The following is a 57,671-nucleotide window of genomic DNA, read 5'->3' as shown; positions in this document are numbered from 1 at the left end:
TATAGCTCTTTAATTTTCATGTTACGATAGTAGGCTTTATTACCGTGGTCTTGTAAAGCAATATAACCGGTGGTGGCTTTGGCGTAATCCGGATAATCTTTCCATTTGCCTTCGGCCCGTTGTTTTTTCCAGGCTTCGCTATTGCGGTCAAATTCTACAATTTTTTCGCCGTTAAGCCAATGTTCTACGTGGCCGTTGTTGTAAATAATCTTGCTGGTATTCCACTCGCCCACAGGCTTTAATTTTTTCTTTTCGTTGGCCGGGAACATCGCGTAATCGGCACCAGCCAGTTGCCAGTTTTCTAATTTCTCCGGAAATCCAATGTCATCCATTACCTGGTATTCGGGGCCGGTTTCGTAAGGCGCCTGGTATTTTTTATCTTCTACTACGTGGTACATTACCCCGCTATTGCTGCCTTTATCTACTTTCCATTCCCAGGTAAGCTCAAAATTGCTGTATTGTTTATCGCTCACTAAGTCGCCACCGTGGGCGTCTTTGGCGGCACCCAGGCAAACCAAAGCACCATCTTCTACGGTCCAATTTTTAACTTCTCCGGTTTTGTTGTAGCCATGCCAGCCGGCCAAAGATTTTCCATCGAACAAATCTACGGCCTCGCCCGAGGTGTTAGTGGTAGCCGTGGAATCACCCGCAGGGGCAGTTTCGGTAGTAGGCGTTTCAGTAGACTCGGTTTTTGTGCCCTGGTTACAGCTCACAACGGCGCTGCCCAAAGCAAATAAACTTGCCAGAATAAATTGTTTTTTCATTTTTAAGATTTAGGTAGAAGGTTACAGCGGCCAATATACAAGTTACCCGCGATTTTTATTTAGTTTACCCGCTAACAATTATTCGGGATAAAACCACGAATTTTTAAATTTTAAAAATACTGGCGGGTAGCTTAAATAAACCGGGGCGTATTTAAATCTATAGTGCCCGTTTCGGGCCACGGACCATCCGGCATGCTAAGCGTTACATGAGGCCAGGATACCCACAGATTCTGGTGTAAAGTAGTAGCCGTAATTAAATTTTTTAAAATTATTTCCAGATCCGCGATGCGCCACACATCTTCGTTGGGGTCATCGGTTTGGCCCAGCGAAGCCGTGATGGCTTCTTGCCCCACCCGCGATACCGCTAAAGTAGCGCAAGGCGGACTCCAACAACCCAGACCGGCAAAGGCCGCGTGCATCCGGGAAGCCACCTCGGCGCCACCCACCGAATCCATACTAACGGCGCAAGCCACCGGTTTACCAAAAAAAGCCGGCGAGTTCTCGAAAGTAGTGGCTACTTCGAGAAACCGCTGCAACGGCGAACCCCAGCTACTCCAGTAAGTGCCCGATACCACCAGAAAACCAGCGCTGCGCAACAGCAAATCATACACTTCTTTCGTGCTGGGTTTTGGTTCCGCGAGGTTCAGGATAGAAGCATTGACGGAAAGTTTCGTGGTTAAAAAGTTTTCGGCCAATTTCGCCAGCGCGTAAGAATTTCCTTGTACTCCCCGGATGGACCCGTTTAGAATCAAAATATGTGGCTGATTTTTCCCGTCGAGCGGCATCGCATTGTTAATTAGAACCTGTTGTTTAAAGGCGTAACGGCTGATAAAAAACTGAAACTTACTAAGCGCGTACCTGGCCGTTGCCTTTTACCACCCATTTATAACTAGTCAGTTCTTCCAGGCCCATGGGCCCACGGGCATGCAGTTTTTGCGTGCTAATGCCAATTTCGGCACCTAAACCAAACTGAGCGCCATCGGTAAAAGCGGTAGAAGTGTTGGCAAAAACGGCAGCCGCATCCACGGTATTTAAAAATTGCGCCACATGCGCTGCATCCTCCGAAATAATGGCTTCGCTGTGTTTGGAAGAATGAGCCGCAATATGCTCGATGGCATGATCTAAATCTTTTACGGTTTTAATAGCCAATTTTAAAGCTAAAAACTCCGTGCCAAAGTGTTCTTCCTGGGCTGGGTTCAACAATTCGGCGGGGTAAGTTTCCTGCAAAGCGGCATAGGCATCCGCATCGGCGTAAATTTCTACCTGCTTCTCGGCTAAAGGGGCGGCTATGGCGGGCAAATCGGATAAACGATTCTGGTGGATGAGCAAACAATCCAGGGCATTGCAAACACTTACCCGGCGGGTTTTAGCATTGGCAATAATGGCTTTGCCTTTGTCGAGGTTCCCGGTTTCGTCGAAGAACGTGTGCACAATACCGGCACCGGTTTCGATAACCGGAATTTTGGCGTTTTGCCGTACCATATCAATTAATCCTTGGCTACCCCGCGGAATCAGCACATCCACGTAACCGCGGGCTTGCAGTAACGCTTCGGTAGCGGAGCGGTCGGGGGGGAGCAGGGCCACTATGTTGGTATCCAGTTGATGCTGGGCTAAAACCTGATGAATAATTTTTAAAATTGCCTCATTGGAATCAGCGGCATCGCTGCCGCCTTTTAAGATGCAGGCATTGCCGGTTTTAAAACACAACGAAAATACATCGAACGTTACGTTGGGCCGGGCTTCGTAGATAATACCCACCACGCCCAGCGGCACACTTATTTTAGTTATTTCTAAACCATTCGGTAAGTCTTTTTGCAACAAAGTGCGGCCTAGTGGGGTCGGTAAACTGGCTACATTGCGTAAATCCTGGGCAATATCTTCCAGGCGCTTGGCGGTCAGTTTTAAGCGGTCGTACTTAGGGTCGGCGGCATCCATGCGGGCTAGGTCTTTCTCATTTTCGGTGAGTAGAAAAGGCGTTTGTTCCACAGTGGCATGGGCCAAGTCCAGTAGTACCGCGTTTACTTTTTCGGCGGCTACCAGGCCTAAGGTTTGACTGGCTTTTTGGGTATTTTTAAAAATATGGTCTAAGTTCATTCTATTTAAATTAAAACAAATTACGCAAAATCTATTTGTTTTAAGCTGTTTAATATTGGTAACTACCTGGAGCTGGTTCCTGATGTCGGCTTTAGGTAGTTTTTAAATTTTTCGTTTTCTGTATTTTTAATTTATCATCTTCCCAATACTCTGGCGCAAATTTTCAAACTTGGGACTTCGTACAATGTAAAGTCTCTGACTTTACTCCGGCTTAAGCCCGGACCTGCATCGGCTTTAATAAGCTGCTAAAATGTAAATTTTTAAAAATTTAGAATGTTTTCTGTACTTACTTGGAGTCTTTTCAAGCCTCCAGGTTGGGGTGCTTTCTAGCTTGCGAACTTCAAGTTTTGCCTCATGGCCGGCGGGCCTCGTTTAGCTCTCTCGCACGGGCTAGCCTTCCTTTCCTCGACTCCGTCTGCGGAATTTTGCTGCGCAAAACCAGAACCCTAGCAGGTGCTCGATAGCCAAACTGGTGTCAGTTTCTTTTAGCTACTGCTTGTTGTTTTCAATTTTTTAAAATTAGAATTTTAAAGTAATATAATTAACCTAATTTCCTGTTTAACCAATTTCCGCGTTTAAGTATAAATAATCGTAATGTACCAAAGGTTTTTGATTTTTTTGGCCGAGGCGTTCCTGGGCTTTGTCGGAGCTGTATTCGGCAATGCCCTGGCCGATTAGTTTTTGATTTTCGTCTAAAATTTTAATGATATCGCCTTTTTGGAAAGCGCCGATAATTTGCACAATGCCCACCGGTAGTAAACTCGTAGCTTTGGGGGAGGTTAAGGCAGTTTTAGCACCGGCATTAATCTGCACGGCACCTTTGGCGTAATTCTCGGAGTGGGCAATCCATTTTTTGCGGCCCGATTTAATTTTGCTCGGAATAAAGCGAGTGTTTATTACTTCCTGTTGTAATACTTTCGGGATAATATTTTCGGTTTTGCCGTTGGCAATATGTACGGCAATGCCCAACTGCGCTACTTTGTGGGCCATGTGGCTCTTGGTAAGCATGCCGCCCCGACCAAACTGCGACCGCTGGGTAGTGACAAAAGCCCCAAAACCAGTAGCCTCGGGTTGTACATCCGTAATAACTTCAGAATCCGGGTTTTTGGGGTCGCCGTTGTAGATGCCGTTTACGTTGCTCAGAATGATTAAGGCGTCGGCGTTTAGCATCGAAGCAATTAAGCCGGCCAGCTCGTCGTTGTCGGTAAACATCAGCTCGGTTACCGAAATCACGTCGTTCTCGTTTACAATCGGGATAACGTTGTTCTGGAGTAAAACCTGGAAGCAATTTTTTAAATTTAAGTAATGCTGACGGTCCCGGAAATCTTCTTTGGTAACCAAAACCTGGGCGCAAATTAATTCGTGCTGACTGAACAGCTCGGAATACGTATTGATAAGTTTTACCTGACCTACGGCGGCCAGCAACTGCCGGCTGGTTACCGCATCAGCTTTTTCGGAAATGCTAATTAAGCTACGACCCGAAGCTACTGCCCCGGAGGAAACCACAATTACTTCTTTGCCTTGTTTTTTGAGTTGGGTAATTTGTTCCACCAGATGCTGCATGCGGGCTACATCGGGCATGCCATTTTCCTGGGTTAGTACGTTAGAACCAATTTTAACAATTATACGACGGTAAGCGAGCGACATAAAAAAGATGCACAAATTTATGGCAGCAATGTTAAGTGTTTCTGCGGAATAATGTTGCATGGTTTTCGGCATTTGCCCGAATTGCGTAATTTTCGGCTACTTTACTGTTTTAAATTTGTTTGTTTACCATGGATTTATCATCGTCTTTTATTGTCCAGCACAGTTTGTTGTTAGCGGAATCGTTCCGGAAAGTAACCGGTCAGTTCTTGCTCCCCGGTGATTTATCGCCGGAAGCTTTAGCGCAAAATCTGTATCAAGCGCCGTTTGTGTTGCTCTCGCACGGTACCCAGGCTGATCCCGTTTTTAATTACGCCAACCAAACGGCCCAAAACCTATGGGAAATGCCCTGGTCCGATTTTACGCAATTACCTTCCCGACTTTCCGCTGAACCTATAGCTGTAGCCGAAAGACAAGCCATGTTGGAAGAAGCCAAACAAAAAGGATTTATCTCGAACTACAATGGCGTGCGTATTTCGAGTACCGGTAAACGATTTATTATTAAAAATGCGATTCTCTGGAACATCCACGATGCAGCCGGAACGTACCAGGGGCAAGCCGCTACTTTTAAAGAATGGGAGTTTTTGGAGAAGAATTGAGGACAAAGGTATAAGGATATTGGACTTTTGGTAGGGAAGAAAATTTAAAATTTACTTAGATAATCAATTTTAGAGCAATGTTGAGCCTATCGAAACATCTATGAAACACCAAATTATATTACAAATTGGTATGTTTTAGATTTTTCGACTGGCTCAACATAACTTCTGGTGAAAATGGCAAATTTACCAAAACCCCGATTCTACTAAGGTTGATTCGCCAGTTGAAAACTGACAATTATTGCTGGTTCCAAGCTGAAAGCTTGGAACAGGGACTATTTAATTAAATCGTTTACTGCGTCTGACGGAAGTGTTTATCCGCAAAGTCGAGGTATTGCTGCCAATCGTAGAGCGTTACATCGTGTTTGCCGCTGCGGTTATGGTAACGAACCGTTTCACCTACCGGCTGGTTCAGGCCGGGCATTTCAGCGGCAGTAATCCCGGATTTGCCAAATAAAGCATAAACAGGATTAGTGGCCTGGGCGCTTAAAAATTCTCCTTTCGGGTCAGACCATTGGTCTTCCTGGGCGCTGGCCACGTACAAGGGCCGGGGCGCCACCAGGGCTAGTAACTGATGCTGATCTACGGGCATTTGGTTGGGCTTATTATCAAATTTCTTGTAATTGGGGCTAAACCAATGCGGAAAAGCTTCATTTAAGCGGGCTACAGTTTCACCGTACCATCGCCGGGCTAAAGCGGCTCCCCCTTCGCCGGATTCATTAGAAATAACCATCGCAAAACGGGTATCGTTTGCTCCCGCCCATAAAGCGGCTTTGCCAATTCGCGAATGGCCTTGTAAGGCTACTTTTTTAACGTTAACCGCGGGTTCGGTTTCCAGATAATCCAGCATGCGGCTCATGCCCCATGCCCAGGCTCCAATAGCTCCCCACTCGTTTGGCTGAATTTTTAAATTTTTACTAAGCTGCGTCCGGATGCCGGTTTTGTACCCTTCCGGATGATCGGGTTCCAGGTCGCCGTAATAAGCCGTGGCTAAACCGTAACCACGCGCGATAATTTCTTCCACTACCCAGCGGCTGGCTTGCAAACCCCGCGTTTGTTTGTTGGCCCGGTTCCCTGTTATGCCGGCATTTTTATCATTGGCTACCCAGCGCGAAGTAATTTTAATTTGCGGATCAGGATGCACGGTGTGGTTGCCTTTAAAATTTAGACCTGCAAAAACCGGCACCGGACCTTTGGCTTGTTTGGGAAGGTATAGCAAAACATCCATGCTGGCCCCGGTGTCGGCCGGTGTAAAGTAGATGGTAACTTGTTTCAGAATGGCTTTACCGCCCAGGGCTGATTTATCTTCGGAAATTACTTTATAATGCATGCCGGTGGGTTTGCCCGGCAACCGGCCGTATACATTATCGGCAAACAATTTTAATAACGCTGGCCGTTGTTGCGTGTTCCATTGGGTAGATGATGTTATTTTTTTACCATCTGGGGTTTGCAATAAGGGCGGCAGGATATAGGTGCCTACCTGCGATTCGTCGTAGTTAAATTTTTCGGGTTCCTGCGCCTGGGTGGTAAAAGATAAACCTGCAAAGCTAAATACGCCTATTACAAAAATGACTGCTGATTTTCTCATAGTTGGCCAAAGTAAAAAAGGAAGATAGGTATTTACCGGCAAACTGCATGAATATCTGGAATATTTTAACTTTACAAATGATTACAAATTTTTTATAGGGGGGCTCTGTAGTGGATCGGTACTATCGCGAGCGTCCACGCTCGTGATGCTTATCGTCCGGCCTCCGGCCAGTTGAGATTTGTTGCTGATTTGCTTTAAAGAAATGGTAAATCGCTTCTCCCGACTAGAGGCCTACCAGGTGTTTAGACGCGAGTGTGGAATGCCGTTGGATGAAACCTAAAATTAAAAATTTAAAAATTCAGCTTCATTATAAATCAAAAGTGAAATGCTTACTCAGCGACGGAAGAATGGCCTATTAGTAAGTAAAACTATCAGAGAATAAGTTTTAAAATGGATATAAATTAGCCGCAAACAAAACCGTAATAATTTAAAATAGCCTACGTTTTAATCTTTAGTTTACCAAACCTATGTGGCGAACCTTAGCCCATTTTAAGTCCTTGCATTATTCCCGCTTTACCAATTTGCTTAAAAATGCGGGTTGGTGGAAGTGGGGTGTGGGAGTTGGTTTAGGTTTACTTAGTACTCTCATTTTTTTAAATTTTTTATTTCCGCTCCAAGTAAAAATTTCTTATTCGCCGGTAATTACGGCCAGCGACAGCAGTGTGGTGCACGCTTTTTTGAGTCCGGATGATAAGTGGCGCATGCAGTTGCAAACTTCCGAGATTAATCCTTTACTCAAAAAGGCCATTCTGCTGAAAGAAGACCGGTATTTTTATTATCACTTGGGCGTGAACCCCGTGGCGCTTGGCCGGGCTTTCGTGAATAACCTGATCTCGGGCAAAACTACTTCGGGGGCTTCTACAATTACCATGCAGGTGGCGCGGCTGCTTTACCCCAAAGAAAGAACTGTAGCGAACAAAATAAAAGAACTATTCCGGGCCGGGCAACTGGAGTGGTACTTCAGCAAAGACGAAATTTTAACTTTATACTTAAACCTGGTGCCCTTTGGCGGCAACATTGAGGGCGTAAAAGCAGCTTCGGTTTTGTATTTTCAGCAAGCACCCAGCCAGTTAAGTTTGGCTCAGGCTGTAACGTTAACGGTAATTCCCAATAAACCTTCTTCGTTACGCATTGGCGCGAAAAACGACCGTATTGTGGGTTTCCGGAACAAGTGGCTCAGGTATTTTGCCGAAGAAGCTGCTTTCCCGGCGAAAGAAATTACGGATGCGCTCAACGAACCGCTGGTAGCCGTTCGGAGCGAGGCTCCGCAAATTGCACCGCATTTAGCGTACCGGCTTTGGCGACAATTTCCGCAGCAGGCTATTATTCAAACTAACTTAAACCGGGTTATTCAGGATAAAGTGGCGCAACTGGCTTATAACTACCTGGGTACTTTGCGGGCCAAAAATATCCGGAATGCTTCGGTGCTGGTCATCAATAACCAAACTAAAGCTGTGGAAGCGTATTTAGGCTCCGCCGATTTCTCCGACCAGCAACACGGCGGACAAGTTGATGGTATCCGGGCTAACCGCTCCCCGGGCAGTACTTTAAAGCCGCTTTTATATGCCTTGGCTTTCGATAAAGGTTTACTAACACCCCGTACCGTAATCAGCGATGTGCCCGTAGATTACGCGGGTTACCGGCCCGAAAACTACTTTGGCAATTACAACGGTAACATTACGGTGGAATACGCTTTGGCTACGTCTTTAAACATTCCGGCCGTAAAAATTTTGGATCAACTAGGCGTGCCGGTTTTTGTAAATAAACTAAAGCAAGCACAATTTACGCAGATTAAAAAAACGGGCGATCAATTAGGTTTATCGGTGATACTGGGTGGTTGCGACGTAAAACTCGAAGAATTAACGGCCTTGTACGCGGCCTTTGCCAGTGGCGGAAAATACGCACCTTTGCGGTGGCAAAAACAAGATTCGTTAAAATACCAGCAGCAACTCGTTTCGCCGGCGGCCACTTATATGGTAAACCAGATTTTAACGCAACTGCAGCGCCCCGACTTACCGCATAATTTCCAGAATAGCGGCCATTTACCCAAAATAGCCTGGAAAACCGGCACCTCGTACGGCCGCAAAGATGCCTGGAGTATCGGTTATAATAAAAAGTATACGGTAGGCGTATGGGTTGGTAATTTTTCGGGTGAGGGCGTGCCCGAACTCAACGGCACCGATACGGCTACGCCCTTACTGTTCGATATTTTTAACACCATTGATTATAACTCCGCCAACGAATGGTTTGCGCCGCCGTCAGGTTTGGCCCAACGCAGTGTGTGTACGGTTACCGGACAGCCCGCCAATACTTTTTGCCAGAACCGGGTGTTGGATGCTTATTTACCCGGTGTTTCACCGGTAGTTAAATGCACGCACTTGAAACCGGTAAACGTGTCATTAAATCAGCAGTTTTCTTATTGTACTACCTGTTTGCCCGAGAGCGGTTACCAGGAAAAATGGTACCCTAACTATTCGCCGGAAATTTTAACTTTTTACGAAGCCGAACACATCCCTTACGAGAAAATTCCGGCCCACAATCCGCAGTGCCCGCGCATTTTTCAGGAATTTGCACCCATTATTACCGCGCCGGCATCCAATATGGAGTATTTGATGGAACGCGCCGAAAAACAAAAATTAATGCTGCACTGCAATGCTCATAACGAAGTAAAACAAGTATACTGGTACATTAATGATCAGTTGTTGCAGGCCACACCGGTAAACCAAAATTTATTTTTTACCCCTAAAAAAGAAGGAAAGTACAAGATTTCGTGCCTCGACGACCAGGGGCGCAACACCGATAGTTTTATAACGGTGCGGTTTCTCGATTAAAAATTAAAAAAATGGCGTTACTCCGGGGCCAAGGTTGCGTACTTTCTATTTACTTCATTAAAAAAAGTAAACCATCAATTTTATGATAACAGCGTTTTACTCCGGGCAATTTAAAAAAAGCAGTATTGGTTGGATAATCATCTTGTTTTTGCTGCAAGCTTGTTCCGGGCCAAAGTCTATCAGCCGGGGACCGGTGGCGGAAAACGGCATGGTGGTTAGTGCGCACCCCGAAGCCAGCCGGGTAGGAGCCGATATTTTAAAAGCAGGCGGCAATGCCGTGGATGCCGCAATTGGGGTGCAGTTTGCTTTGGCGGTGGTACTGCCCGCAGCCGGTAATATTGGCGGGGGTGGCTTTATGGTGATCCGGCAGCAAGATGGCGCCACCAATACCCTGGATTATCGCGAAAAAGCGCCCGGCCAGGCGCACCGCGACATGTACCTGGACGCGCAAGGCAACGTAGTTCCCAACTTAAGTATTCAGGGACATTTGGCGGCTGGTGTTCCGGGCACGGTAGATGGCATGGTGCAGGCGCATCAGAAATACGGTTCGTTGCCTTGGGCCAAATTGGTACAACCAGCCGTAGATTTAGCCACCAAAGGCTTTGCCATTACCGAAAAAGAAGCGAATGGTTTAAACAACAATCAGGCGAATTTTTTAAAATTTAATAATTCTAGCTGCGCGTTTATCCGGCAAAATCCCTGGAAAAATGGCGATTTGCTGGTACAAACAGATTTAGGCCAAACCTTGGCGCGCATTCGCGATAATGGCCGGGCCGGCTTTTACGAAGGCGAAACGGCCCGTTTAATCGTAGCCGAAATGCAGCAAGGCAAAGGCTTAATTACCCAGGAAGATTTACAAAATTATAACTCCAAATGGCGCGATCCGGTGTTTGGTTCTTACAAAGGTTACCGCGTTATTTCCATGCCCCCGCCATCCAGCGGCGGCATCGCGCTGATGCAACTCTTACGCTTAGTAGAACCTTATAATCTCCGGAAGTATGGTTGGAACTCTGTAAAGTCGGTGCATTTATTAACCGAGGCCGAGCGCCGCGTATACGCCGACCGCTCGGAATACCTGGGCGATCCTGATTTTTTTAAGGTACCCGCCAAAGCTTTGCTCGATACCGTTTACCTGGCTTCGCGCATGCAAGATTTCAATGCCAAACAAGCTACTCCAAGTGCCAGTATAAAACCCGGCAACTTAACCCCCTACGAACACGAAGAAACCACCCATTATTCGGTGGTTGATAAAGCCGGCAATGCGGTATCGGTAACTACTACCTTAAACGGGGGCTATGGCAGCCACGTGGTGGTAGATGGCGCCGGTTTTTTATTAAATAACGAGATGGATGATTTTAGTGCCAAGCCGGGCGTGCCCAACATGTTTGGTTTGGTCGGAACTTCTGCCAATGCCATTGCCCCGGGTAAACGCATGCTCAGCTCCATGACACCCACCATTCTGGAGCGCGACGGAAAATTATTCATGGTCGTGGGCACACCGGGCGGTTCTACTATTATTACTTCGGTATTTCAGACTATCTTAAACGTGCTGGATCACGACATGAGCATGCAGGAAGCCGTAAATGCCAAACGAGTACACTCGCAGTGGTTGCCCGACGAAATCCGGTACGAAGACGATGCTTTGAGCGCGACAGAAATTAAAAAACTTAAAAAAATGGGGCACACTTTAAAAGATACCCGCGCCATTGGCCGGGTAGACGCTATTCTGGTGTTACCTGATGGCAAACTGGAAGGTGGCGCCGATCCCCGCGGCGATGATACCGCTACTGGGTATTAGTTACTAAAATTAAGTGGTTACTCGTTATTAGTTGTTCGTTGCTCGTTAAGGGGCGTATAGCATCCTTTACGGCTTTTCTTTATAGCCTTTTCAAGGCTCCAAAGAAGCACAATCAAATAAGCTTTACCTTACTTTTAAAATTTTTACTATTTAAAGTACCTTTTAATAGCTTATGTAAGCCGATACGGGTTCCGGCTTTTAGCCGGAGTAAAGTCAGAGACTTTACTTTGTACGAAGACCCAAGTTGGAAAACTTGCGCCAGAAAAAATACACCAACGCCTGAAAACGGCAACGAATTCATAAGAACGGCCACTGAACCAAAATAGAATGGTATTTTAATTTATAACAATTTGCGGGTAAGCTAAAACCAAACACGTGCTAGCTGGTTATTTACCAAAAAACTGCTTATGCCCGAACTTCCCGAAGTAGAAACCTATCGCCGCTATTTTGAAGAAACTGCCCTCGGCCAAACCGTAGTGGATGTAAAAGCCGAGGATCCGCGTCGGCAATTAACTACCGATTACGATACCTTCGTACGGGCTCTAAAAGGAACGAAGTTTGTAGGTACGCACCGTATTGGCAAGCATTTTTTAATCAATTTAAGTAGCGGCAAAGTGTTGGTTCTGCACTTTGGCATGACCGGCGATCTGGCTTATTACCGCGACGAAGAAGATACGCCCCGGTTCGCCCGCATTGTTTTTTATTTCCAGAATGGGTTTCGGTTAGCTTTTATTGATTCACGTAAGTTCGGGCGTGTGGGTTTAGCAGATTCCATTGAAGCATACCAACAAGCCAAAGCTTTAGGACCCGATGCCTTGGATATCACCCTGGAAGATTTAAAACTGAAACTCGTGAAACGGAAAGCGCCCATTAAGCCGCTGTTGCTCGATCAAAAAATATTGGCCGGTATTGGTAATTGGATTGCTGACGAAGTTTTGTTTCAGGCAAAAATTAATCCGGCGCGGTTAGCCAATTCATTAAGTCTGGCAGAATACGAGGCGTTACACGCGGCCATCCAATGGGTATTAAACACGGCCATTGACCACGAGGCCAATTACCAAACTTTCCCGAAATCATTTTTAATTCATGCCCGGGGTTGGGACGAAGTAGTAGAAACAACGGCTTCGGAAAGGCAAGTGTGTCCGCGGCATCGCACCCCATTAACAATTACCAAGGTTGGAGGGCGCACTACTTATTTCTGTTCTATTTGTCAGCCGCTTTAATTGCGACAGGCCTGTTAGCCAGAAACAAAATTTTTAAAAATTAGTACGCGAAACTAAGTGTTTAAATTTAAAAACGGCAAAAAAGGCACTCGTTAACCAGTAACCTGAGTTTTACTGGTGCCAGTTTGCGTACAAAGTAAGAAAACCCGGAAGTACATTCTATTAAAAAAACAACAAATTTTTGGGTAAATACAGGTGGCTGATGGACAGAGTTTTGGCCATGGGGTTTCTTGTTTTAAAATAGGCGGAAAGGCTCATTACCACCGGGAAGTTTGGGTTAAATGAAAGCTAAGTTAAAATTTCTGCGTATAATGGCTATGAAACGAAGCGCTAACCTGTTTTGGGTGCACACCAGATTAAACAAAAAAGAAGTTAGTACGCATGCTTTCTGGCTTGTTTATTTGTTTTAATTACGCTGCTCCCACCAAAAACTGCTAAACTATCTTATGGCAAAAACAATTATTGTATCTAATCGCCTTCCCTTAAAAGTACAGAAAAAAGACACAGGGATTACCTTTGAAACCAGCGAAGGAGGCTTAGCCACTGGCCTGGGATCGGTGTACAAGCAAGGAGATAATCTTTGGATTGGCTGGCCTGGCTTGTGGCTGGAGGAAGAACAAGACCAGGAGTACGTACGGACCGAGCTGCTTAAAGAAAACATGCAGCCGGTATTCTTAACCGAAACTGAAATTAAAGAATACTACGAAGGTTTTAGCAACGAAACTTTATGGCCTTTGTTTCATTATTTTAGTCAGTACGCGGTTTACGAACAACAGCTTTGGGAAGCCTATTTAGCGGTAAATAGAAAGTTTTGTACCGAAGTAATGAAGTTTGCCCAGTCGGAAGATACCATCTGGGTGCACGATTACCAGTTGCTTTTACTGCCTCAGTTGCTTCGGGAACAATTACCCGGCGCTAACATTGGTTTTTTTCAGCATATCCCTTTTCCATCGTTCGAGATATTCCGGTTACTGCCCTGGCGACGTCGCATTATACAAGGTTTGCTGGGTGCCGATTTAATTGGTTTCCATACCTACGACGACATGCGCCATTTTCTGAGTTCGGCGAACCGGTTATTAGGGTATGGTAACTTACACGGTCTGGTAGATACCGGGAAGCGCGCCGTGCTGGTAGATGCTTTTCCGATGGGCATTGATTACGAAAAGTACGCGGCTTTAGCTGTTGACCCCGAAACTATAAAACTGGAACAGGATTTTAGGCAAGCCATCGGTACACAGCGGGTTATTGTGTCCATTGATCGGCTGGATTATTCTAAAGGTATTCCGAACCGGTTGCATGCATTTGAATTATTTTTAAAACGCTACCCGGAGTTTCAGGAAAAAGTATCGTTGGTAATGATTGTGGTGCCTTCGCGCGATACCGTAGAAAAGTACAAACGCTTAAAAGAAGAAATAGACGAATTAGTTGGCCGGATCAACAGCTCTTACCGCACCATCAGTTGGAACCCGATTCAATACTTCTATCGCTCTTTTCCGCTACCCGAAATTTCGGCGTTTTACCGCCTGGCCGATGTGTGCTTAGTTACTCCCATGCGCGATGGCATGAACCTGGTAAGTAAAGAATTTATTGCTTCGAAGTATGATCAGAAAGGTGTTTTAATTTTAAGCGAGATGGCGGGTGCCGCTCAGGAACTGGCCGATGCCATTCAGATTAACCCCAATAACATCGACCGTATGGCCGATGCTATTTACGAAGCCTTATCCTTACCGGAACAAGAGCAGATTGCCCAGATGAGCGCCATGCAGACCTTAATTAAAACTTATGACATTCACCAGTGGGTTAAAGTATTTATGGATCGATTAAGCTACGTTAAAATAAAACAACAATCTTTTACAACCGATCCGTTGGCTGGCGAAGCCCTGGAAAACTTGCTCCGGCAATACCAGGAAAAATCACCACGCTTAATCTTTCTGGATTACGATGGCACGTTATCGCCATTTACCAAAGATCCGCGGCAGGCTGGGCCTGATGAAGAATTACTTAACGTTCTGGGGCAATTAACTGCCGATCCGCAGAACCGGGTAGTTATCATAAGTGGCCGCGATCGCCAAACCCTGGAGAAATGGCTCGGCCATTTGCCCGTAGATTTAATTGCCGAACACGGCGTTTGGTTAAAACGGCGGGAAGTAAATTGGGAAATGATTTTGACCCTGAACAACAGTTGGAAACGGGAAATACGCCCCATCATGGATGCCTACGTGCACCGAACGGCTGGTTCCTTTATCGAAGAAAAAGATTATTCTCTAGTGTGGCACTACCGGCGCGTAGCTAATGGCTTGGGCGAGTTACGGTCCCGCGATTTAATTAACCATTTGGGGTACATTGCTTCTAATATAAATTTGCAGGTAATGGAGGGTAACAAAATTGTGGAAATTAAAAACCTGGAAGTAAATAAAGGAATTGCGGCTACCCGTTGGCTGGAGCTTTACCCATCCAACTTTGTGATTGCCATTGGCGACGACCGCACCGACGAAGACATGTTCCGGTTAATGCCTCCCGATAGTTTTACAATCAAGGTAGGTGCCCAACGATCTGTAGCGCAATACCATTTGGGCTCGGTGAAAGATGTTCGTAATTTGCTGCGGACATTTAGTAATCTGGATATAAACGTAGATCAGGAAACACTGGAAGCTTCAAAAAACGGGAGGGATACAGAATAATATAAAATTTAAAAATCGGTAGGTAAGTACAAATTTAAAATTTTAAAATCTGTTTTCGTTCTTGAAAATACTTAATAACCTGCATTGCTGTTACTTCGGAAGAATTTGGATGTTCGTTTAAATACCCGAATCTTCCGAAGCAACAGGTTCGTAAAGTATGCATGGTTATAAAAGCAACAAAGGCTGGTTTACGCTCATGAGAAAGCTTTGCGCTTCTTTATTTTTAAGGATTCTCCATTATTTCAATCCGGCTCGTTCTTGTTGTCAGATCCTCTAATCCCTCCTTTATAAAAGCTTGATTTTTTAAAATTTTAGCTTTCTGGATAATGTAAGCTAAGGTTCCGCTAACATTTATAAGATGCTTGCTTTTCAACTTACTAAATCAGAAAAGCATAATAGTGGTAACATGTTATCCGAACGCCTGATGCCGAACCTGCGTATCAGTCACAACGACTAATTGATGCGCAATACCTGCGCTCTGTTTTCTTGTACCTAAACCAAAACTTTGATGCTTCAAAAACACACGTACGATATGGGCCTGATTGGCAATTGCGCTTACCTGGCCCTAATTCGGAAAGATGCCAGTGTGGCCTGGTTGTGCTGGCCCCGTTTCGATTCCAGTTTTGTATTTGGCAATTTGCTGGATACCCAAAAAGGGGGCAGCTTTACCATTCAGCCCAGTACATCCGCCTATAATAGTTTCCAATACTACATCGAAAACACCAATGTGTTGTGTACCGAAATAGAAAACGAAGATGGCCGTTACCGGGTAACCGATTTTGCGCCGCGTTTTTCAAAGTACGACCGCTATTATAAGCCGTTGATGTTTATCCGGAAGATTGAGCCTTTATCGGGTTCGCCGCGCGTAAAAGTATGTTGCGAACCAGTGGGGCAGTATGGGCTGCAAAAATTAGATCAGCGCCGGAGCAGCAACCACATTGCTTATTTAGGGCTGGATGAAGAAATGCGCCTGACTACCAATATTGCCTTAAGCTACCTGCTCGAAAAAGAATATTTTGTTTTAAACGAAACCAAATACCTGGTTTTAACCTATGGCGCTCCTTTGGAAGCGCCACTGGAAAGTACCGCCGAAGAGTTTCTGACCAAAACCATTAAATACTGGCGAAATTGGGTGAAAAACACCAGCATCAGTAATTTTTACCAAACCCAGGTTATCCGGTCGGCGCTGGCTTTAAAGCTGCACCAGTACGAAGATACAGGGGCCATTATTGCCGCCACTACCACTAGTTTGCCCGAAGCCCCCGACAGTACCCGTAATTGGGATTACCGTTTTTGCTGGATGCGTGATACCTATTACATATTAACGGCTTTTAACAACATTGGCCACTTTGAAGAACTGGAACGCTACTTTCATTACATCGCCAACGTTTCGGCCAAAGCCAAAGATAAGTTTCAGCCACTGTATTCCATTAGTACCGGTACCGACTTAATAGAGCATGAACTTGACCATTTGGAAGGCTATCTAGGTAACAAACCCGTGCGTATTGGCAATGATGCGTACACCCACATCCAAAACGACGTGTACGGTCAGGTATTAGTAGCCTTGTTGCCTTTGTACGTAGATAGGCGATTCATCGGGGAAGAACGCGTAGAATCGGAGAAGCTAATATACAAAACACTCTATCACATCCAACGTACCCTGGATATGCCGGATGCCGGTTTGTGGGAGTTCCGAAATTTTGCCCAGTACCATTGTTACACGTATTTGTTTCATTGGGCGGGTAGCAAAGCGGCGCTTAAAGTGGCTAAATACCTGCAAAACCAGGAAATGGCCAACATGGCCGAACGCTTAATGAACGAAGCTGCCAGCAAAATAGAAGCCTGCTACGATCCGGTACGGGGCGTGTATACCAACGCTATTGGGTCGCCGCACCTGGATGCCAGTACCCTGCAATTAATTATGATGGGCTACCTGGACCCGAATTCCGAACGGGCCCACTCGCATTTGCGCAACCTGGAACAAGAGTTAAGAACCCCGAACGGTTTATTTTACCGCTACCGTCACCAGGACGATTTTGGCACGCCCGAAACAACTTTCCTGATATGTTCTTTCTGGTACGTAGAGTCGCTGGCTTGCGTGGGCCGCTTGCAAGATGCCAGCCGGGAGTTTGAACGCTTATTAGCCTATACCAATCATTTGGGCTTACTTAGCGAAGACGTAGATGCCACTACCGGTAGCCAATGGGGTAACTTTCCGCAGGCCTACAGCCACGTAGGTTTAATGAATGCTGCTTACCGCATTACCAAACGTTTAGATATTCCTAATTTTATTTAAGTTCAGAACTACACCACCGAAGGTTACTGCGCATGGCGGTAATCTTCGGTGGTATATTTTTGTCGTAAAAAGAAAAAATTTAAAAAATTACCCTTTCCTAATTCGGGTGAGCTTAGTAATTCAGGTGCAGTTTTTTAAAAATGAAATGCAGGAGCCAGATGGGGCCGATTAACAAGAACTTTACATCATCCAAAAACGACGGCTTTTTTCCTTCAATCTTGTGCCCGATAAACTGACCTATCCAGGCAATCACAAAAATATACAGGCAAATTTCCCACAAAGGCGGCCAGCCCGCAATCCGGTGCATCTTCTCCAAAGTAATAATAACGGCCGAGAACACACAAATAACTACCAGCATGGTGAAAGCCAGCGGCACCGATAAGCGTAAATAATAAATTACCGAAAAAATAATGAGGAAGGTAGCCCAGTTTAAATAACGCTGTGCACTACCCAAGCCACTAATCTGCGGAAAAGGGATTGCCCACACCAAACCCAGTATACTAAATACAATTAAGGGTACGCACACCCAATGAATAAGCTTGTTAATCTTATTCCGGTGACTTTCGGCGTACGTTGCAAAGTACGCATCCAGGTTACTTTTTGCAGAAGCCATACCTTAAATATACTCGTTTAGAATTTGATTTACCATTAATATGAGGTAAAATTTAATAACGTGCCGATGCTTATGGAAGCATGAAAGTTACTCGGGCATGCTGGTGCTTAAACTTACGTTAGAGCAAGCAAACTAAACTATACTTTACCTAAATATAAGGTTCCAATCAGCACTAATTTAAAACTTAATTACCAGCCTGAAGCTTGTTTTTAATTGTAGTTTTTAAAGATTTTTTGAAAATTTACTTTTCCGTTAACCTTAATAGATAATCTTTATTAAAGCGTTAGTTGTCTTGCCAATTTTTTAAGAATAATCAGGTTTGACTATACTGTTTTAATTATAAAGCCGGAATGATTATAAAAGCTATTTGCGGGGTTAATGTAATTTTTACAAAATGCCGATTTGCTGTGTTTATTCATATATAAAATCTATAAGGAATATTTAGCGGTAAAAACAGCTAAAAACCAGCCTAAAGGTTACATTTTAGACCGTTTAGTTAACAATACAACCCTATATTGGAAACAAAATGTACCCTTGGCATCCGGTTTTTGTCATTAATTTTAAAAAGTGTCACCCTGTATAAAACTGTTCTGCAATCGGTATTTACTAGAGTCTTGACTGGTTTTATCACTTTTTAAATAAAACAGAACAAGCCAAACGTAATCAGCTGCTATTAACAGGAGCCACGGCAAAAATGCAAAAACTGAATGTTCACCTTAATACATGTTTATTAAATAAAAAATAGGAAGTAAACCAGCGCACTTATTGCCTGTTCGCTCCAATTAAGACCGACGGGCTACTCATTACAGATCACCCTCCCTTTTATTACGATTACATTAAACTTTTCTACTTAACTATTTATGATGAAAAACAAGTACCAGTACCAGGATTACCTCATGAGTAATCTAAAAGGTAGCTTTACCAAAGCAGGGCAGATACTGGCGTTTCTAATAGCTTTTATTAGTATGCCCGTTCTTAGCAGCTTTGCCCAGACTGCGCCTACGCGCCACTCCGTTAGCGGTAAAGTTATCTCGACTACCGATAATCAAGGTTTGCCCGGTGTAAGTATCTTAATTAAAGGTACTTCCAATGGAGTAGCTTCTGACGTAAATGGTAACTTTACCTTGGAGGCCGCTAACACCGATGTATTAGTAATTTCTTATATTGGCTATGTAAGCCAAGAGGTTACCGTTGGTAGCAAAACGCAAATCAATATATCTTTAAAAGAAGATGCTAAAGCATTAAACGAGGTAGTAATTACCGGTTACGGCGAAATTAAACGCAGTGATTTAACCAGTGCTCAAACCACCATCGGTGCCGAAGCAATTCAAAAAACTGTAAACACTACCATTGAACAAGCCATTCAAGGTCGGGCTGCCGGGGTTTATGTAACCCAGAATACTGGTCAGCCAGGTGGCGGTGTTTCGGTAAATATCCGGGGTATTAACTCCATTAATGGTACCAACGAACCGCTTTACGTAGTAGATGGGGTGCAGATTCAACCCGGAAACGTTGGTTTTGGCTCTACCAGTTCTTCTAACCCATTAGCTGGCTTAAACCCCGCTGATATTGAAAACATGGAAATTTTGCAAGGGCCTTCGGCTACGGCGCTTTATGGCTCCCGGGGTACCAACGGGGTAGTTTTAATTACTACCAAAAGAGGTAAATCCGGCGACATGAAGATTAACTACGGTTATACCTACTCTTTGCAGGATAAACCGAAACAGGTAGAAGTAATGAGCTTGCAGGAATACGCCCAAATGACCAACGAAATGCGGGTATTAACCGGGGCAACTCCTAACCTTGATTTTCAGGATCCTTCTATTTTGGGCCCTGGTACTAACTGGCAGGAAGCTTTGTTTAAAAGAGCCCCTTTGCAAAAGCACCAATTAAGTTTATCTGGCGGTGGCGAAAAGACCCAGGTTTATGTTTCCGGCGAGTATTTTAATCAGGATGGTATTGCGATTGGTTCGGATTTCAAACGTTATTCTTTCCGTTTAAACGTAGATAATCAGGCGCGTAAATGGCTTAAATTATCTACCAACTTATCGGTAAACCAAACCAACGAAAACCTGTCTTCCACTCAGGAAAATGTTATCTTAACTGCTTTGCAAATGTCGCCGGGTATTGCTGTGGTAAATCCCAATGGTACTTGGGGCGGGGCTGACGAAACCAACGGAGCTGCCGTACAATATACGCCTTTAAACCCGATTGCCATGGCTAACATTGTACAGAACGATTTAATCAGAAGAGGGGTAATTGGAGGTTTAAATGCCGACGTTAATATCTTTAAAGGATTAACTTTCCGGACTTCCGTAAGTGGTAATGCTACTTTTGGCAGATCTAATTATTTTGTGCCGTCTTACCAGATTGGTGGCCGTAACAACCCAACGGCTACTTTAAATGCCGGCAACTCTACTAATACTTACTGGAACTGGAACCAGTTATTACAATACAACACTACTATTGGTAAGCACGCTATTAATGCAATGGCCAGCCACGAATCGCAGTCTGGTAGATACGAAGATATGTCGGGTCAAAGACAAGGCTTTTTATCTAACGATTTTCCGGTGTTAAGAGCGGGTAATACGCAAGGCCAAACCAACAACAGTAACTTAAGCGACTGGTCTTTGGAGTCTTACTTAGGTCGGGTGATTTATACTTTTAACGAGAAATACGTATTGCAAGGTGCTATCCGCACGGACGGTTCTTCTAACTTTGGTCCGGATAACCGTTGGGGCGTATTCCCCTCAGTTTCTGCCGCCTGGAATATTTCCCAAGAACCTTTCATGAAATCACTGCCGATTATTAACGACTTTAAACTTCGTTTTGAAACTGGTTTAACCGGTAACCAAGGTACCGGCGGTATTTATTCGCCAATGACTACTATTCCAACTACCTGGGGATCGGGCTTTGTGGTAGGCCAATACGGCAACCCTGGTTTGCAGTGGGAAGAAACTAAAACCAACAACATCGGCTTTAATATTGCCTTATTGCAGAATCGCATTCAACTGGAAGGTGATTTCTACATCAAGAAAACCGACAACTTGTTAATGACATTGCCTTTACCGGATTATTTAGGTGCTACCGGAAACGGCAGTATTGGTAAACCAACCGTTAACATCGGCTCTCTCGAAAATAAAGGCTACGCTATAAGCTTAAACTCGGTAAACATAAATAAAGGCGGCTTTAGCTGGAATACCAACATTAACGTTTCCGGCTTCCGCCCTAAAGTAACCGAGTTCTATTCGGCATCGGCCATTGTAGAGCGTCAGGCTTGGTTTATGGATTACTTTACGCAACGGGCAGTAGCGGGTCAGGCGCCTTGGCAATTCTATGGTTACATCGAAGATGGTATTTTCCAAACCAGAGAAGAAATTGAAGCCAGCGCTTTGCCTACCGTAAATGGTGTAGAATTACCTATTGAAGTAAGAGACGCAAATGGGACCGTTACCACTCCGGGAGTATCCGTGGGTGATACTAAATACCGCGACATTGATGGTAATGGTGTAATTGACGAAAGAGACCAAACCTTTATTGGTAATCCTTGGCCCAAAACCACTTTTGGTATGACCAATACTTTTAACTACAAAGGTTTTGATTTAACAGTATTGTTAACCGGGTCTTACGGTAATGATGTTTACAATTACGTGCGCTTCTACAATTCCGATCCTAATAACATCAACCTGGGTCAGAATATGATGAAAGATACTTATAACTACGCCCGCGTGGGTGGCGATGCTGCTAACCCGGTATTATTAAACCCCGGCTACGATGTACCGCGGATTTCGGCTACGAACATTAACGGTAACTTCCAGCGGATTACCAGCAAATACGTGGAAGATGGTTCTTATGTGCGGTTGAAAAACGTGCAGATTGGTTATAATATCCCTAAAGCCTTTTTACAAAAACAAGGCATTGTGCAAGGTGCCCGCTTAACTTTTGGTATCCAGAACCTATACACGTTCACCAAATACAAAGGATTTGATCCGGAAGTAGGTGCTTACGTAGGCCGTGATGCGCAGGTAAGTGCTCAAACTATTGGGGTAGATTATGGCCGTTATCCGCTTACGCCGATGTACACTTTTAGTGTAGGGGTTGATTTTTAATTTTTAAAAATGCGCAAAATGTTGAAGATAAATTTAAAAAAATATACAGTTGGCCTGATGCTTTTGGGTTTACTAACCGGCTGTAGCGAAGAATTTCTGGACCGTCCGCCATTGGATAGAATTACGGATGTACAGTATTATAAAACTACCGATCAGGTTTTAATGGCTACCGCGCCTTTGTACAGTGGCGTGTGGTTTGGTTACAACGATAAGGCCGCCGTAGGAATTGGTGATGGCCGGGGCGGAACGTTCTTTTCTCCTTCTTACGAGATGGAACACGTACGTCTGGCCAGTTCTCCTACCCAGGAATCGGTAAATGGCGCCTGGCAATCGTTTTTTAACATTGTGGGTCAATCTAATGCCGTAATAAACAACGTAAATAAGTTTGCCGACCCAGCCGTACCGGAAAATATTAAGTTGCACGCCATCGGCGAAGCCCGTTTTTTCCGGGGTTTAGCTTACTCTTACCTGGTGCAAACTTTTGGTCCGGTGCCGTTATTAGAAGATAATACCAAAGTGCTCACCGACACTTCAATTGCACGCAATACCGTAGAAAGTGTTTGGGACTTTATTATCCGCGATATCCGGTATGCTTCTAAAGTATTACCGGCTAGTCCGGTGCAAAAATCCCGGCTTACCAAATATTCGGCGCAGGCCATGTTATCCCGGATGTTTTTAACCCGGGCCGGTGTTGGCTCAAACGGTACCCGTCGGCAGTCTGATTTAGATAGTGCGGCGTACTATGCTAAGTCGGTAATAGATGCGAATTCATTTAATATGTTGCCTAACTACGAAGATTTGTATTTAACCAAAAACAACGGCAACGAAGAAACTGTAGCCGCTTTGCAGTGGGTTTACAACGGTGGCAGCACTTACTGGGGAGCGCAAAATACGCAACAAGCGTACATGGCTTATTCTTCCAGCATTACCGGTTTTGGCGATGGTTGGGGCGGTGACCATGGGGCTACCATGGATATCCTGAAGTCGTACGAAGAAGGGGATAAGCGGAGAAAAGCTACTTACATGTTCCCGGGCGATGTGTATTCTTATATTACTGAAGAAGTAAACGACCCGAACAAGCCAGGTGCTAAAATTAAACGCCCATTGCAGGTAACTACCGATAACAATGGTGCTGATGCCTTTAAAACCCGGGCTAATATTAAAAAATACGTAGTAGGTCGTCCGGAAGATAACGATGGTAAAGTAGTGCAGATGGGTACCGAAATTCAGACCTATTTAATGCGTTATTCAGAAGTTCTGTTAATTTACGCAGAAGCTATTTTGGGTAATAATGCTTCTACCGCCGATGCCGGCGCTTTAAATGCCTTTAATGCGGTTCGGGTAAGAGCAGGTGTACCGGCGAAAACCGAAATTACCTGGGAAGATATTTACAGAGAAAGACGGGTAGAGTTAGCTATGGAAGGCCAATCGTGGTACGATATCGTTCGCTTGCATTATTATAACCCTACTTTGGCTTTAGATAAACTGAGTAAGCAAGACCGGGGAACTTACCGGATTACGCCAAATGCCAAAGTAAACGCTACTTCCTGGACCATAGAATCAGTTACGCCACAATTCTATTCGGTGAACGAGTCTAGCTTCTTTGTGCCTTATCCGGCCGCTGAACTCAGCCGGGCTCCTAACTTACGGAAAGAACCTGTTCCCTATCAATTTCAATAAAAGCTAATAATCGGTCTGCCTTATAACTCAAGGCAGACCGGTAAAATAAATGATATATGAAGAAGTTTACCATTTTTTCCATCAATCGCCTAAGTTCCTTGCTGCTGTTACTGGTAGCAGGAGTCTTGTTTTCATGCCAGGAGGATGATCCCACCACGCCAGCCGAGGCAAAAGCGGCACCGGTAATTGAGGCTATCCGTTCTATGGATCCCAACAAAGCCGATAGCACTTTTACGCAATCTACTTTAGGCTCAACTATTGTTATTAAAGGGCAAAATTTAGAAAATACCCGGTCTATTACTTTCAACGGGTATAGTGCTTCTTTTAACACGGCTTACGCTTCTAAGAATTACCTGATGGTTCGTATTCCGGAGCAAACGCCAACTGTGGCTACCGCAGCTACTGTTTCGAACAAATTAGTAGTGAGCAATTCCAAAGGAGATGCTACCTTCGACTTTACCGTTCTACCCCCGGTTCCAGAGATTCAAGCCATGAGCAATGAATATGTAAAAGCCGGCGAACCCTTAACCTTGTATGGCAAATACTTTTATTTTGTAAAAGAAGTAACTTTTCCGGGTGGCGTATCAGGTACTAATTTTTCAACTTTACCAGATGGTTTATCTTTAACGGTTACTGTACCAACCGGTTTTGACCCAACAAAAGGAGATGTAATTGTTACCTCCGAAAGTGGTAAATCTTTAGCGAACGCCCGGACCAAGTTATACAGTGTGGGCATGGTAAGTAACTTCGACGATAAAAATCCATTTGGCTGGGGCATACCGGCCAGCAATATCACAAACTCGGCACCGGGCATTAACCCCTTAGAAGGAAAATTTGCTTTAGTGAATATGAGTCTTCCGGGGGCATATGGCTGGTCTAACGACAAAGTAATTAACCTGGCGGATTTTGGAGGAGGCCAAATTTTCCCGACTGATCCGGCTTCCAATTATAACCCGGAAGATCCGATTGCCAATTTCGAAGCGCGTATGGAAGTAGCAGTAGCTAATACAGCATTAGAAGGAATTCAATTGCAGGTAATGACCCAAGAAGCCACCGATAAAGAAATTACCGCGAACATTGATTTAAAAGATTTCGTGCGGAGCACCGATGGCCGTTGGTATACCGTGGCTGTGCCTTTGGCAGACTTAGTAAATGGTAGCACCAAACTGGCGAAGTACGGCGATTTATTAAAAGGAAATAAAGCAGGCGTAAAAAATTACCGGGCAGTAATTATCAATACCAATTCGGCGGATGTACCTGCTACCATTGCCATTGATAACATGCGGATTGTAAATATTACTAAGTAGTAATCTAATTTTTAAAAATTTGATTTTTAGCTAACCAAGCCGTGCAACTAGTAAAAGACAGAAGCTGCGGTTTAGCTACTTTTATCTAAATAGTAAACTAGCCTTGGTACATGAATCAAGGCTAGTTTATTTTTAGCTTGTATTAATTGAATAGGAATACTTTGTGCTAATTAACCGGTTGAAAAATTTAAAATTTTAAAGAATATTGTTTTTCCTTCCTGATCAGCCACTTGGTATAATATTCCGGAATACATTATTTATACAGAAGAACCTTGTTTCAATATGAATAAATTTAAAAAACTTAAATTTGGGGGGAGTTTACTTTTGTTAGTGCCTGCCTTTACCCTCCAGGCTCAACAATCTTCGGAAAATATTCGCCTGAACCAGGTTGGTTTTTACCCGCAGGCCGAAAAGCTAGCCGTGGTGGTGGGCGAGCCTACCAGTAATACTTTTTACGTAAAAACTCCGGATGGTAAAAAAACGGTTTATACCGGTAAATTAACCCCCAGCAAACCCGGCGAATTTTCTAAAAAGCCTACCCGAATAGCTGATTTTAGCGCTTTTAAAACCAATGGCAATTACGTAGTAGATATTCCGGGAGTAGGTTCCTCGTATTCTTTTCAAATCCAGAAAGACGTACATAAAGCGGTAGCGGCGGCTTCTTTAAAAGGTTTTTATTATCAGCGGGTTTCTACGGAGTTGCCCGAAAAATATGCGGGTAAATGGCACCGGCCCGCAGGTCACGCTAAAACTGATAACGAAGTTCAGGTACATCCATCGGCGGTTTCGACGCAGCGACCAGCCGGTACGGTAATCGCCTCGCCGCGGGGTTGGTATGATGCCGGCGATTACAATAAATATATTGTGAACAGCGGCATTACCATGGGTACTTTACTCTCGGCTTACGAAGATTTTTCGGCATACTTTAAAACCCAAAAATTAAATATTCCCGAAAGCACCAATCAGGTGCCCGATATTCTGGACGAAGTGCTCTGGAACTTACGCTGGATGCTGACTATGCAAGACCCGAACGATGGCGGCGTATACCATAAATTAACCAATGCCGCTTTCGATGGGATGATTATGCCGGATAAAGCTGTTAAACCCCGCTACGTAGTACAAAAAGGTACCGCCGCAACTTTAGATTTTGCTGCCGTTATGGCCCAGGCCAGCCGGATTTATAAAAACTTTAACCGAGAACTTCCGGGTCTTTCGGATTCTTGCTTAAATGCGGCGGTAAAAGCCTGGGAGTGGGCCCAAAAGAACCCGAACGTAGTTTACGACCAGGAAGCCATGAACAAGCAGTTTGAGCCCAAAGTAACCACCGGCGCTTACGGCGACCGCGAATTTAACGACGAACTTACCTGGGCCGGTGCCGAATTATACGTAACTACCAAAAAAGACTCTTACTACACTGCCGCTAAAATTAACACCGCTGACCAGCTTACCCTACCTTCGTGGCCGCAGGTAAAAATGCTCGGTTATTATACGCTTGCCCGGTTTAACAAGAATCTAACGCCGATAGCGCAAAAAGATGTACCGGGTATACAAAAGCAATTGGTGCAGTTCGCCGATGATTTATTAGCGGGTGCCGCCGAGCGAACCTACCGTACAGTAATGGGTAAAACCGAAAAAGATTACATTTGGGGCAGCAGTGCGGTAGCGGCTAACCAAGGGATTGCTCTGATTCAGGCTTATAAATTAACTTCAGACAAAAAATACCTGCAAGGAGCACTCGGGAACCTCGATTACTTGTTGGGCCGCAATGCCGTGGGCTATTCGTTTTTAACCGGTTTCGGGAAGAAATCTACCATGCACCCGCACCATCGGCTTTCCGTAGCGGATGGCGTGGAGGAACCTGTACCTGGTTTACTATCTGGTGGCACCAACGCCCGTGCCAAAGAACAAGATAAATGCGCGGGCTACACCGCCACATCGCCTGATGAGGTGTATATTGACCACGATTGCTCTTACGCTTCCAACGAAATTGCCATTAATTGGAATTCCCCGTTTGTGTACTTAGCTTCGGCAATCGATGCTTTACAGAATCAAATAGGTACTGTTGCCACCAAGTAATCCAGAAATTTAAAAATTTAAAATTTTAAAAATATACCCCTGGTTCATCCGCGCAATCAGGGGTATATTTATATAGCGGCTCCGGGGAATTAATCCGTCCAGAAAAGTATTTAGCAAAGAAGAAACCCGAATTATCTGATTTTTAATGCCGTTTAGTAGTCGTAGCTCCTTTTTAGTTTTATTAAGCATTGTTGGCTTTTTAAGTAGTTGTACCAAAAAGGAGCAAAGTTTAGCCGATCGTAATACCCAGCAGGAGGTACCTCAGAATCCATTATTTACGTTATTAGCGCCCGAAAAAACCAACGTACATTTTACCAATTCTTTAACCGAAAGTATGTACGGCAATGTGCTGATGTACCAGTACTTTTACAACGGTGGTGGCGTAGCAATAGGCGACCTAAACAACGACGGTTTACAGGATATTTACTTTACGGGTAACATGACACCCAACCGCTTGTACCTAAATAAAGGCAACCTGCAGTTTAACGATGTTACCGAACAAGCAGGGGTGACCGGCCGGCCCCAAACCTGGAAAACCGGGGTGACCATGGCCGATGTGAACGGGGATAACCTATTGGATATTTACGTTTGCTACTCCGGAAACATGCCCCCCGAAGCCCGAATAAACGAACTATTTATCAACCAGGGGCCGGATGCGAGTGGTAATCCACGTTTTCTGGAGCAAGCTCGGGAATATGGATTGGCCGATTCTTCTTTCAGTACCCACGCTACCTTTTTCGACTACGACCGGGATAATGACCTGGATTTATTTCTGCTGAACCATAATCCGCAGTTATTTCGCAACCTCGACGATATTACCATTGCGGAGATTAAAAAACACCCGGAGCCCAACATGCGGGTGAAATTATTTCAAAACGATAAGGGGCATTTTAAAGATATTTCCGATAAAGCCGGTTTTGTCAACTCGGCCTTTACTTACGGCTTAGGCGCCGGAGTGGCTGACATCAACCAGGATGGCTGGCCCGATATTTACGTTTCTAACGATTATTCGGCCCCCGATTACCTGTACATTAATAATGGCAATGGCACCTTTACCGACAAATTAAAATCCGGCATTGGGCATACGCCCATCTACTCCATGGGCAATGATGTAGCCGATTTAAATAATGATGCGCTAGCTGATATTGTTACCCTGGATATGCTGCCCGAAGATAACCGGCGGCAGAAGCTGTTGTTTGCCCCGGATAACTACGAACATTTTAATCTCTTTTTACGGGTCGGGTTTCATTACCAGTACATGCGCAACATGCTGCAACTCAATAACGGCGATGGTACCTTTAGCGAAGTGGGCCAGTTAAGCGGTATATCCAACACCGACTGGAGCTGGGCACCCTTAATTGCGGATTACGACAACGATGGCTGGAAAGATCTTTTTGTTACCAACGGTTTTCTGCGCGACTTTACCAACATGGATTTTATTAAGTACCGGGGCGATTTCTTGCAGCAAAAAGCCGGCAATGTAAGCGAGCAAGATATGATGGCGCTGGTAAAAAGCATGCCTGCATCGAACGTGGTAAACTATGTTTTTCAGAATACCAATGGCGTGCAGTTTCAGAATAAAAGCTGGGCTTGGGGTTTAAATAAACCTTCTAACAGCAATGGCGCCGCTTACGCCGACCTGGATAATGACGGCGATTTGGATTTGGTGGTGAATAACGTAAACCAACCGGCTTTTATTTACCAGAATCACAATGAGAAATTTTTAAAAAATAATTATTTACAGCTTAAGCTACAAGGCAGCGGTAAAAATACAGCCGGCATAGGAGCAAAAATATGGGTGTATGCTCAAGGCAAAAAACAATATTTAGAGCAAATGCCTTCCCGCGGATTTCAGTCGAGTGTATCGCCGGTGCTGCACGTAGGTTTAGGAGCCAGCACCAAGGTAGATTCGGTGCGGGTAGTTTGGCAAAGTGGTAAGCAGCAGGTATTGCGCCAGGTTAAAGTTAATCAGGTACTAAATTTAAAGGAAAGCGATGCCCTAAACCGTTACGTACCAGTTCCGGAAAAAACTTCTCCTGTTTTTCAAGCAGTATCTTCGCCGTTTGCTTTTACGCATCAATCCAATAACCTAAACGATTTTAAACGGCAGCCGCTTTTAGTAAATCCTTTGTCTTTTAGTGGCCCTTGCCTGGTAAAAGCCGATGTAAATGGCGATGGTTTAGAAGATGTATTTGTTGGCGGCAGTGCCGGACAAGCCAGCCAATTATACCTGCAGCAAAAAAGTGGTAAGTTTATTCTGAAGCCCAACCCGGATTTTGCTTCGGATAAGAACAGCGAGGACGTAGACGCTTTGTTTGTAGATGTAAACCAGGATAATAAACTGGACTTGTACGTGTGCAGCGGAGGCTACAATAACTTTACACCGGACGACCCTTTACTCCAAGACCGCCTGTATTTAGGTGATGGAACCGGAAATTTTAAAAAAAGCGAACAAGCTTTACCGGTTATGCTTACCAGTACCAGTTGCGTGCGGGCCAGCGATATCAACCACGATGGAGCCATGGATCTGTTTGTAGGTGGCCGGGTTATTCCGGGCCGGTACCCCGAAGCGCCCCGCAGTTACGTTTTAATAAATAATGGTAAGGGCCAGTTCACCGACCAAACCGGAAATATAGCGCCCCAACTCGCACGTTTGGGTTTAATTACGGATGCTGCCTGGGTGGATTTAAACCAGGATAAAACGCCAGAATTGGTGGTGGTGGGGGAGTGGCTACCGGTAACGGTGTTTAGTAATAAAAACGGCAAGCTCACCGATAATACCTCAAGGTTTTTTACAAAATCGTACCGGGGCTGGTGGAACAAGCTGGTCGTGGGTGATTTTAATCAGGATCAACAGCCCGATTTGCTTATTGGCAACCTGGGACTTAACAGCCAGTGTAAAGCTACGGAAAAACAACCCGCCGAATTAGTTTACAAAGATTTTGACGATAATGGTTCGGTAGATCCGATTTTGTGCTTGTACCTGCAAGGTAAGAGTTACCCTTACGTGAGTCGCGACGAGTTACTCGACCAAATCAGCATGATGCGCACCCGCTTCCCGGATTACAAAAGCTACGCCGATGCCGGCTTATCGGATATCTTTACCCCGGAAGAACTACAAGGCGCTAATAAGTTAAAGGCTAATTGGTTAAGCACCAGTTTGTTTTTGAGCAGTCCGCAACATACCTGGCAACCAGTTACCTTGCCCATAGAAGCGCAGTTTGCCCCGGTTTACGCTATCAGTACTTTGGATTATAACCACGATGGCCAATTAGATGTGTTGCTGGCCGGTAATCAGAACCAGGCCCGGTTACGGTTTGGGAAAGCCGATGCCAATTATGGCGTGTTGTTACAAGGATTGGGGTATGGGAAATTTGCCTATGTGCCGCAGCCACAATCGGGTTTGCAGTTACGCGGCGATGTACGAAATATTATAACGGTAAACGGAACTATGTTGGTGGGGGTAAATCAACAACCCATTATGGCTTATAAGTTAAATAGGAAAACGCCGGTTATTACCGCAAAAAAGTAAGCCCGGAATGAAGTCTTAAATTATTGATTGCAAATAAACTAGTATCTTTAAGGCTGCAGAATCCGGTAAATTTAATTATACAGGCTTCAGAATTTTACTTGTACTGATTGCTTAAATGACAAATTTTTTAAAATTTCTTGTTGCATTAACTTTCCTTTTTGGATGCGCCCCGAAACAAGCGGAACCGCAGTTTAAAAGTCAGCAAATTAGCCAAGTGTTGGCCGAGATGACGGATATTATGGTGCACGATGTTACCAATCCGCCCTTGGCGGCCCGCTTTTTTTCTTACGCTTGTCTGGCCGGTTACGAGGTAGTGGCGCAAAATGATAGCGCCAGCCCCAACATGCACGGAATATTAAATAAATACCCCCAAATAGAAAAACCGGCGGTAACTGGTTATTCGTACCAGTTAAGCGCTTTATTGGCCATGATGGAAACGGCCAAAAAGATGCAACCTTCGGGCACTTTGTTAGATAAGTACGAACAGCAATTCCTATACTCTTGTCGCCAGCAAGGCATTTCGGAAGAAGTAATTACCGCTTCGTTAAATTATGCCCAGGCTATCAGTAAAAATATGCTGGCCTATGCCAAAGCCGATAAATACAACCGCATCAGTAATTATCCCCGGTATACGCCCTCAAACCAGGATGGTACTTGGTACCCAACACCGCCCGGCTATTTTGCTCCGGTAGAGCCTTATTTTAACACCATTCGTTCGTTTACCCTGGATACCTGCGTGCAGTTTAAACCCGCGCCTCCAGTGGCTTTTTCCACAGATAAAACGTCGGCGTTTTTTAAATTGATGCAGGAATGTTACCAGGAAGGGGTTGACTTGCCCAAGGACCACCGGGAAGTTGCGGCTTTCTGGGATTGCAATCCGTTTGCGTTGCAAGATAACGGGCACATGCTGGTGGGCATGAAAAAAATATCACCGGGAGCGCATTGGCTAGGGATTACGGGTATTGCCTGCCAACAAGCCCAAGTGCCTTTTGCCAAAGCCATGCAAATAAATACCTTGGTTTCTATTTCGTTGATGGACGGTTTTTTAGCTTGCTGGGACGAGAAATTCCGGAGTAATCGCATTCGCCCGGAAACGGCCATCCGCAAATACATTGATCCGCAATGGAAACCCCTTCTGCAAACGCCACCTTTTCCGGAATATTTAAGCGGCCATTCTACTATTTCGTCGGCGGCCGCGGTGGTTTTAACGCATTACTTAGGCGATAATTTTAAATATATCGATACCGTAGAAGTGCGGTTTGGTTTGCCCGCCCGGGAGTTTAAGTCTTTTCAACAGGCAGCCGATGAAGCCGGTATTTCGCGGTTTTATGGCGGTATTCACTTTCGCGATGCCATCGATAATGGCCGTTTGCAAGGTTTACAGGTGGGCGAGTGGGTAGTAAATAAGGTAAATAAAAAGCCAGGTACATTAGCCGCGGCCAAAACCAAATAGTTGCGTTTAGCCAAATTGTAGAATTGGTAAATCTGATAAATAAGTTATCTTTCGCAATTTAACTTACTTATTAGAATGACTAATTTTTTAAAAATTATATTCTTTGTACCCTTTATAAGCTTTATTCTTACTATTACTGTCTTGTTTAAGGTTCAGGCGCAGGAGCTAGCAAAAAACGAAGCCTTGCTGTTTGCATATTTTAAAGGTAACGGCGACGGATTACATTTTGCTGCCAGCACCGACGGCCTGCATTGGTCGGCTTTAAAAAACGACAGTATCTTTCTAAAACCCCAGCTTAGTCCGGATAAACTCTTGCGTGATCCCTGCATTATTAAAGGGCCGGATAACTTGTTCCACATGGTCTGGACGGTGAGTTGGAACGCCAAAGGAATTGGGTATGCCAATTCTCCGGATTTAATTCATTGGTCGGAGCAGCAGTATATTCCGGTGATGGAGCACGAAGCAGGCGCCCGCAACAGTTGGGCTCCCGAAATAACTTATGATCCCAGGCAAAAGCAATACATTATCTACTGGGCCACTACCATTACCGGTTTGTACCCGGAAACCCAATCGAAAGAAGAAAACGGGTACAATCACCGGATGTATTATACCACTACCGCCGATTTTAAAAAATTTAGTCCGACCCAACTGTTATACGAACCAGGGTTTAACGTAATTGATGCCACCATTGTACCCAATGGTACCGAATACCTGATGTTTTTGAAAGATGAAACCCGGGAACCACCCCGGAAGAATCTGCGGATTGCCCGGAGCAAAAACCTGACGGGGCCTTACAGTGCCGCCGGACCACCCATTACCGGTAAATACTGGGCCGAAGGACCTACTGCTTTAAAATTAGGCAAAAACTGGATGGTGTATTTCGATAAATATACTGAAGGCAAAATGGGCGCCGTTACCTCGCCGGATTTAAAAAACTGGACGGATGTTTCAGCTAAAATTACTTTTCCGGCGGGCGTGCGACACGGAACAGTTTTTAAAGTTACCCGCCAAGAATACGAAAATTTAAAAAAGCTGTAAATTTAGCTTAAACTCCTGCGCAAGCTTTATCTATCTAAAATCGGCTGCTATAATTTGCGGGTGCATGTTGCTAGCTTCGCACTTTCCGGTAAAGATTCGCGTTACGCTAGTACTTTCTGGCACTTACTTATGCACGCACAAAGATTGGTTGCCCTGGGCAAAGTAAACCGCAAGGAAAGCCCGTTTCTTACTTCAGCATGAATTTTAAATTTTTTCTGTTTTTTCTACTTGGTTTAATCTCTTTCCAGCCTATAATGGCGCAACCCGGCCAGTATAAATTTACCCGGATTGCCAACGATAAAGGTTTAAGCAATAATCAGATTAATTGTATTTTAGAAGACAGCCAGGGCTTTTTGTGGTTCGGTACCATGACCGGTTTAAACCGGTACGATGGAACTACTTTTAAGACATTTCGCCACGATAGCCGGGATAAAACAACCCTGCCTAATAATTACATCCTTTCGATTTATGAAGGGCCGGAGCAAACTATTTGGGTAAATACTAGGGCGGGTTTAAGTATTTATAATCCCGTAACCGAATCGTTTGAACCTAACCTGCGCCGCTGGATGCAAAAATACGCCCTACCCGATTCGGCGATTACGAAAGTAGTAAAAGATCTGGCGGGTAATTTTTGGTTTGTGCACAATACGCAAGGCTTGTACCAATACAATCCTAAAAATAAGCAAACCCAGACTTTTACCAATCAGGCAAACGCGCAATCGGCATTGCACTCCTCCCAGTTATCCGATTTAATTCAGGACAATAAAGGAAATTTCTGGGTAATTTACCGCGATGGTATGCTGGAAAAACGAAGTAGCTCCAATTGGGCATTGCTTTACTCTTCGCACTACGTGCGGCCCGCTACCGCCGGAACAGAACAAAACTTTAAGCTTTTCGCCGACGATGCGGGCGATATTTGGATTTACCAGGAAGAAGTACCCCTGGGAGTTATTTACTTAAATTCTAAAAATTTAAAATTTAGCCGTTACCATCGGCAATCGCAAAGCCTACCTTTAAATAATGACCTGGTGCGCAGCATTGTGCAGGAGCAAAATGGCAAAATCTGGATTGGTACTGATCATGGTGGCGTAAACGTGATTGACAAGAAAAAAAATACAATTGAGTACCTGCTGCAAAACCTGGACGAAGAACAAAGTATCAGCCAGAATAGCATTTATGCTTTGTACCGCGACAAGGCCAATATTATCTGGATTGGTACTTACAAGGCCGGCATTAGTTACTATCATCCCAACAGCAATAAGTTTCCGGTTTACCGGTATCAGGCAGCAAACCCGGCCAGTTTACCTTACAACGATGTGAACCGGTTTGTAGAAGATGCTCAAGGCAATATTTACATTGGCACCAACGGGGCCGGCTTGCTTTATTTTAACCGGGCCACCAACCGTTTTACGCAGTTTACGCATAACCCGCACGATAAAAATAGTTTAAGCAATAACGTAATTGTAGGCATGCACCTGGATAAGCAGCAAAACTTGTGGTTGGGTACTTATTACGGCGGTTTAAATAAGTTTGATGGTAAAACTTTCACCCATTACCAGCATCAGGCCGATGACCCGCATAGCTTAGCCGACGACCGGGTTTGGGAAATCTACGAAGATTCTAAGAATAATTTGTGGGTAGGTACTTTGGGCGGCGGCCTGGACTTACTGGACCGGCAAACCGGGAAATTTCAACATTGCCGGGCTAACGCGCCGGGTTCAATCCATTCGGATTATATTTTTTCTATTACCGAAGATAAAGTTGGCAATTTATGGGTGGGCACCGCTTACGGAGTAGATAAAAAAGACCATCGAACGGGCAAGTTTACTCACTACGTAAATAATAACAACAACCCCCAGGGCTTAAGCAGCAACAATGTTGTTACGGTTAAAGAAGATAGCCGCGGCTTAATCTGGATTGGCACGAACGAAGGATTAAATATTCTGGACCCGCTTAAAAATAAGATTTACAGTTTCCGCCAGGAAAACGGATTGCCCGATAATGCCATCCAGGGTATAGTAGAAGACGATCAGCAAACCATGTGGCTTTCCACGCAGAACGGTATCTCTAACGTAAAAGTCTGTAAAGCAACAACCAACGCAGGCTACACCCTCCAATTTAAAAATTACGATGTTTCGGATGGCTTGCAGGACAAAGCTTTTAACGACAACGCTTTTCTGAAAACCAGGTCCGGCGATTTACTTTTTGGTGGTAGTAACGGTTTTAACCTATTTCATCCGGGTAAGCTGGGAGTAAACAAACAAGCACCGGCCGTGGTTTTAACCAGTTTTCAGTTGTTTAATCAACCAGTAAAGCCCGGCGCTACAGTTCATGACCGGGTACTTTTAACCAAGGCCATAAACCAACTGCCCGAAATAACCTTGCATCATCACGAGAATATGTTTACCATTGGTTTTGCGGCTTTAAACTTTTTGCAACCCGAAAAAAATCAATATGCTTACCAACTAGAAGGTTTTAATGAGCAATGGTTAACCGTAGATAATAAATTGCACCGGGTTACTTTTACCAACCTGGATCCTGGTACCTATACTTTCCGGGTTAAAGCTACGAACAACGATGGCCTCTGGAACCCCAAAGGCGCGGCTTTAAAAATTACGATTCTGCCCCCGTTCTGGAAAACCAACCTGGCACTGGGGATATATATATTGCTGATAATATTGGCTTTGTGGCTGGCCCGGCAAATAGTACTGGGACAAGAAAGGCTGAAGTACAAATTAGCCCAGGAGCGCTTAGAAGGCCAGCGCCGCCATGAACTGGATATGCTTAAAATTCGGTTTTTTACCAATATCAGCCACGAGTTTCGCACGCCGCTTACTTTAATTTTATCACCTTTAGAAAAATTACTAAAAGAAAATAGTAGCCCGGGCGAGCCAAACAAACAATTACAACTTATTTACCGCAATGCCCGCCGGTTGTTAAATTTAGTTAATCAATTGCTCGATTTCCGGAAAATGGAAGTTCAGGAAATTGCCTTACATCCTACGCCGGTAGATGTTATTCCTTTTATCCGCGATATTGTTTATTCTTTCTCGGACATTTCAGAAAATAAGAATATTCAACTCACTTTTCAGGCTACGGTAGCGCACCTGCAAACCCATCTGGACCAGGATAAACTAGAGAAAATACTGTTTAACTTGCTTTCTAATGCCTTTAAGTTTACCCCTGAAGGCGGCAAAGTTTCGATAGAAGTAACGGTAGCCGATTTTACTACCGATGTAGAACGCAAAAATCTGGTTATACAGGTAAAAGATACCGGTATTGGAATTCCGGCAGAAGATCAGGAAAAAGTATTTCAGCGCTTTTTTCAAAGCGATTTACCGGGTTCTATCATTAATCAGGGCAGTGGCATTGGTTTGGCCATTACCAAAGAATTCGTGAAACTGCACCACGGCCAGATTACCATGCAAAGCTTGCCCGGCCAGGGAACCTGTTTTACCATTATGTTGCCAGTAGTACAGGAAGAAGTAATTTTACCCGAAATTAGCCCGGCCGCCAGCGAGGTTCGGGTTTTAAGCGCCCTGGCATCAGCAAATCAAACAACTTTTAAAAATGAAAATAACCGGAAAAAACCGGTGGTACTACTTGTAGAGGATAACGAAGATTTCCGGTTTTACCTAAAAGATAATTTGCGGGTTTTTTACCGGGTAGAAGAAGCAACAAACGGCAAACAAGGCTGGAACCAGGCTGTTTCGCTGCTCCCGGATTTAATTGTGAGTGATGTAATAATGCCCGAAATGGATGGCATGGCTTTAAGCCGGAAATTAAAAAAAGATTCCCGCACAGCCCATATTCCGGTTATACTTTTAACGGCCAACGCTACCGAAGAACAACGCCTGCTTGGCTACGAAACCGGTGCCAGCGACTACATAACCAAGCCATTTAATTTTGAAATTTTACTTTCCCGGATAAAGAATTTAATGGGGCAACAAGCGGCTTTTCGTACGGCTTTAGAGCATAAATTAGAAGTAAAACCTCAGGATATTGCCATTACGCCGCTCGACGAAAAACTGATTCAAAAAGCCGTGGCCTTTACCGAAAAGAATATTGCCAACCCCGATTTTTCGGTAGAAGAGCTTAGCCGCGAACTAGGCATGAGCCGGGTTTACCTGTATAAAAAACTAACGGCCATTACGGGCAAAACGCCCCTGGAATTTATCCGGACGGTACGTTTAAAACGAGCCGCGCAGCTTTTAAGCCAAAGCCAGCTTACCGTAGCCGAAGTAGCCTATGAAGTAGGATTTAACAATCCGAAATATTTTACTAAGTACTTTAAACAAGAGTTTAACGAGTTGCCCTCGGCATTTGCGGCGGGAAAACGCGTAAAAGTTTAATCAATAATAAAAGCAATTAGTACTTAAAATTTTTAAAAAATCTGCTGCGGGGGTTACTGGTGTTCTTTTATAATACTTTACATAGCTAGTTGCGCATCCTTAACAGATCGCTTATATTTGAGTAAAAATAGCTTCCCCGCAAACAAGGTTTTAGCACTCAGGTTGTTGTTACATTTTTCCTTTAATCTATTCAGGCGAATCTCCGGGATTTATTGTTAAATTTACTCTTATTACACCTATCAAATCAAAATCCTTATAATTTACATATCTGTATTATTTTAGCAATTTTAGTATACTTTTTGTGCAATAAAACTTCTAATAGCTGTTATCCCTGTTCCCGCATTGTGCGTAAATAAAGCACCGGAATTGTTCCATTGGTTATTAAGTTTTGCCTTCACGTGATTTTTAAATAATATGAAAAAAATTTACCCTTGTTTATTCTTATTAGGTTGTCTTCTGAGCAGTTTGTCCTTGCAAGCTCAAACTGCTAAAAATATTTATCTAGGCTCGGTTAAGGAGGTAAAAGCGGCGTTTAAAGCTAATAATAAAGCCCGGCTTACCGCTGCTACTGCTAATAATATCCGCTATGTTATTCCTGGTCAACACCCCTTGCTCTTGTCGGTGAAAAACGCCGCCAAACTAGCTGAAAGTGAATTATTCACGGGCTCTGCAGGTACAGGTAAAAACAATAGTTTTTTTCTGAAAGTGAGTAAAAATAACTTATTCGGATATGTTGTTTTAAAAGATGAAAAAAGAGCTTACCAGTATACTTCCACTTCTACTGGCGCAGCTTATCTGCAAGAGGTAGATATAGATAAAGTTATTTGCTTTGACTACGAGCCTTTTAAAAGTAAAACTACCACGGTACCGAGCCAAACAGCTGCCCTTGCTGCTGCCGCTATTCCGGATTTGCAAAGTTTCCCTGGGGCCAAAGCGGTTGTTTACCTTGATTTTGATGGCGGTAAAGAAATTAATCCGTACTGGAACGATGGAAAAGCAATTGATGCTAAACCAGCTAATTTATCGCAGGCAGAAATAGTAGAAGTATGGAAGTTAATCAGCGAAGATTACCGGCCTTTTGTAATTAATATAACTACCAGTAAAACGGTGTATAAAAATGCCCCGGCTAACCGCCGCATGCGCGTTATTTTTACGCCTACCGATGTGGCCTATCCCGGGGCAGGTGGCGTAGCATGGCCAACTTCTTTTACCTGGGGCGATGATACTCCTTGCTGGGTTTTTAATAGTGGCATTAAAGGCGCCGGCGAAGCTGGTTCGCACGAAATTGGCCATACCTTAGGGCTAAGCCACGATGGCAGAACATCACCGGCAGAAGAGTATTACGAAGGACAACAGTCTTGGGCACCTATTATGGGTGTAGGCTATTACCGCAGCCAGGTGCAGTGGAGTAAAGGCGAGTACGCCAAGGCTAACAATAAGGAAGACGATTTAAAAATAATTACAACCCAAAACGGGTTTGGTTACCGCACCGACGATCATGGAAACTCTACTGCCAACGCCCGGCCATTGGTAGCATCCAGCACGGGAGTGGTGTTGGCCTCCGATAACAAAGGAATTATAACCACGCAATCCGACCAGGATGTTTTCTCGTTTACGGTAGGGAGTGGTTCTATCAACCTGCAGGTAAAACCCACATCCGAGTACACCAATTTAGATTTATTACTCACCCTTAAAAATAGCAGCGGCGCCACCGTAGCCACCGTGCCATACAACTCCCAGGACCAAGTGGCCGAATTAACGCCTTTACTCCCGGCGGGCACTTATTATTTGTATGTGGCGGGCGTTAAAGGCGAGCAAGGCGCTAATTCAGATTATAGTTCTTTAGGCGAATACGCTATTTCGGGTAGTTTGTCGGCTACCTATTGTACCCCGGTGGTAACGGGTGGGTGCAAAAGCGATTACATTAATGATTTCCGGTTTAATACCTTAACCAATACCAATTCAGGTTGTAACGGGCAAAAAAATGCTTATACTGCTTACGCACCAACCGGTTCTTTAACCACGCAGGTTTACCGGGGGCAAACGTACACCATCAGTATGAAAGGCGGGGCGTACTACCCCGAAGGTTTTGGGGTTTGGATTGATTACAACAACGATAACGACTTTAATGATCCGGATGAATTTGTATACCAATCTCCTAATCCAGAATTTGGCGTGACTTATAACGGCAAAATTACTATTCCGAAAACCGCCACTACCGGTAAGCGCCGGATGCGGGTACGGGCTAAATACTACGAAATGGTGCAGAAAGATGAGTTTTGCTCGCCATTTGAAGTAGGGGAAACCGAAGATTATACCATTACCATTGCCAATGCTGTGGTAGCTACCCAATGGGATTTACGGTATGGCGGCTCCGGTACCGAAGGGCTATCCGAAACTATTAAAACCACCGATGGCGGTTATTTATTGGCGGGCTATTCCAACTCTGGTATTAGTGGCGATAAAAGTCAGGCGGGTAGAGGCAACAACGACTATTGGGTGATTAAAATAGATGCTGCCGGTAAAAAACTCTGGGATCAGCGGTACGGCGGTAGCGGGCACGATTATTTAAATCGGGTTATTCAAACCCAAGATGGGGGGTATCTGCTGGCTGGTAGCTCCGAATCGGGATTAAACGGCGATAAAAGTCAGGCGAGCCGCGGTGGCCGCGATTACTGGATTGTAAAAATATCTAGTTCCGGGGCGAAGCAATGGGACAAACGCTTTGGCGGTAGCGGGTACGACGAACTGAAAAAAGTTATTCAACTTTCTTCGGGTGAGTATGTGCTGGGTGGTTTCAGCGATTCGCCGGCTGGGGGCGATAAAAGCCAGGGAAGCCAAGGTGGTCGCGATTACTGGTTGGTTAAAGTGAGTAACGCGGGTACTAAAATCTGGGATAAGCGGTACGGCGGTAACTTAGCGGATGTTCTGGAAAACTTTGCGCTGACCAGCGACGGGGGATTTCTGCTAGGGGGGCATCTTTATCCGGGCAAAGCGGCAATAAAAGCCAGGCCGGTAGAGGTGGAGAAGATTTCTGGCTCGTACGGACTGATGCAAAAGGCAATCAATTGTGGGATAAACGGTACGGGGGCAGCCGCGACGACCATCTGTATTCTATTAGCAATTTACCGAACAATGAATATTTAATAGCTGGTTTTAGCTCCTCCGGCAAAGACGGAGATAAGAGCCAGGCTTCGCAGGGAGGTAAAGATTTTTGGATGGTGAAGGTAAACAGCAGCGGAACGAAGCTGTGGGATAAACGCCTGGGTGGCAGTGGCGACGAAGAACTCCGGACGGTAGTTCGTAACTCCGACGGCAGCCTGTTGTTAGCCGGTAAATCTTCTTCGAATGCCAGCGGCGATAAAAGTCAGAGCAGCCAGGGAAATTCGGATTTCTGGGTCGTAAAAACAAGCAGCGATGGTACCAAGCAATGGGATAGACGTTTTGGTGGTAGCGGGGCCGAAGAGCTCCGGAATGTGCTGGTAACCGCCGACAGCGATTATTTATTATGTGGGCGCTCTGAATCAGGGATAAGTGGCGATAAAACACAAAACAGCTACGGCAACAGTGATTACTGGCTAATTAAAATGGATGCTATTATGCCAAACGCTAACAGCGTAGCGCAAAATACCGGAGCAGCCATGCCGGCGGCACCTGTAAACAAGCTTGGTCAGATAGAAAATGCCGTTGTTGGTTTAACCGCTTATCCAAACCCTTTTGCAGATCAATTAACCGTAAGCTTTGTTCCGGAGCAATCCGGGCCGGTTCAAGTGCAGTTGTATAATGGCCTTGGCCGGCAGGTAGCTACCCTGTACCAAGGCGAAGCTGTAGCTGGCAAGCACTACACCTACACCTGGCAACCTTCCGGGCAAATGAGTTCCGGAATGTATATTGTGCGGGTAACAACCGCTGGTAAAAGCTATCAGCAAAAAGTTATTCTGCAGCAATAATTATTTAAAATTTTAAAAATTTAAAAAATCCCCATTCTTGCTAACAGCAAGAATGGGGATTTTTTGTTTTTCGATACAACATTTAGTAGTAGTTGCATACCAGTGATGAAGCAAGATAAGCCTGATTCTAGATCTCTAAACTTTGCTTTTTTAAAAATCTAACTTTTAATGAATTACGTTTATTGTTTTACTGATTTCCTTAGAAAAATAAAAAAATAATATGTGAAAAATACTGAAGCGCATAATTACGGATGAGTTATTAGGCTTTTTCGTAGAAAAATTGTGGTTTAATTAGAACAAATAATTTATATTTACAGTATTAATACTTATAATGAACTAATTACGACGCTCTAAATCTACGCTTATGGTTGTTTTAATGGATACTATTCGAGGAAGTAACGCCCGGGTACCGAAAGATTTGTTGTTTTGTTCTGATTACGTTGAGATTTGGTATGATGCTGAGCATCAGTGGATTTATGTGGATTGGATAGGTTCGCAAAACTTACATACCATACAACAGGGGAGTCAGAAAATTTTAGGTTTTTTGAAAGAAAAAAACTGCAGTAAAATTTTAAATAATAACCACCAGGTGAAAGGCCCGTGGCTGGATGCCTGTTATTATGTGGCCGACGAGTTATTACCGCAACTTACGGAGGCCGGCTTAAATTATTTGGCCTGGATTCAATCTCCTAACCCGTACAGCCAATACTCTACCGAACAAACATTAGAAGCTACTAGTCTGGCCATTAAAAATCAAATTAGTACGTTTCAATCATTACCAGTTGCTAAAGAATGGTTAAAGTCTGTTTGTTAAAACTAATTTTTAAAATTAGTAACTAACCTGTAGTTACAAACCAAGAACGCCGGTACTTAATACCGGCGTTCTTGGTTTTATAGTTTGGTATTGGCTTGTAATCACTAAGTTATTTAACTATCAGCCAGGTATTAGCTATGTTATACGGGGCTTCCAGTACTATTTTGTAAAAATTAGATGGCCTAGAAGTTAAGTTAATGGTGGCTTTCTGGTCTTTTACGCGAACTGTTTTCATAAGCTTATATTCATCTTGGCCCCCGGTTTTATAGTTGTTAGTGGTGCTTACCCAAATTTTAACATCTCCCTTTGGGTCCAAAATCTGCCAGCTTATATCCAGTTTATTATTTTGCACTGAAGCAGTGGGTTTGACAATAGAAACATTACCAATAAAAGAGACGCCATCTACTTCCATTTCATTTTGTTGGGGAATAGAAATTTTTAAAAAACGGGCCAGGCTAGGCATAATATCTACAATACCGGGTTGCTGCTTAAAGTGCGCGTTTAAATCTTTGGCGTTGGTGGTGATCCAGGTGGTACGTTCGCGGTCTGATTGCCCGCCGTGGTGCTTGCCCTGGGCATCGCGGCCGTGGTCGGTGGTAATTACGATGAGCCAATCTTCGGGGTAGTTTTGCTGGCGGTGTTCAATGGCCTGCCAAATGCGCCCGATCTGGTTATCGGCTATTTCAACAGCCTGGTATAATTTTTCATCGTCGCCGTAGCGGTGGCCCATATCGTCGGGATACTCCAGGTACACCCAGGATAAGTCCGGGGCTTCAGCGCGAATATAACGGGCGGCTTCGTTGGCTACATGTTCATCAATCTGGTGGATGTAGTTGTGTTCTTTATCGTGCGGAAATTGAATTGTATCCAGCTCAAAGCCATCGATGTGATAATCTAATTGCAAATTTCGCGTTTGGGGCAAGCCTTCGCCGATTAATTTAGTGCGGTTATCGAGCCAGGTAGAATAAACAGCGGTCTTTTTCTCGGGGTACTGCGTTTTGAATAACCGGAAAATAGTAGGATAATAGTAGTTAGGAGCCGAAATTTCATTGTCCCAAACATTATGTTTGTTTACCCAGGTGCCGGTTAGTAAACTATTATAACCTACGGCGGATATAGTAGGCGTTTCGGAATAGCCGCCTCGTTGGCCACCCACGTAGGCTCGGGTGTAGCCGCCCAAAGCCGCAATTTTATTTAGATTAGGGGTGTTTTGTTTTTCCAGCACATCCGCCGAAATACCATCCACAATAATAAATACCGCTTTCTTCTGGCGGTTTTGGGCAATTGCCTTGTTGCTGGTATTGGGCCCCGTACAAATAAGGAGTGCCACGAGTACGTATATAAAATGTAAATGCATGAAAGTAACGATTGCCTTGGTACTTACTAAGTTTTATACTGGCTACAAAGCTAAGTTTTTTAAATAAACAGCCTAACGGCTTACCCGGTACTTTATTTCGGTAAGTTTATGAGTTTCCGGTTAATGCATTTTAAAAATATGTTAGTTTGCCTCTTCTATTTGATATTCTAAAATTAGTATAGCCAGCTTATTATAACATGGCACTTAGCGCGTAGGCTTGGTTTAAGATAATCTTTGCGCTTGGCAGACTAGGCCTTGATTTTTAACGGGTTTATTCATTTTTATCAGTAGCAAAAATCGGATATTAAAGGATTGTTATGTTTTTTTTAAATTTTAGTAATCTGAAAGTTAATCTTTTGTAAATTTTAATTTGATTTTAAAACCGTTGGTAGCGGCCAGCTACATTTGCCCGACGAAATTTGGCTTGCCAAGCATTTGCCGCAATAAATTGGCGGGCAGCCTCCATTATTTCTGTTACTGATTTCAGGTTAATTGCTATAATTATTATCTGCCATTAAAAACTAAAAACATGTTCAGACGAAATTTTTTAAAAAGCTTAGGTTTAGTAGGTGCTACCACCGCATTGCCCGTTACCAACTTATTGGCTGCTCCGCCACTAACTGCCACCATTCAGGGTAAAGTGCACGAAAACGGAAAAGGCATTGCTAAAGTAGTGGTAAGCGATGGTTTTAATGTTACTCAAACCGACAGCAAAGGCAATTACCGTTTATCGCCGCATTCCAACGCCGAATTTGTTTTTATTTCTTTGCCTTCGGGTTACCAGATTCCGCACGAAAAAGGCATTGCCCGGTTTTATCAACCCCTTCCGAAACAAACGCAAAATGTGGATTTTAACTTGGTTCAGAGCAAGCAGGATGACACAAAACATGCCTTTATACTGTGGGCCGATCCGCAAATAAGAAAAGAAGAAGATGCCCAGAAGCTCGTAACCCAATCGGCGCCAGATACGGCGGCGGTGGTTAAGTCGCTGGGTAATGTGCCGGTGCATGGCATTGGCTGCGGCGACCTGATATTCGATAAATTTGAATTATTTACGGATTACATGAAAGCCGTAGAAATTACCGGGGCACCTTTTTTTCAGGTAATCGGCAACCACGACATGGATTACTCGGCCCGCACCGACGATCAATCGCAGAAAAAATTTAAATCTTTATTTGGGCCAACGTATTACTCGTTTAACAAGGGCAAAATTCATTATGTAGTTCTCGATGATGTATTCTTTCTGGGTGCCGGGCACCGGTATATTGGTTACCTCACCGAAAATCAGTTAAACTGGCTGGAGCAGGATTTAAAATTCGTAACGCCGGGCAGCACCGTGGTGGTTTCATTGCATATCCCTACTAATAACCGGTCGCAGAAAAGAAACAATGCCAAAGAAGAACCTATTGGTGGCGTAGTTAGCAACCGCGACCATTTGTATAAATTACTGCAACCGTTTAAAACCCACATTCTGTCGGGCCACACCCATTATAGCGAAACCTGGGAAAAAGATAATATAATGGAGCATAACCACGGCACGGTGTGCGGCGCCTGGTGGAGCGGTGATATTTGTCAGGATGGCACACCCAACGGCTACGGCGTATACGAAGTAAACGGCGACGAACTAAGCTGGTATTATAAAGGTACCGGGCAAGAACGGAATTACCAGTTGCGTATATACCCCAAAGGCAGCGCCACCGACCGGCCGAACGATGTAATTGTGAACGTCTGGAACTGGGATGCGAAATGGCAGGTAGAGTGGTACGAAGACGGCGTTAAAAAAGGCCCGATGACTCAGTTTACCGGTTATGACCCTTTAGCAGTGCAGCAACAACTAGGCGATAAACTTCCGGTAAAACAAGAAGGAATCGAACCCGTACTCACCGATCACTTATTTGCCGCGCAACCTTCGGCCAACGCTAAAGAGATTAAAGTGGAAGTAACAGACCGTTTTCAAAATAAATATTCCGAAACGATTACCTTAAAAGTTTAAATACCTTCAGGTGCTTTGCCATGTTTATCCCACCGCACTAAAGGCAAGCTAAAAACAAGGGGGAAATGCACAATCCTATATGCTTGCTTCTTTGCGAAATATGGCACAATGAAACTTTAGAAGGGCTTCACTAACCAGACTGGAAATTGTTGCTTCTATTTAACTACTTACCAAATATTTACCAAATATTTACCAAATAGAGGATTTTATTTAGCAAGTATCTTACTTTTGGTGTTTGGGTTTACTGGTTTAAGTAATTTAATCACATAAAAACTCCCTTTCTAAGTCTTATTTTAGAAAGGGAGTTTTTTATTGGTAATATTTGATCTGAATATTTGAAGCGGGTACAAAAGTGTATAATTTATAACAAATTAATTTTTTGATACAACCAATACTTCTACAATTAAAATTGAGCAGAAAGCACTAGTGTTCCAAACTAATGCGATCGAGTAATGCCCTTGCGGTATCCGATAAATCGTGCACCGACATAACCAGAAAACCATCCAGCGAATTAGAAAATTTCGGGTCGATGTTAAAGCCAATGATTTTTGCGTTTTGCTGCAGGTATTTTTTTAATAAAATAGGTAACCGCAGGTGTTTAGGTTCTATTTCGGCAATCAGTTCGTCGAGTGATTTTACCGATTGGATGTTCTTGTGCAGCACATTTTCGGAATAATAAGAAGAACGCCGGTAGCGAAACTTTTTCCGGGGCACAACCAGCGACGCTAAATCATGATCAAAGAAATGTTCCCGGATAAATTCAACAATGATACTCTTGGACGTAGTAGAAAGACAATCGCTGATACTTACGGGCCCCAGTAAATACTGACAGTGTTTCTTATCAACTAAATACAGGGCAATGCCTTTCCAGAGCAGTAGCAAAGGCAGGGTTTGCTTTTGGTATTCCGCTCGGACGAAAGAACGACCTAACTCCAGCGATCGCTCCAGAATGGGAATAAAATGCTTTTTAATTTTAAAAAGCGAGTGCAGATAAAAACCCTGTTTGCCAAACTGCTGAAAAATTTCTTTGCCATGACCCAGCCGGTAAGCCCCAATAATTAAGCGGGTGCGGGTATCATACAAAAATAAGTGTTCGTAGTGCTGGTCAAAAGCATCCAGGTCAGTTTCTTGGTTGGTCCCTTCGCCTACTTCCCGGAAAGTAATTTCGCGCAAGCGGCCAATTTCCCGTAAAACGTGTGGTATTTGGGCGCTGGAGGCCAGATACACACGGTAGTGCTGGTGCGTGAATAACAGGTTTTTAGTGTTAAGCTGGTCAATATCCTGTTGAATTAAAGTAGCATCAGTTTCCGGAACCAAAGTTTTAGCGGTGGGAAATGGTAGCTTAGGTAGTCCATAATAACTTTTTTTAAAAAAGCTGGTTCCTAAGGCATAGGTTTTCGCGCGCAGAAAAGGTAACAATTCGGTTTGCGGCAGACGGATAAGTTCGGCGTAAGTAAGGGGTTTGCCAATCCGTATTTTAACGTTTATACCTTCTTTATTTAATAATTCGGCGGGTAGCCGCAAGGTGCGCAAAAAAGGATGCAAAAAGCCCAATAAATTAAAATACAAACTATTACCGCCGCTAAAGTAAATAGGTACCACCGGTACGCGGGCCTTGTTAATCAAACCTGCCAATCCGGCATGCCATTCCGGATCCATCACTTTCCGGGTGTTTGTTTGCCAACTGGAAACTTCTCCGGCCGGGAACATGCCAATTGGTACATCGTTCTGGAGCAAACGCAAGGCTTTCCGGACACCGGGCACGTGGTTTTGGTTGGCCGTTTTAAAAGGATTAACCGGAATAAAAAACTCTTCCATATTGGGCAGCTTTTTTAAAATTGGATTAGCTAAGAGCTTAAATTCGGGCCGGATGGTGGCGAGTATCTTTAAAAGTAGCAAACCATCTAAACCGCCGTAAGGGTGGTTGGCAATAGCAATAAACGCCCCTTGGGTTGGAATGCGGGCAAGCTCCCGCGGCTCTATTTCGTACTGAACCTGCAATTTCTCCAGAATAGAATCCACAAAAGGTAAGCCGTGCAGGGTGCTGGATTGCTGGTAAATTTGATTTATTTGGTCTAGTTGCAGCAAGCGCATCAGCCACGGATTTAAGTAGCTGATCCCTTTTTTTAAAAAAGTATTTGATTTGGCAAATTCTTCGGTGGATAGTATTTCCATTTACAACCTGGTGCTTTAATGTAGATTTCTTTTAAATCCTTCCGGGCCAATTTGCTTTATCAGTATTATTTTATTATTACCTGTTTATTATTTGATTATGAAGGTTTCTAGTTAGTATTAGACTGAAATTGTTAAATAGACACGGTTATGTAAGGGAAGAGTCCCAGAAATAAGAAAATTTAAAAAATTAAAATTTTCAGGGGAAATGGAAATAGTATTTAACTACTGTTTAAGGGAAGCACCTATCTAATACAAACAGCCAATAGCCGTAATCGTAGCTATAACATAATAGGTTGCGGGTGATTTTACTTATTTATTTGGGTTATTCCGAAAGAAACTATTTCGCGATATAGCCAAATAGATTCTTCCGGAATAAATGGTTGGGAGAAGAAATAAGCTGATTTTTTCTATCCCGTTATTCTGAAAAATTTAAAAAATTACAGAAGAATCTAACCAGTAGGTAACTGGTTAGATTCTTGAAAAATTATGGACAAAGCTAGAAAGAACAGGAAGTTAAATAATATTATCTAAGAAAGATTTAGTAAGGCTTAGGCCGCAGAAGCCTTACTACTTAAATGATATTATTTTTTAGAAACACCTTTTTGCCTGTTTTTGGGTTTTCGTGCTTTTTGCATTACACTCGCCAAGCTTACTGCGGCACCTCCGTTATTTTTGCTTTCTTCGGCTGCTTCCATAAAGGCGAATATCTCTAAAGTTTCCTGCGAACTTACTGGCGCCTGGCCTGTACGAAAAAACTTTACTATTTCTACAACCAAGGATCTGTAGCCTTCCCAAGGGCCAACAACAGCAATTCCTTTTTCTCCGAAGGCATTTCCTCCAAAATCCTGGGCGCCTGTTCGTATACCTCTAAATGTTCCGATACGGTTATCTTCCCAGAGGCCAACTACTACATCCGTGCCTTCGGTGTAATATCGCTGTACACTCTTGCAGCCAGTACCCATCACAGTGAAGAGCGCTTCTACACCATGAACACCATACCAGAATAGATCAGGGTGGGTTTTTTCTATTACGGCAGGACTATACGTATCGGCTCCCATAACTTTACCTATTTTTCCCTTCACAATTTGCTGGGCACTATCCATGTATCTTAAAGAAGACGCCGAAAATACAGGTACCTTGTGTTGCGCAGCGGCCTCAAAAATGGACAAAGCATCGGCTAAGGAGGCTGCAATTGGCTTATCTATGAAAAGCGGCTTGCCCGCCTTAATTACGGGCAAAGCTTGTTCTAAATGCAACCGGCCATCATTAGTTTCTAACAATACCACATCTACCTTTGAAAGTAGGGCATCGATAGAATCAACAATCTCGATACCCATCTTTTTCATTTCTGCCGTAAAAGTTGGCATCACCTTTAAACTAAATTCAATGTCGTTGCTGCCTTTCGGGTATGCGGCAACAACCCGGAAACCTGCTAAGTCAGCGCCTTTGTTCGGGTCATTTAAAGCTTGCGTAAACTTTACGCTATGCTCTGTATCTAAACCTATGATTCCGACTTTGGTTTCTGCTGCTACGGATTCTTTGGCATATAAGGCATTTTTGGTAACAGCCAGTCCAATACCGGCAACGGTGGTAATTTTTAAAAATTTACGGCGATTAGTATGTTTCTTCATTAAGCTATTTTTACTAATATGGCTGTTGCCATAGATTAAACAACCCTTCTTTCTATAAGTGATTCCGGAATGAAACACCCGGCCAAAGAAGTAATTTTAAATTTTTATAAGGTAATTACTTGGCCGGTTCTTACAGATTCATCACAGGCAAATGCTATTCGCAAACTATTAATGGCATCCTGGATGTGGTCGCTCAAATCCATATCTTCCTGTATAGATTTTAAGAAAAAGCGCTGTTCCCGATTACAAAGCTCCTGATGGTCGGGTTCGTCTTCGAGGTTTATCCATTGATCTTCTTTCTGGAATTGACCTTCTTTATTGAGTTCGGCATGATGAAAGCGCAGTGATTCTGTTTTTGTATGCGCCTCAATAGAATCGGAATTTCCATTTGCTCCTGCCTCTTTGGCCACAATGGATACAGAACCTCTGGGCCCAATCACGTCTTTTACAAAAAAAGCGGTTTCACTGATCATTGGCCCCCAGCCCGCTTCGTACCAGCCCACAGACCCATCCTCGAATCTAATTTGTAATTGGCCATAATTGTAATTTCCAGCGGGAATCTTATCCGTTAGCCGTGCCCCAATAGCACTCACCTGCATTGGTTTAGAACGTGTCATTTGGCACATGACATCAATATAGTGCACACCGCAGTCAACAATTGGGCTCAGGCTTTTCATTAAATTGCAGTGAACAGCCCATTTATCGCCGTGGCTTTGTTGGTTCAGATTCATCCGCATAACCAGCGGTTTACCCAGTTCCTGACTTAATTGGATAAAGCGTTCCCAGGAAGGATGATGACGTAAAATGTAGCCTATTACTAACTTCTTTTTAGCTTTTTTGGCTGCCTGAGCCACGCGTTCGGCTCCTGCGACGGAGTTGGCTAAAGGTTTTTCTATAAATACATGACAACCTGCTTCCAGTGCTTTAATGGCGTAACTTTCATGGGTATCGGGATACGTAGAAATACAAACAGCCCCAGGATTTGTATTTTTCAACGCCTCTTCGAAGTTATTAAATAAGGGATAGCCGCCACCTAGCTTCTGGTTTAAAACTTCTTTGCTTTTACCGGTAGAAACCAGGCCGCAAATTTCAAATCCGTCTAAGGTATGATAAGACCAGGCATGCGATGCTCCCATGTTGCCGCATCCCACAACCAGGATACGTAAACGTTCTGTGTTATTAAACATAAAAAAATGTGATATACTAGGTTAAAAAATTATTAAGTAACCCGCTATAGTTTTTAACTATTCGGGAATGATGATTAGTCAGGAATATAGAATAGGCAATAAGTACCACAAACCGGGTGCTTATTATAATGCAACTTAAACCGGTGTTTTAATCGCCCTTTTTTGGCTGATTGACTGGATTGTTTTTTCTCTAAAAAAAATTAAAAATAACAGTCCTACCCCCATGGCGATGGTAGCGGGACTTAGCCACACGGATTGCCAATCATAATTTAAGAGGCTGCCTTTGGGAGAGACAAACTTTTCGGTTACAAAGCCCGAAATATAAGACCCTATTAACATCCCGATGCCGTAAGTTGCAAAGGTGATCATGCCTTGGGCTGCATTCCGGATGGATTGTTCCGCTCTTCTATCAATATAAATCTGACCTGTTACAAAAAAGAAATCATAGCAAATTCCGTGTAAAATAATCCCGCTGTATAACATCCAAGCTTCTGTTTCATTATTGCCAAATGCAAAAAGCATATACCGGATTATCCAGGCAAAAATGCCCAAAAGCATCATTTTCTTTATTCCAAACCTGCTAAAAAATAAAGGCATTGATAACATAAAAAGAAATTCGGAAGCCTGACCAAGAGTCATGATACCGGCGGCATTTTTCACGCCCAAGTCATTTAAGAACGGATTGGTGAAGTTGTAATAAAATGCCAGCGGTATACAAACCGCAATAGAAGTAAGAAAGAAAACAATAAATGATCGGTCTTTGAAAAGAACTAACGCCTCTAATCCTAAAATGGAGGATAAGCTGGCGCTTCTTTTTTGGGGAGGAGTATGGGGCAGGAAAAAACTAAAAACACCTAACACCAAAGAACATGCCGCCGCTATGCGAAAAGTAAGAGATGATCCTTCCATATCCATAAACCCAATTAAAAGACCCGCGGCAATCCAACCGGCCGTGCCTAACACGCGAACAGAAGGAAACTCTTTGCCAGGATCTTTCATCTGGGAGAAAGATATACCATTTGCCAGCGACATAGTAGGCATGTACAGCAGCGTATATAAAAGTATCAGCCACCAGAACTCCTCGAAATGCTTTACGGTACTAATATAATACAGGGTGCAAGCGCCCAGTAAATGCAATAATCCCAATACTTTTTGCGCAGAAAAAAAACGATCGGCAATCAGGCCAATAAATATGGGGGAAATAATAGCGGCGATAGAAAGATTGGCGTAAGCCGTACCAACCTGAATAGCATCTGCCTTTAAGGACGTTAATAGATAAGTGCCCATGGTAACGTACCAAGCACCCCATACAAAGTACTCGAGCAGCATGAGTATGGACAAGCGTATTCTAATAGAGAATTTCATAATCTATTTTTAGAGGATAGAAAAACAGCCGTTTACTCTTAATTAGAAAAATAAAGCCAGTCGATGTCGAAGAGATTGCTTGAAGTGTCCTTCTCTTTAGCAAAAATTAAAAATAGATCATGTTTTCCTTTTGTCTCTTTTAAAGAAGCTACCATTTCGGTCCATCCAGTTTTTTCATCGGCTGCCTGACCCGCCGGAATAGAAATTGTACTCACAAGAGGTCCATCTATTTTACCTAAACGTACTTCAATTTTTCCACCAACGCCTCGTTTAAACAACCGGTATTTTATATTCTTCAGGTTTGTAAAATCTATTTGATTAAATTTTACAAAATTCCCATGCCGTACACTGGAGTAAGTGAGAAATTCGGTAGTAACCGTTCTGAGGGTAATATTACCGCCATCATAATCTTCAATTTGCACCAAAGGATTGCGTAAGGTTATATAACTGCGTGCCGAAAGCGGTTCTATTTTATTTGCGCCTTTATCGGTATAATTGGCCATTAATAGATAAGAGCCCTCATTACCTTTGCCAAGATGGTCTTTCAGTGTCACGGCTCCCTGCATCGGGAGTGATTGATTGCCCTGGTTTAAGGACAGGATATAGTTCACGATTTCTTTGGCATCTTCAGCCGCCAAATCCGGATGCGAAGACATCATTCTTTTGCCCCAGTTACCACTTCCGCCTTTTATAACTTTTTGCGCTAATTTATCAACCATTTCCGCCTTTCCAGTATACCTTGCTGCAATAGCAGAATAGGCAGGTCCTACTGATACCTGATTTACAGAATGACACGCTTTACAATCCAGATTATTTAATAAATACTGGCCTTTAACAAATTGCAGGTTATTGGAAGTTTGCGGATTGGTCAAAGCAACTGCAATATCTTTTCCGCGGGGGAGGAAATTTAAACTAATATTAACTTTACTAGTATCTATCCGTTGATCTTCTTTATCGCTTACTTGTACTTTATAGTCTAATACAGTATTGTTCCAGTAAAAACTCTGATTAGCGGCTGTTATAATATCAACAACTGGTGGAGCATTGCCCACTTTAATTTCTACATTCGAGGTGCCGGTTTCTTCATGATTGTCGGTTACGGTTAAAGCCACCTTGTAAACGCCTGGTTTATTAAAGGTGTGCGAAATATTTTCTCCTTTTAATTCTTTTCCTTCTATTAACCATTTGTATTCTAAAGAATCCTCTTTATCAAAATCCTTGGAATCAGCAGCAGAAAGTTGCAATTTGAAAGGAGCTGCTCCATACAAATTACTGGTATTTATTTTGGCTAAGGGCTTACGATTTCCTTCAGAATATTCAATTCGGATTAGTTGTGCATCTGTGTTCTTGGCAAACCAATTTGTTCCATACTCCAGAATATAGATGGCACCATCCGTTGCAAACTTTATATCAGTGGGAGCATTAAACGGAAGATGATCCAGGAATGGCTCCATACGTAAAAAGTTTTTATCTTTATCAAAGGTTACAGCCATAAACCAGCGCCTTACCCAATCATAGATAATAAGCTTTTCATCATAATAGGGGGGCAACTTAAATGGTGCATCCGCAAATAAATCAGAATAATAAACCGGGCCAGCCATGGCACTTTCACCTCCTTTACCCACCAAAGGAAATTTTTTTGAATTGCCATCTCCGTACCAAATCATGGCTGGTTGGGCGGGTGGTAGATTTTTAATGCCGGTATTATTAGGAGAGTTATTAATTGGTACGGAAGGATTGAACTTAGGGCCTTCTTTCTTGGTGGCAAAGTCGTAATAAGGAAAGGCCTCGTTGTTGCCTAAGAAATAAGGCCAACCGAAAAAGCCTGGTTTTCTAGCCTGGTTTACTTCATCAAAACTCAATGTCCCTTCCGAAGAGGGTACTTTGGTATCGGGACCTATATCGCCCCAATAAACATAGTTGTTTTTCATGTCCACGGTAAAACGGTATGGATTACGATGGCCCATGGTATAAATTTCGGGTCTGGTCTTCGGTGTTCCTTTAGGAAATAAATTACCTTCCGGAATGGAGTAGGTGCCGTTTGGCTCTGGCTTTATTCTTAATATCTTTCCTCTTAAATCATTACTATTGGCAGCTGTTGCCTGGTCATCGGCCAGGGCTCTTCCGGGGCGCTCATCAATGGGAATGTAGCCTTCCGTTTCTTCGGCATTGGTATTATCTCCCGTAGAAAGATAGAGCAAACCATCGGGGCCAAATTGAATGTATCCCGCAGAATGGCAGCAGTATTGCCTTTGGGTAGGAATTTCTAATAAGGTTTTTTCAGTAGCTCGCAGCAGATTACCTTCTTTTAACTCCATCCGGGATAAACGGTTAATAGCTTTATCTCCGGCTACTGCATAATAAAAGTAAACCCAATTATTATTTTTAAAATCCGGGTCAAGTGCTGCGCCTAACAAACCATCCTCAATACCACTAAATACATCAAAATTTGCTATTGTCTCGGTTTGGTTTTTTGTAGCACTGTAAAGTTTAACTGCCCCTTTCCGCTCTACAAACAAAACATCGTTATTAGGAAGTATTGCCAACTGCATGGGTTCGTCTAAACCTTGGGCTAATACCTGATACGTATATCGACTTGCCTCTGGTACTGCCAGCGTAGTAGCTTTACTGTAATCAGGCAATCTATTATTGCCAATTGCGTAGGCCAAAGACTTTTGTAAATCATCGCCGGTAAAATCCTGATTTAAAATTTTTAAATTTCCTGCATCTTGTTTCTGGTCTACTCCAGTAGGCAACTCGTTCCAGGCTTGGAGCCAAGGCCATTCTTTTTGGGTGAGCAAGGTATCCTTTATCGCCACAATTCCTCCCCCTTCGGCTTCTAAATAGCGCTTTAAGGCATTTATTGCTTTATAATCTAATTTATTAAGAGTAGAAAAGTCAACAAAAATACTGCTGTATTGCTGGAGCGAATCTTCTTGAAAATAATTTAAATCAGGTGCCTTGGTATAGTGCCAGCCTGCTTTTTCAACGGTCTGTGATAACGATTTTTCAAATTTTGCTCCGCCCGCTTCTGTATGTAGAAGTATATTCGTTTTCGAACGTTTAGAGGTGGAATTACACGCGGAAAGGCAAATAAATAAGGATACAATAATAAGACTTAATTTCATATTAAGTTAATAAACTGCTGCTAATAGATGCTTTTAAAAATAGTAAGCTATACCCAAGGATAAGAAGAAATAATATAAAATTTTCTCTCCTTATCCTCAGGCAGCTACATGGGAGGGTTAATAACCCGGGTTTTGCACGATAGATCCTCCCGAACGTTCTATTTCAATTTGGGGAATAGGAAACACTTCATTTATTCCTTTCTTGAAATTAGCGCCTTTCCCATTAGAACCAGGTTTGTTGGAATATTCATTCATGGTTTTGGCCAATAATCCCCATCGGATAAGGTCATATAACCGGTGATATTCTAACGCCAGCTCCACTCTTCTTTCATGGCGTAAAGCTTTCTGCAAATCATCAGAAACTTTAACCTCGGCCAAGGGTACATTGGGTATTTCTATTAAGCGTTTAATGGCTTCTACATCTTCTCTGCGGGAATTACTGGCGCGTTGTCTAACCATGTTTATGTAATTAGCGGCTTCTTGTCTGTCTCCGCCACTTTCTATCAAAGCCTCCGCATACATTAATAATACATCGGCGTACCGGATTGGATGATACGTCCAGGCATCGTTTCCCCAACCCTGACCACGCCGTGACTCCGGAAGATAAACCTTGCGGTTATGGTAACCGTTGTTAGGATAAGCAGAAAAGTCTAAAACTTCCTGTCCGGAACCGCTTTTGGGGAAAATATCTCCCTGACTTAGTACCGAGTATAATAAACGCGGATCGCCTTCCTCAAACTCATTCACTAAGTCTTGCGTTGGTACATCAAATCCCCAGCCACCAGTGGTGCCACGCGGCGAAGTATAAACGGGAATGGTGCTGCCATAAATAAATGCAGCCGGATTATCGCCCATTATAATGGAAAAAACAGCTTCTTTGGTTTTGTACCCGTCCTGTAAAAATATTTCTTGGTACTGCGGATGTAATGCAAATGCTTTAGAATCTATTACTTTTTTAGCCGCATCTTTTGCTTTGGGGTATAAGTCCTTATTATCTTTTGCAAAAAACAAATAAGCTCTGGCTTGTAAGGCCCAAACTGCTTCTTTAGTAACCCTTCCTAGTTCTGAAGCAGGTATTGCGTTACTGGAAGGTAAGTTTGGCTCATTCGCAACAGCTGTTAACTCTTCATCAATAAAAGCAAATACTTCTTCGGCCGTAGCCCGTTTAATCGAAGTTCTGTCTTCTACTAATAAGGTTTTTGTTATTAAAGGAACACCACCAAAAGTCCGGACTAAATCTAAATAAAAGTAAGCTCTTAAAAACCGAATTTCTGCTAAATAGCGTTGCTTTACTTCTTCCGCTAATGGGTTGCCTTGCGCATCCAGGAGCGGGGTAACGGTTAGCTTTTCTAAGGCAATGTTGCTATTTCCGATAGCTTTGTAGCACGCAGCCCAAAAACCTTGCAGGGTTTCGTTATTAGATAAGGCGCGCCCAAAGCCCAGGTCTGTTACAAATGGCCTGTCTCCTGCATCAGAGCCGCCTTTGTCACTATCATCGGTGGCCATATTGCCTAATTCAGCCCGGGCCGCCTGATATCCCCAAAAATCATAAAAACCCAAGTAAACATTAAGCAATGTTTTATAGCCTGCATCGGATGAAGAATAAAAATTTTCATCTGTTTGATTACCCAGAGGTGGTTGATCCAGAAAGTCGTCTGAACATGCAGTCCAGACTAAAGAAAAACATAAGGTTATTATATATGTCAGCTTTTTCATAACGATATTCCTAATTTTAAAAATTTTTAAAATTTAGCATTTACCCCGAACATAAACGTTCTGGCTTGTGGATAATACCCTTGATCGATGCCGGTAAGCTTTGGATCATAAGACCCGATTTCGGGGTCTAACCCGGAGTATTTGGTAAAGGTTAACAAGTTCTGAGCGCCCACAAAAAACCGGAGTTGTTGGTCTCTTGCTTGGTTAAGCCACTTTGCGGGCAGGTTATAGCCGATCTGAATATTCTTTAAACGCAGGTAAGAACCATCTTCAACAAAATAATTCGACACATTGGTGTTAAGTCCTGCATTCTGAGAAACCTTATAGTGTTCGTTCGTACTACCAGGGCCATTCCAAGCTTTGTCCAGAAATCCCTTAGGCGCATTATACCAGCCAGTACCTGCTTCGGTATCGTATCGCAGAATATTCATGACATCATTACCCTGCGAACCTTGGAAAAATAAATTGACATCGAAGCCTTTATAAGCTGCATTTAAGGTAAGGCCATACACAAAATCTGGCCAAGGGTTGCCGATCAAAGTCCGGTCACTGGCATTTAAGATACCATCTGGCCCGGGTATTATCCGGCCGTTGGCATCGGTACCATTTATATCTTTAAAGCGCAGGTCACCGGGAGTAGAAAGACCTTTTTGCGGACTATTGTTTACTTCTTCCTGGGT

The 57,671-nt window shown here is 43.6% G+C and carries 32 protein-coding genes (2 of these 32 running past the window's edge); 18 read left to right on the top strand and 14 right to left on the bottom strand.

What is annotated here, in order from left to right:
* From HUW51_RS24345 to proB, 4 genes are all read right to left on the bottom strand, one after another.
* Nucleotides 1–764, bottom strand: the 5' portion of a protein-coding gene (locus HUW51_RS24345) for a 3-keto-disaccharide hydrolase (RefSeq protein ID WP_185272172.1). 1 nt of this gene lie to the left of the window's left edge; only the first 764 of its 765 coding nucleotides appear in the window; its start codon is at nucleotides 762–764; its stop codon straddles the left edge of the window (only 2 of its three bases are visible, at nucleotides 1–2).
* 131 nt (nucleotides 765–895) lie between these two features.
* Complete coding sequence (locus tag HUW51_RS24340; protein ID WP_185272171.1) at nucleotides 896–1,549, bottom strand: NAD(P)H-dependent oxidoreductase; 654 nt, start codon at nucleotides 1,547–1,549, stop codon at nucleotides 896–898.
* A gap of 61 nt (nucleotides 1,550–1,610) precedes the next feature.
* Nucleotides 1,611–2,858 (bottom strand): glutamate-5-semialdehyde dehydrogenase, encoded by a 1,248-nt coding sequence (locus HUW51_RS24335; RefSeq protein ID WP_185272170.1) that lies wholly within the window; start codon nucleotides 2,856–2,858, stop codon nucleotides 1,611–1,613.
* A 558-nt stretch (nucleotides 2,859–3,416) separates the two neighbouring features.
* Nucleotides 3,417–4,505: a glutamate 5-kinase gene (proB, locus tag HUW51_RS24330; RefSeq protein ID WP_185274665.1), complete on the bottom strand. Its 1,089-nt coding sequence runs from the start codon at nucleotides 4,503–4,505 to the stop codon at nucleotides 3,417–3,419.
* Nucleotides 4,506–4,633: 128 nt separating this feature from the next.
* On the opposite strand from proB, the gene HUW51_RS24325 reads away from it, so the two are divergent.
* Nucleotides 4,634–5,101 (top strand): MEKHLA domain-containing protein, encoded by a 468-nt coding sequence (locus tag HUW51_RS24325; protein ID WP_185272169.1) that lies wholly within the window; start codon nucleotides 4,634–4,636, stop codon nucleotides 5,099–5,101.
* Between the two features lie 289 nt (nucleotides 5,102–5,390).
* Here HUW51_RS24325 and HUW51_RS24320 read toward each other — a convergent pair whose 3' ends face one another.
* A complete protein-coding gene (locus tag HUW51_RS24320; protein WP_228466896.1) occupies nucleotides 5,391–6,686 on the bottom strand; it encodes a glucuronyl esterase domain-containing protein in 1,296 nt (431 codons plus the stop codon).
* Nucleotides 6,687–7,153: 467 nt separating this feature from the next.
* On the opposite strand from HUW51_RS24320, the gene pbpC reads away from it, so the two are divergent.
* From pbpC to HUW51_RS24295, 5 genes are all read left to right on the top strand, one after another.
* A complete protein-coding gene (pbpC, locus tag HUW51_RS24315; protein WP_185272168.1) occupies nucleotides 7,154–9,517 on the top strand; it encodes a penicillin-binding protein 1C in 2,364 nt (787 codons plus the stop codon).
* A 208-nt stretch (nucleotides 9,518–9,725) separates the two neighbouring features.
* Nucleotides 9,726–11,315 (top strand): gamma-glutamyltransferase, encoded by a 1,590-nt coding sequence (ggt, locus tag HUW51_RS24310; RefSeq protein WP_394353966.1) that lies wholly within the window; start codon nucleotides 9,726–9,728, stop codon nucleotides 11,313–11,315.
* Between the two features lie 407 nt (nucleotides 11,316–11,722).
* Nucleotides 11,723–12,538: a DNA-formamidopyrimidine glycosylase gene (gene mutM, locus HUW51_RS24305; protein WP_185272166.1), complete on the top strand. Its 816-nt coding sequence runs from the start codon at nucleotides 11,723–11,725 to the stop codon at nucleotides 12,536–12,538.
* Between the two features lie 446 nt (nucleotides 12,539–12,984).
* A complete protein-coding gene (locus tag HUW51_RS24300) occupies nucleotides 12,985–15,219 on the top strand; it encodes a bifunctional alpha,alpha-trehalose-phosphate synthase (UDP-forming)/trehalose-phosphatase (protein ID WP_185272165.1) in 2,235 nt (744 codons plus the stop codon).
* A 508-nt stretch (nucleotides 15,220–15,727) separates the two neighbouring features.
* Nucleotides 15,728–17,515, top strand: coding sequence for a glycoside hydrolase family 15 protein (locus HUW51_RS24295; RefSeq protein ID WP_185274663.1), 1,788 nt, complete (start codon nucleotides 15,728–15,730; stop codon nucleotides 17,513–17,515).
* Nucleotides 17,516–17,627: 112 nt separating this feature from the next.
* On the opposite strand, the gene HUW51_RS24290 is transcribed toward HUW51_RS24295, so the two are convergent.
* The gene (locus HUW51_RS24290; protein WP_185272164.1) at nucleotides 17,628–18,128 is read right to left on the bottom strand and encodes an Mpo1 family 2-hydroxy fatty acid dioxygenase; all 501 of its coding nucleotides are present in this window, start codon (nucleotides 18,126–18,128) and stop codon (nucleotides 17,628–17,630) included.
* An 860-nt stretch (nucleotides 18,129–18,988) separates the two neighbouring features.
* Here HUW51_RS24290 and HUW51_RS24285 point away from each other — a divergent pair.
* The 11 genes from HUW51_RS24285 (at nucleotide 18,989) to HUW51_RS24235 (ending at nucleotide 42,439) form a co-directional block, all read left to right on the top strand.
* Entirely contained in the window at nucleotides 18,989–22,237 is a 3,249-nt protein-coding gene (locus HUW51_RS24285; protein ID WP_185272163.1) for a SusC/RagA family TonB-linked outer membrane protein, read from the top strand.
* Nucleotides 22,238–22,255: 18 nt separating this feature from the next.
* The gene (locus tag HUW51_RS24280) at nucleotides 22,256–23,917 is read left to right on the top strand and encodes a RagB/SusD family nutrient uptake outer membrane protein (protein WP_185272162.1); all 1,662 of its coding nucleotides are present in this window, start codon (nucleotides 22,256–22,258) and stop codon (nucleotides 23,915–23,917) included.
* A 56-nt stretch (nucleotides 23,918–23,973) separates the two neighbouring features.
* The gene (locus HUW51_RS24275; RefSeq protein ID WP_185272161.1) at nucleotides 23,974–25,224 is read left to right on the top strand and encodes a glycan-binding surface protein; all 1,251 of its coding nucleotides are present in this window, start codon (nucleotides 23,974–23,976) and stop codon (nucleotides 25,222–25,224) included.
* Between the two features lie 282 nt (nucleotides 25,225–25,506).
* Nucleotides 25,507–27,300, top strand: coding sequence for a glycoside hydrolase family 9 protein (locus HUW51_RS24270; protein WP_185272160.1), 1,794 nt, complete (start codon nucleotides 25,507–25,509; stop codon nucleotides 27,298–27,300).
* Between the two features lie 145 nt (nucleotides 27,301–27,445).
* Nucleotides 27,446–30,832, top strand: coding sequence for a VCBS repeat-containing protein (locus HUW51_RS24265; protein ID WP_185272159.1), 3,387 nt, complete (start codon nucleotides 27,446–27,448; stop codon nucleotides 30,830–30,832).
* A gap of 115 nt (nucleotides 30,833–30,947) precedes the next feature.
* A complete protein-coding gene (locus tag HUW51_RS24260) occupies nucleotides 30,948–32,285 on the top strand; it encodes a phosphatase PAP2 family protein (protein WP_228466894.1) in 1,338 nt (445 codons plus the stop codon).
* A gap of 75 nt (nucleotides 32,286–32,360) precedes the next feature.
* Complete coding sequence (locus HUW51_RS24255; RefSeq protein ID WP_228466892.1) at nucleotides 32,361–33,323, top strand: glycoside hydrolase family 43 protein; 963 nt, start codon at nucleotides 32,361–32,363, stop codon at nucleotides 33,321–33,323.
* Nucleotides 33,324–33,520: 197 nt separating this feature from the next.
* Complete coding sequence (locus HUW51_RS24250; RefSeq protein WP_228466890.1) at nucleotides 33,521–37,675, top strand: hybrid sensor histidine kinase/response regulator transcription factor; 4,155 nt, start codon at nucleotides 33,521–33,523, stop codon at nucleotides 37,673–37,675.
* Nucleotides 37,676–38,089: 414 nt separating this feature from the next.
* Nucleotides 38,090–40,822, top strand: a complete 2,733-nt coding sequence (locus tag HUW51_RS24245) for a GEVED domain-containing protein (protein WP_185272158.1) — start codon at nucleotides 38,090–38,092, stop codon at nucleotides 40,820–40,822.
* Complete coding sequence (locus HUW51_RS24240; protein ID WP_185272157.1) at nucleotides 40,744–41,625, top strand: T9SS type A sorting domain-containing protein; 882 nt, start codon at nucleotides 40,744–40,746, stop codon at nucleotides 41,623–41,625. Before HUW51_RS24245 ends, HUW51_RS24240 begins: the two co-directional genes overlap by 79 nt.
* Nucleotides 41,626–41,989: 364 nt before the next feature.
* A complete protein-coding gene (locus tag HUW51_RS24235) occupies nucleotides 41,990–42,439 on the top strand; it encodes a hypothetical protein (RefSeq protein WP_185272156.1) in 450 nt (149 codons plus the stop codon).
* 109 nt (nucleotides 42,440–42,548) lie between these two features.
* On the opposite strand, the gene HUW51_RS24230 is transcribed toward HUW51_RS24235, so the two are convergent.
* Nucleotides 42,549–43,769 (bottom strand): alkaline phosphatase family protein, encoded by a 1,221-nt coding sequence (locus tag HUW51_RS24230; protein ID WP_228466889.1) that lies wholly within the window; start codon nucleotides 43,767–43,769, stop codon nucleotides 42,549–42,551.
* 556 nt (nucleotides 43,770–44,325) lie between these two features.
* Here HUW51_RS24230 and HUW51_RS24225 point away from each other — a divergent pair.
* A complete protein-coding gene (locus tag HUW51_RS24225; protein ID WP_185272154.1) occupies nucleotides 44,326–45,789 on the top strand; it encodes a calcineurin-like phosphoesterase C-terminal domain-containing protein in 1,464 nt (487 codons plus the stop codon).
* A 423-nt stretch (nucleotides 45,790–46,212) separates the two neighbouring features.
* Here the strand turns inward: HUW51_RS24225 and HUW51_RS24220 are convergent, their stop codons facing one another.
* The 7 genes from HUW51_RS24220 to HUW51_RS24190 all read right to left on the bottom strand — a co-directional run.
* Nucleotides 46,213–47,964 (bottom strand): lysophospholipid acyltransferase family protein, encoded by a 1,752-nt coding sequence (locus tag HUW51_RS24220; protein ID WP_185272153.1) that lies wholly within the window; start codon nucleotides 47,962–47,964, stop codon nucleotides 46,213–46,215.
* 581 nt (nucleotides 47,965–48,545) lie between these two features.
* On the bottom strand, nucleotides 48,546–49,595 hold the full coding sequence (locus HUW51_RS24215; protein ID WP_185272152.1) for a Gfo/Idh/MocA family protein: 1,050 nt from the start codon (nucleotides 49,593–49,595) through the stop codon (nucleotides 48,546–48,548).
* 104 nt (nucleotides 49,596–49,699) lie between these two features.
* The gene (locus HUW51_RS24210) at nucleotides 49,700–50,782 is read right to left on the bottom strand and encodes a Gfo/Idh/MocA family protein (protein ID WP_185272151.1); all 1,083 of its coding nucleotides are present in this window, start codon (nucleotides 50,780–50,782) and stop codon (nucleotides 49,700–49,702) included.
* 135 nt (nucleotides 50,783–50,917) lie between these two features.
* On the bottom strand, nucleotides 50,918–52,147 hold the full coding sequence (locus HUW51_RS24205) for a nucleoside permease (RefSeq protein WP_185272150.1): 1,230 nt from the start codon (nucleotides 52,145–52,147) through the stop codon (nucleotides 50,918–50,920).
* Between the two features lie 38 nt (nucleotides 52,148–52,185).
* On the bottom strand, nucleotides 52,186–55,275 hold the full coding sequence (locus tag HUW51_RS24200) for a PQQ-dependent sugar dehydrogenase (protein WP_185272149.1): 3,090 nt from the start codon (nucleotides 55,273–55,275) through the stop codon (nucleotides 52,186–52,188).
* Nucleotides 55,276–55,392: 117 nt separating this feature from the next.
* A complete protein-coding gene (locus tag HUW51_RS24195; protein WP_185272148.1) occupies nucleotides 55,393–56,991 on the bottom strand; it encodes a RagB/SusD family nutrient uptake outer membrane protein in 1,599 nt (532 codons plus the stop codon).
* A 26-nt stretch (nucleotides 56,992–57,017) separates the two neighbouring features.
* Nucleotides 57,018–57,671: the final stretch of a TonB-dependent receptor gene (locus HUW51_RS24190; protein ID WP_185272147.1), read on the bottom strand. It continues 2,772 nt past the right edge of the window; the window shows 654 of its 3,426 coding nt (coding positions 2,773–3,426); the start codon falls outside the window, past its right edge; it ends in the stop codon at nucleotides 57,018–57,020.

Origin of the sequence: Adhaeribacter swui, from assembly GCF_014217805.1 — a bacterium.
In the GTDB taxonomy this organism is placed as follows: domain Bacteria; phylum Bacteroidota; class Bacteroidia; order Cytophagales; family Hymenobacteraceae; genus Adhaeribacter; species Adhaeribacter swui.
Note: the sequence above shows the minus strand (reverse complement) of the source record. Positions and strands in the feature narration are given on the sequence as shown.

Bases quoted from the DNA above. Each gene is read 5' to 3' on its own strand.
- HUW51_RS24255 (WP_228466892.1), top strand. From the start codon at position 32,361: ATGACTAATTTTTTAAAAATTATATTCTTTGTACCCTTTATAAGCTTT.
- HUW51_RS24205 (WP_185272150.1), bottom strand. From the start codon at position 52,147: ATGAAATTCTCTATTAGAATACGCTTGTCCATACTCATGCTGCTCGAG.
- HUW51_RS24245 (WP_185272158.1), top strand. From the start codon at position 38,090: ATGAAAAAAATTTACCCTTGTTTATTCTTATTAGGTTGTCTTCTGAGC.
- HUW51_RS24225 (WP_185272154.1), top strand. From the start codon at position 44,326: ATGTTCAGACGAAATTTTTTAAAAAGCTTAGGTTTAGTAGGTGCTACC.
- HUW51_RS24340 (WP_185272171.1), bottom strand. From the start codon at position 1,549: ATGCCGCTCGACGGGAAAAATCAGCCACATATTTTGATTCTAAACGGG.
- pbpC (WP_185272168.1), top strand. From the start codon at position 7,154: ATGTGGCGAACCTTAGCCCATTTTAAGTCCTTGCATTATTCCCGCTTT.
- HUW51_RS24290 (WP_185272164.1), bottom strand. From the start codon at position 18,128: ATGGCTTCTGCAAAAAGTAACCTGGATGCGTACTTTGCAACGTACGCC.
- HUW51_RS24215 (WP_185272152.1), bottom strand. From the start codon at position 49,595: ATGAAGAAACATACTAATCGCCGTAAATTTTTAAAAATTACCACCGTT.
- HUW51_RS24195 (WP_185272148.1), bottom strand. From the start codon at position 56,991: ATGAAAAAGCTGACATATATAATAACCTTATGTTTTTCTTTAGTCTGG.
- HUW51_RS24325 (WP_185272169.1), top strand. From the start codon at position 4,634: ATGGATTTATCATCGTCTTTTATTGTCCAGCACAGTTTGTTGTTAGCG.
- HUW51_RS24335 (WP_185272170.1), bottom strand. From the start codon at position 2,858: ATGAACTTAGACCATATTTTTAAAAATACCCAAAAAGCCAGTCAAACC.
- HUW51_RS24265 (WP_185272159.1), top strand. From the start codon at position 27,446: ATGCCGTTTAGTAGTCGTAGCTCCTTTTTAGTTTTATTAAGCATTGTT.
- HUW51_RS24300 (WP_185272165.1), top strand. From the start codon at position 12,985: ATGGCAAAAACAATTATTGTATCTAATCGCCTTCCCTTAAAAGTACAG.
- HUW51_RS24250 (WP_228466890.1), top strand. From the start codon at position 33,521: ATGAATTTTAAATTTTTTCTGTTTTTTCTACTTGGTTTAATCTCTTTC.
- HUW51_RS24270 (WP_185272160.1), top strand. From the start codon at position 25,507: ATGAATAAATTTAAAAAACTTAAATTTGGGGGGAGTTTACTTTTGTTA.
- proB (WP_185274665.1), bottom strand. From the start codon at position 4,505: ATGTCGCTCGCTTACCGTCGTATAATTGTTAAAATTGGTTCTAACGTA.
- HUW51_RS24260 (WP_228466894.1), top strand. From the start codon at position 30,948: ATGACAAATTTTTTAAAATTTCTTGTTGCATTAACTTTCCTTTTTGGA.
- mutM (WP_185272166.1), top strand. From the start codon at position 11,723: ATGCCCGAACTTCCCGAAGTAGAAACCTATCGCCGCTATTTTGAAGAA.
- ggt (WP_394353966.1), top strand. From the start codon at position 9,726: ATGGTGGTTAGTGCGCACCCCGAAGCCAGCCGGGTAGGAGCCGATATT.
- HUW51_RS24320 (WP_228466896.1), bottom strand. From the start codon at position 6,686: ATGAGAAAATCAGCAGTCATTTTTGTAATAGGCGTATTTAGCTTTGCA.
- HUW51_RS24275 (WP_185272161.1), top strand. From the start codon at position 23,974: ATGAAGAAGTTTACCATTTTTTCCATCAATCGCCTAAGTTCCTTGCTG.
- HUW51_RS24200 (WP_185272149.1), bottom strand. From the start codon at position 55,275: ATGAAATTAAGTCTTATTATTGTATCCTTATTTATTTGCCTTTCCGCG.
- HUW51_RS24280 (WP_185272162.1), top strand. From the start codon at position 22,256: ATGTTGAAGATAAATTTAAAAAAATATACAGTTGGCCTGATGCTTTTG.
- HUW51_RS24220 (WP_185272153.1), bottom strand. From the start codon at position 47,964: ATGGAAATACTATCCACCGAAGAATTTGCCAAATCAAATACTTTTTTA.
- HUW51_RS24210 (WP_185272151.1), bottom strand. From the start codon at position 50,782: ATGTTTAATAACACAGAACGTTTACGTATCCTGGTTGTGGGATGCGGC.
- HUW51_RS24285 (WP_185272163.1), top strand. From the start codon at position 18,989: ATGATGAAAAACAAGTACCAGTACCAGGATTACCTCATGAGTAATCTA.
- HUW51_RS24235 (WP_185272156.1), top strand. From the start codon at position 41,990: ATGGTTGTTTTAATGGATACTATTCGAGGAAGTAACGCCCGGGTACCG.
- HUW51_RS24295 (WP_185274663.1), top strand. From the start codon at position 15,728: ATGCTTCAAAAACACACGTACGATATGGGCCTGATTGGCAATTGCGCT.